We start from the raw sequence: 56,869 nt of genomic DNA, 5'->3' as shown, positions 1-56,869 counted from the left end.
CGTCGAGCAGGTCGGCCTCGCGCATCACGAGGAGCTTCGGCGCGGTGGACAGCTGCTCGCGCCACCAGGTCTCGAACGAGCGCACGTCGAACACGTCGGAGGGGATGCGCTCGTCGTAGAAGCGGAAGACGGCCTCGTCGCCCGCCAGGATGTCGCGGCGGCGCTCGCGCTCCTCGAGCTTCTCGAGACGTCTGCGCAGTTCGGCGTTGCTGCGCCAGAACGCGCTCACACGCTTGTCGATGCGCGTCGGATCCCACTCGCCCTCGACCAGCGCGTGCCGGAGGAACAGCTCGCGGGACGCCGCGCGGTCGATGCGCGCGAACTGCACACGGCGGCGAGGGATGATCTCGACTCCGAACAGCGTCACCTTCTCGTAGGCGACGGCGGCGCCGGCGTCCTTCGACCAGTGCGGCTCGGTGACCTGACGCTTCGCGAGGTCGCCCGCGAGAGCCTCGGCCCAGGCCGGATCGATCGCGGCGACCGTGCGCGCGTATGTGCGGGACGTCTCGACGATCTCGGCGGCCATGACCGACTGCGGGGCCTTCTTGCGCAGCGCGGAACCGGGGAAGATCGAGAAGCGGATGCCGCGCGCACCGCGGTACTCGGCCATCCGCTTCTTCTTCGGATCCACGCCCTTGCCGGTGTTGCGCTCGTCGAGGATGCCGATCTGCGACAGCAGACCCGCGAGCAGCGCGCGGTGGACCGCGTCCGGATCCGCAGCGCCGGAGCCGCCCGCGTCCTTCTCCCTGACGAGTGAGCGCAGCTGACGGTGCACGTCGAACCACTCCCGCACCCGCACGTAGTTGAGGTGCTCGGAGCGGCACAGTCGCCGGAACGCGCTCGACCCGAGCTCGCGCTGCTGTTCCCTCAGGTGGTTCCAGAGGTTGAGGATCGAGAGGAAGTCGCTCGTCGGGTCGGCGAATCGCGCGTGCATCCGGTCGGCCTCGTCGCGCACGCTCTGCGGGGCATCCTGCGACGGGCGCTCTCGGACGTCCTGGATCGACATCCCCGCCACGATCGCGAGCACGTCACGGCTGACGGCGGCGCCGCCCGATCGACCGGCCTCGATCAGCATGCGGGCGAAACGCGGATCGATGGGGATGCGCGAGATGTCGCGGCCGATGCGGGTGAGGCGGGGGGAGTCCCCGCCGCCGGCGACGGCGCCGAGCTCGGTGAGCAGATCGACGGCCGCCTTCACTCCCCGGGAATCGGGAGGCGTGAGGAAGGGGAAGGCGGTGATGTCGCCGAAGCCGAGCGACAGCATCTGCAGGATGACCGAGGCGAGGGAGGTGCGCAGGATCTCGGGCTCGGTGAACTCCGCCCTCCTGTCGAAGTCCTCCTCGCTGTAGAGCCGGATCGCGATGCCGTCGCTCGTACGGCCCGCACGGCCCGAGCGCTGATTCGCCGAGGCCTGCGAGATCGCCTCGATGGGCAGGCGCTGCACCTTCGACCGGCTGCTGTAGCGCGAGATGCGCGCGGTGCCGGTGTCGATCACATAGCGGATGCCGGGTACGGTCAGGCTGGTCTCGGCGACGTTCGTGGCGAGCACGACGCGTCGGCGCACGCCGGCCACCCGGCTCTTCTCGAACACCCGGTGCTGCTCGGCGGCCGACAGGCGTCCGTACAGCGGCAGGACCTCGGTGGGGGAGCGGTCCTTCGCGTACGCCCCGCGCACGGCATCCGCGGCATCCCGGATCTCGGCCTCGCCGGGGAGGAACACGAGCACGTCGCCCGGCTCCTCGCGATCGAGCTCGCGCAGCGCGGCGACGATCGCGGTCACCTCGTCGGCCTCCTCCGCGGAGCCGGTCTCGCCGGTCTCGCCGTTCTCGTCGGTCTGCGCGCGGTAGCGGATCTCCACCGGGAAGGTGCGACCGGACACCTCGATGACCGGGGCGGGCTCGCCGGCGGCGGTGGCGAAGTGGCGCGCGAAGCTCTCGGGATCGATCGTCGCGGAGGTGATGATCACCTTGAGATCGGGGCGCTCGGGGAGGATCCGCACCAGATAGCCCAGCAGGAAGTCGACGTTGAGCGAGCGCTCGTGCGCCTCGTCGATGATGATCGTGTCGTAGCGGCGCAGCAGTCGGTCGCGGTGGATCTCGTTGAGCAGGATGCCGTCGGTCATCAGCGCGATGCGCGTCTCGTCGGACACCTTGTCGGTGAAGCGCACCTTGTACCCGACGACGCCGCCCAGCTCCACCTGCAGCTCCTCGGCCACGCGCTCGGCGATCGTGCGGGCGGCGAGGCGGCGGGGCTGGGTGTGGGCGATGCGCTCACGGCCGAGGTCGAGGCAGATCTTCGGCAGCTGCGTGGTCTTGCCGGATCCCGTCGCGCCCGCCACGATCACGACCTGATTGTCGCGGATGGCGTCGGCGATCTCGTCCCGCGCGGCGCTGACGGGCAGCTCGGGAGGATAGAAGATGACGGGGGAGGACATAGAACTCCCATCGTACGATTCATCCGTGAGCACTGCGTCGTCGTCCCTCCCCGCCACCCGGTGGTTCCGCGAGTTCGGTCGGTCTCCCCGCATCCTGGGTCTCGACATCGCGCGGGGTCTGGCGATCCTCGGGATGGCCGGTGCGCACATCGGCGAGACCCCGTCCTTCGATCCGATGGATCCGTCCACCTGGAGCGACCTCGTGCACGGCCGCTCCTCGATCCTGTTCGCCGTGCTGGCGGGCATCTCGATCGCCCTGATGACCGGACGCCGCACGCCGCCCGCACCCGAGCGGCTGCCCACGATCCGTCTGCAGCTGGTGGGGCGCGGCGCCGTGATCTTCCTGATCGGTCTGGCGCTGGAGATGCTGAACACCCCGATCGCGGTCATCCTCACCCTCTACGGCCTGCTCTACGTCGCCGTCATCCCGTTCCTGCGGTGGCCGCCGTGGAAGCTGCTGACGGCGGCGGGCGTCCTCGCGCTCGCGGCGCCGTCGCTGCTGGCTCTGCTCGCGGCCCTCACCCTGCACCCGTACGGGGCGGGGGTGAGCCTGGTGCTGTACGGCTCGTACCCGATCACCGCCTGGCTCGCGTTCGTGCTGGCCGGCATGGCACTCGGCCGCCTGCAGGTCGACAGGCTCGAGACCGCGGCGATCACCCTCGCCGTCGGGCTCGGTCTCATGGCGGTCGGATACGGGCTGGGTCTCGTCGGCGCGGTCGCGGGGCTGGGCCCCTCGTCGTACGACGGCGGCGGCGCCTCGGCGTCGGGTTGGAGCACCTACCCGGAGGCTCTCGCCGCCGCAGATCCGCTGGGCGCGGTGGTCTCCGCGGTCTTCGCCGTCGACCCGCATTCGGGTGGGACCGCCGAGATCCTGGGCTCCGGGGGCTTCGCGCTGTGCGTCGTCGCCGCGTGCCTGCTGCTGAGCGGGCCGCTGCGCTGGGTGCTGCTCCCGCTGGGCGCCCTCGGATCCATGCCGCTGTCGGCATACACGGTGCACGTCCTCTCCACCGCTCTCGTCGGCGGACCCGGGGGCTTCTTCGCGAGCAACGCGTTCTGGGGTGCCACGGCCATCTGTCTGCTGCTGATCTCGACCGTGTGGTCGATCCTCTGGGGTCGCGGTCCCCTGGAGAGGCTGGTCGGACGTGCCGCGACGACGATGGCCGCAATCCCGAGCGGCGCCGTCCCGACAGGCCCTGCACAGGCCACGGGTCGTAGGCTGGAATCATGACGATTCCAGCACTCGAACTCAACGACGGACACTCCATCCCCCAGCTCGGGTACGGGGTGTTCAAGGTCCCGGCCGACGAGACCGAGCGTGCCGTGAGCCAGGCGCTCGAGATCGGCTATCGACACATCGACACCGCCGCCATCTACGGCAACGAGGAGGGCGTCGGCGCCGCGATCGCCGCCTCCGGTCTCGCGCGTGACGAGCTGTTCATCACCACCAAGCTCTGGAACGACCGTCACCACGACGAGGAGCCGCGCGCGGCGATCGGCGAGAGCCTCGGCAAGCTTGGTCTCGACGCCGTCGACCTGTACCTCGTGCACTGGCCCACGCCCGAGAAGGACGACTATGTGCACGCCTTCGCGAAGCTGGTCGAGCTGCGCGAGGCCGGCCTGACGCGCAGCATCGGCGTCTCGAACTTCCTGGTCCCGCACCTCGAGCGCGTCGTCGCCGAGACCGGTGTGACCCCGGCGGTCAACCAGATCGAACTGCACCCGGCCTACCAGCAGCGCGACATCGTGGACTGGGCGACCGCGCACGGCATCCGCATCGAGTCCTGGGGTCCGCTCGGCCAGGGCAAGTACGACCTGTTCGGCACCCCGGCCATCGCCGACGCCGCCTCGACGCACGGCGTGACGCCCGCCCAGGCGGTGCTGCGCTGGCACCTGCAGAAGGGATTCATCGTGTTCCCCAAGTCGGTGCGCGAGGAGCGGCTGCGCGAGAACCTCGATGTCTTCGGATTCGAGCTCACCGAGGCCGAGATCGCGGCCATCGACGCGCTCGACCCGCTCGACGGATCGGGCCGCGTCGGCTCGCACCCGAACGACGTGAACTGAGGCCAGGTGCCCTGACCCGGTCCGGACGGAGACGTCCCGTATCGACAGATGACGCCCCGTGTCGCCGCTCGCGACACGGGGCGTCGTCGTGAGTAGCGTCGTCGGCATGACTGCTCCCTACCGCGTCGTCGCCGTCTCCGGATCCCTGCACGAGCCCAGCAAGACCACGGCGCTCATCCGTGCCATCGCCGATGCCGTCGCCGAGCGCGCGGAGGTCGAGATCGAGATCGTCGAGCTCACCGACATCGGACCCTCACTCGCGGGTGCGCTGCGCCGCGATCAGCTGCCGGCCGAGGTCGAGGAGAAGCTCGTCGCGATCGAGACGAGCGATCTTCTGATCGTCGGGAGCCCCGTCTACCGGGCCTCGTTCACCGGGCTCTTCAAGCACCTGTTCGATTTCGTCGGTCAGTACGAGCTCGTCGGCAAGCCGGTGCTGCTCGCCGCGACCGGCGGCGGCGAGCGCCACGCCCTCATCATCGAGCACCAGCTGCGACCGCTGTTCGCGTTCTTCCAGGCGCTCACCCTGCCGGTCGGCGTCTACGCCAGCAACACCGACTTCGACGGCTACGTGATCGCCTCGGAAGTGCTGCGGGCGCGGATCGCGCTGGCGGCGGAGCGCGCCCTGCCGCTCGTGGGCTACGCGGCCTCGCGTCCCGCTGAGCAGCTCCTCGTGTCCTGAGCAGCTCCTCGCGTCCCGCCGAGCATCTCCTCGCGTCCCGCCGAGCAGCTCCTCGCGTCCCGCCGAGCAGCTCCTCGTCTCCTGAGCGGTTCGTCTCCCGGCGCCTCCCGGTCTTCGCGGCGGCGTAGCGTGAGAGGATGACCAACCGGCTCGCCGACACGCTCAGCCCCTATCTCCGCGCTCATGCCGACAATCCGGTCGACTGGTATCCGTGGGGACCCGAGGCGTTCGCCGAGGCGCAGCGCCGCGACGTGCCCCTGATGATCTCGATCGGGTATTCGACGTGCCACTGGTGCCATGTCATGGCGCGCGAGTCGTTCGCGGATCCCGCGACGGCCGCGCTCATCGATCGCGACTTCGTCGCGGTCAAGGTCGATCGCGAGGAGCATCCCGACGTCGACGGCGCCTACATGGCCGCCGCGTCGGCGTTCACGCAGAACCTCGGCTGGCCGCTCACGGTCTTCACGACGCCCCGCGGGCGGCCGTTCTATGCCGGCACCTACTGGCCGCCCGAGGCGCGACAGCCGATGCCCGCCTTCCGTGACGTCCTCGCGGCCGTGCACGAGGCCTGGACCGTCCGCCGCGGGCAGGCGGAGGAGTCCGCGGATGCGGTGACCGACGCGCTGGCGCGGGCGGCGACCTCGATGCCCTCCGATCTGCCGGATGCCGCCGCGATCGCCGCTGCGGCCGGGGCGATCGCCGCGCGCGAGGATCCGCAGTTCGCCGGCTTCGGGGGCGCGCCCAAGTTCCCGGTGGCGACGACGCTGGGGCTGCTGCAGACCCCGCTGGTGCGCCGGGAGGCCGCGGATGCCGCGGCGGCGGCCGAACGGGCGCTCGCGGCGATGGCGGCATCCGATCTGTGCGACGCCGACGGCGGCTTCTTCCGTTACGCCACCCAGCGCGACTGGACCGTGCCGCACTACGAGCGGATGCTGACCGACAACGCGCAGCTGCTCCTCGTGGCTCTCGCCGCCGACGACGAGCCCACGGTCCGCGGCATCGCCGGGTTCCTGCTCGACACGCTCCGCCTCGACGGGGGAGGGTTCGGCGCCGCCCAGGACTCGGAGTCGTGGATCGACGGCGCGCGCAGTGAGGGCGGCTACTACCTGCGGGCGGTGTCGGAGCGGGCGGGCCTGGAGCCGCCGTCGGTCGACGGCAAGGTGATCACGGGCTGGAACGGGCTGGCGATCGCCGCGCTCGCCACGGCGGGAGCGACGCGTGCCGAGTCGTCGTGGGTGCGCGCGGCGCAGGAGGCCGCCGAGTACGTGCTGCGGGTCAACACGGACCCGGCCGGGAGGCTCGTGCGCGCCTCGCTCGACGGGGTCGCGTCCGACGCGGTGGCGACGACCGCCGATGTCGCGCTGCTCGCCGACGGGCTGTTCGCCCTCGCCGTCGCGACGGGAGAGGCGGCGTGGGCCGTCTCCGCGCGCGACCTGCTCGACACCGCCATCGAGGGACTCGACGGAGATCCGCTGCTCGCCGCGCACGGCATCGCCGTCGCCCCGGATCAGAGCGACGGCGATCTGCCGTCCGGTACGGCGGCCGTCGCCGCCGCGTCGCTCACCGCCTGGCGGCTGGGGGCGGGGGAGCGGTACCGGGCGGCTGCCGCCGAGCGGGTGCGCGAGCATGCGGCATCCGCTCTCGCGCAGCCTTTCGCGCACGGCAGCCTGCTGCGTGCATCGGCCGGACTCGTCGATGCTCCCCGCCAGATCGTCGTGGTGACGGTGTCACCCTCCGGGGCCCTCGCGGCCGCCGCGCGGCGCAGCGATGCCGACCTGATCTCGATCGTCACGCCCGCCCAGGCCGAGGCGTTCGCGGACGCCGGGTTCGCGCTGTTCGAGGGCAAGGGGGCGTCGGTCGAGGGCGACGGCGTCGAGCGGGCCTTCGACTGCCGGGCGTTCGCCTGCCGGCTGCCGGTGAGCGATCCCGGCGAGATCTCCCGCTCGAGGTGACGCTCAGCAGGCAGTGCAGCCTGAGCGGGCGGTGCAGCCTCAGCGGGCGTTGCGCGGATGCTGTCGCGCGGTGCGCTCGTTGCCGCGCCGATAGTCGCCGGTGATCCGCGCCATCAGCAACTGCGGGTCCCCGCCCGCGACCTGAGCGAGGAAGTCGCTCGCCCGCGCGCCGCGAAGCACGGTCGCGGTCGTCCCGTGGTGGCGGATGACGACGTCATCGCCGCGCACCGTGAACTCGAAACCGGAGGGGCTGCCCATGCTGCGATCGTAGCCCTCGGGTCAGATCCAGCCCGGCATCCAGTTGTGCAGCAGCCAGAAGTCGTACGGCACGCTCATTCCCGTCCACACGGGGTAGAAGAACGCGGAGACCAGCACCACGACGACGAGGAAGATCAGCACCGTCCGCTCGCCCGCCTGCCGTCGGTGCAGCGGGTCCTCGCGCCGTCCGGCGAGGTGACGCAGCACGACGGCCAGGGCGATCGCGAGGAAAGGTGCCATCGCCACCGTGTAGAACTGGAAGATCGTGCGCTCGGGGAACAGCAGCCACGGGATGTACGTGGCGGCGAGTCCGACCAGCGCGAAGGTGAAGGCGGGCCCGACGGGGCGGCGGGAGATCCAGCCGCGGACCATCCGGTAGATGAGGTAGACGGCGGCGGCGACGCCGGCGTACCAGATGAGCGGATTCGGGATCGTCGAGATCACGGCGATGCAGTGGTCGACGCCGCACGGCGCGGGGTCGCTGCCCACCCAGACCGCCGTCGGCCGCAGCAGGAACGGCCACTCCCACGCAGGGCTGGCGTAGGGATGCCCCTTCACGAGGCCGACGTGGAAGTTCAGGATCGCCTCGTGGTAGTTCCACAGGGCGATCAGCGGGTTCGGGTCGCTCTGGCGGGCGTAGCCGCCGGAGGTCACCAGCCATCCGGTCCAGCTGGTGAGGTAGACGGCGAATGCCGGGACGACCAGCAGCACGAACGACACGGGCCCCTGGCGGAAAGCGGCGGAGGTGGGCCACAGCACCACGCCGGCGCGGCGGCGGGCGAGGGCGTCGGTCACCACGACGTAGAGTCCGAAGGCGGCGAGCGCGTACAGGCCCGACCATTTCACGGCACAGGCGGCGCCGAGCGCGACACCGGCGGCGACCAGCCACGGCCGCCGCCACAGCACCCGGCCCCACATCGGGTCGGGGGCGTCGGGGTCCGCGTGTTCGAGCACCGGGATCACCCGGTCGCGGTCGATGAGGATGAAGAGCGCACCGAGCATCAGGAAGAACGTGAGCGGTCCGTCGAGCAGCGCGGTGCGGCTCATCACGATGCTGAGGCCGTCGATCGCGAGCAGCGTCGCGGCGACGGTCCCGACGACGATCGAGCCGGTCAGACGGCGCGCGACCAGGTACACGAGCAGCACCGTGGCGGTGCCGAGCAGGGCGGTCGCGATGCGCCAGCCGACGGTGTTGTCCGGTCCGCCGACGGCCATGCCCAGGGCGATCAGCCATTTGCCCAGCGGCGGGTGCACGATGAACGACCCCGCCTCCGACAGCGGAAGCTGCTGCAGGGTGATGAAGGCCTCGTTCGCGTCCTTGCCCCACGTGCCCTCGTAGCCCAGGGTCCACAGCGACCAGGCGTCCTTGACGTAGTACGTCTCGTCGAACGCGAGCTGGTGCGGATGCCCGAGGTTCACCAGACGCAGCACGGCGGCGAGCGCGGTCACGACCAGCGGGGCGAACCAGCGCAGCATCCGCCCCCAGTCCGGGTCGTCCAGGAGGCGGTCGCGCAGCCGTCCGTAGCGCGTCAGCCGTTCCTCGGGCGGAGGCATCAGCGGTACGGGCGTGGTCACCGCTCCAGCCTAGACAACCCGGCCATGGCGTCCGCCTAAGCTGGGCGGGTGATCATCCTCGCCGCGACCCCGATCGGAAACCTCGGGGACGCGTCGCGCCGCCTCGTCGAGGTGCTGGAGAACGCCGAGGTCGTCGTCGCGGAGGACACCCGCACCACCGGGCGACTGCTGCAGGCCCTGCAGATCGCGAACCGGCCGCGGCTGATCGCCCTGCACGATCACAACGAGAAGCAGAAGGCGGCCGAGCTCGCGACGCTCGCGATCGAGACCGACGTCGTCGTCGTCAGCGATGCCGGGATGCCGGCGATCAGCGACCCCGGCTACGGGCTGGTCGCCGCGGCCGTGGCGCTGGGCGTGACCGTGACCGCCATCCCCGGTCCCAGCGCGGTGCTGATGGCCCTGTCGATCTCGGGACTGCCGACCGACCGGTTCACGTTCGAGGGGTTCCTGCCCCGCAAGCCGGGGGAGCGGCGCTCGACGCTGCGCGCGCTCGCCGCCGAGCCCCGCACCATGGTCTTCTTCGAGTCGCCGGCACGGCTGGCGTCGTCGCTCGCCGACATGGGCACAGCCTTCGGCGACGACCGGCGCATCGCGGTGTGCCGCGAGCTCACGAAGTTCTACGAGGAGGTCCGCCGAGGCACCTCCGCCGAACTGGTGGAGTGGGCGACGGCGGGGGTCAAGGGCGAGATCGTGGTCGTCGTCGAGGGGGCGCCCCGCAGGGAGGCCTCGGCGGATGACGCGCTCGCGCAGGTGCAGCGGCTCGTGTCCTCCGGCATCCGTCTGAAGGATGCGTGTGCCGAGGTCGCCGCGGCCACCGGTCTCTCGTCGCGCGACCTGTACCAGGCCGCGCTCGCCGCCCGCAGCTGATGACCGCGGGGGTCGATGCCGAGATCGCGGCAGCGTACGACGCGCGCGCGGCCGAGTACGTCGCGCTGGCGGGCACGATCGCGCAGCTGGATGCTCGGGATGCGGCGGTCATCGCTGCCTGGCGCGACGGCACCGCGGGCGTGCTGCTGGACGCAGGATGCGGGCCCGGTCAGTGGACGGAGCTGCTGGCCCGAGGGGAGCGTGAGGCGCGCGGGATCGATCTGTCGGCCGCCTTCGTCGCATCCGCACGGCGCCGGCACCCCGGCATCAGCTTCGACGTCGGCTCCTTCCGCGACCTGCCTCTGGAGGAGCGGTCGGTCGGCGGCATCCTCGCCTGGTATTCGCTGATCCACGTCCCTCCGGCGGATCTGCCCGAGATCCTCGCGGAGTTCGCGCGGGTGCTGGTGCCCGGTGGCAGCCTCCTGATCGGGTTCTTCGAGGGCGAGCCGCGAGAGCGCTTCGCGCATGCGATCGCTCCGGCGTACTTCTGGTCGGCCGACGCGCTCGCCGCGGTGCTGGCGGAGACGGGGCTCGAGGTCGTGTCGTCGGAGAGCCGCGGGCGCGAGCCCGGCGAGGTCAGCACCCGGCCGCACGGGTCGCTCATCGCGCGCTCGACACCCGGGTAGCCTGGTGCACACCCACCCGGAGGAGGAGCGAGCGTGAGCAGGAAGGCGACCGTCTACGACGTCGCGGAGCGCGCCGGCGTGTCGATCGCGACGGTGTCGCGCGTGCTGCGACAGCCGGATGCCGTGCGCCCCGCCACGCGCGAGCGCGTGCTCGACACGGTCTCCGAGCTCGGGTACGTGCCCAGCGGCAGCGCGCGCGGACTCGCGGAACGCCGCACCGGCGTGCTGGGGCTGTACTTCCCGGGGTTCGACGCCTCGGAGGACGCCCCGGTGCTCGACGTGCTCGCCGAGGGGCAGTCCGCCCGGCCGTCGTTCACGGTCGAACAGCGCACCGCCGATGCGGGCGTGCCGCAGCCGACCATGCTGTTCCTCGACGAGGTGCTGCGCGGTGCCGAGCTGGAGGCGTGGAAGCAGGGTTTCGTGCTCATGATCGGTGTCGGTCGCGACGACCCCGGCCGGGAGACGGTGCGCGACATCGCCGGCCGGGTCGACGGACTGATGGTGCTGGCTCGGAGCGTGCCCGACGACGTGCTCGCCCGGCTCGCCCGGCGGATCCCGGTGGTCGTGCTGTCGGGGCCTGCGCGCGGCGACAGCTACGACCACGTCACGGTGGACAACGCCGAGGCCATGGCGGAGCTGACCCGCCTGGTGCTCGCGCAGGCCGACCCCGGCGGCATCGCCTTCCTCGGGGGACCTGCGGATTCTCCCGACGGTGCGCAGCGGTGGGACGGCTTCGCCGCCGCCGTCGCCGAGGCGGGGCTCGCCCTCGATGACGTGACCGTGCTGCGCGGAGACTTCACGCGCGCGTCGGGTCACGCGGCGGCGCAGACGCTCATCGACGGCGGTGCGCCCTCGGTGCTCGTGGCCGCCAACGACCAGATGGCGCTCGGAGCGATCGACGCGTTCCGCTCGGCCGGCATCCGGGTTCCCGACGATGTGCGGGTCACGGGCTTCGACGGCATCGAGGCCGCCGCGCTGTCGCGTCCGGCGCTGACCACCGTGCGGCAGCCGATGATCGATCTCGGTCGTGCCGCCGTGCAGCTGCTCTCCCGCCGCCTCGAGCGGCCGGACGCCGACCCGATGACCGTGCGCCTGCCGTTGCAGATCATCGTCCGCGAGAGCTCGCAGCGCCCCTGACCGACGGACGGCGGCGACGGCGGTCCCGGCCGCGGCGGCTCAGGCGCGGTCGTGCAGCGTGATGCGGTAGCCGTCGGGATCGGCGAACGTGAACGTGCGCCCGAACGGGCCGTCGATCGGTGCGGCGACGATCGTGTGGCCGTCGGCGACCAGCGCGTCGTGGATCTCCTGCACGTCGGTGGCATGGAGCCAGATCGCGGCGCCGATGCCCGGCTGGTCGACGGCGTCGAGGTCGGTGCCGGGAGCGATGTCGCGCAGTGCGAAGGCGATGGGAGTCGTCGTGAAGACCACGGCGTGCGGAGGGCCCGCCGGAGAGCGGACGAGACCGAGGTATCTCTCGTAGAAGGCCTGGGAGGCGGTGAGGTCGCGGGTCTGGAGGGAGACGAAGTCGGGGCCGGTGACGGGCATCAGGTGCTCTTCTCTGTTCGTGTCAGTTATCTGACATGGGTCAGCGTATGTCAGAATACTGACATGAGTCAAGACGGCGGCAGCATCGACCTCGACAGTTCGCTCGGATACCTGCTCAAAGAGGCGTCGAGCGCGCTGCGTGCGGCCATGGAGGAGGTGCTGCGGCCACTCGGGATGACCATCACGCACTACTCCTGCCTCGAGCTGCTCGCCCAGCGCCCCGGCCTCTCGAACTCCGAGCTCGCCCGCGGGGCGTTCGTGACGCGGCAGTCCATGAACGTCCTGCTCCAGACGCTGGAGCGCGACGGCCTGGTCACGCGCCCCGACGCTCCTCCGGTCGGCAAGGCGCTTCCGGCCCGCCTCACCCCGCGCGGGCGGGAGCGTCTCGCCGCCGCCACGGCAGCGGTCCGCTCCGTCGAGATCCGCATGCTCGCAGGGATGACGGACGCGGATCAGTCGGCGGCCTTCCGCGCGCTCCAGAGCATGACCCGGTCGCTGCGCACTCCCGTCGGCTGAGTCTGCCCAGCCCGTCGGCTGAGTCTGTCCAGCCCCGCTGGCAGGCTCTGCCCAGCCCCGTCCGCCGAATACCTCCTCTCGCCGCGAGGGGTTGCGCGGTGCAAATGTATGCGCTTACAATTGCGGGAACGGCTTCGGCCGTGGGGTGCCCCGACCCGTGGGATCCCTTCATGACACAGACGACATGAGGTGGCAGTGTGGCGAAGACGCACATGCTCCGGCGCTGGCGGAGAGCGGCGATCGTGGGACTGGCGGCAGCGGCCGTGGTCCTCAGCGGTTGCAGCATCCAGATCAGTTCGCAGCCCGATCCATCGATCGGCGACGACACGATGCTCATCAATGCGGACAAGGGGAACCCGTTCTTCACACGGAACTTCAATCCGTACCTGACGAACACCCGCACCGCGTCGAGGTGGATCTACGAACCGCTGATCCTGGTGAACCCCCTCGACGGCACGCTCAACCCGTGGCTGGCCTCCGAGTGGACCCAACCCGACGCCCGCACGATCGTGATGACGATCCGCGATGGCGTGACCTGGAGTGACGGCGAAGAGCTGACGCCCGACGACGTGGCCTTCACCTTCCAGCTCCTCAAAGACAACCCGACCCTCGACATCAAGGGCGCGTGGCAGCACCTCGAGAGCGTCGAGACCAGCGGCGACGACATCGTCCTGCACCTGAAGACCGAAGATGCGCCGTCGCTGTCGATCCTCGGGCAGACGATGATCGTGCCGGAGCACCGCTGGGCGGACGTGAAGAACCCGGACACCTACCGCAACGAGGACCCGGTCGGCACGGGGCCCTTCGTGCTGGGCAACTACAACGACCAGCAGTACTCGATGGACAAGAACCCCGACTACTGGCAGGCCGACTCGGTCGAGATCGAGCACATCATCCTCCCCTCCACGAACTCACAGTTGGACACCGTCAGCCGTGGGTACGACTGGGCCTACTCCTTCCTCTCCGATGTCGAGGGCACGTGGGGAGCGGCGAGCGAGCACAACTCCTGGTGGTTCCCGCCGGGCGGTGTGATCGGACTGATGCCGAACCTCGAGGTCGCCCCCTTCGACGACGTGAACGTGCGACGAGGAATCGCCCTCTCGCTCGATCGTGCCGAGATCGCGGAGACCGCCTCCGAGGGGCACATGAAGCCTGCCGGCCAGACCGGACTGATCCTCCCCAACCAGGAGGAGTACCTCGACCCCTCGATCCCCGACCAGGGTGTGATCACCCAGGATCAGGATGCCGCACTCGCCGCCTTCGCCCAGGCCGGATACACCCTCGACGGCAACCGTCTCGTGAACGCGTCGGGCGAGCAGCTCGAATTCTCGCTCACGAGCGCGAACGGCTTCACGGACTGGACGCGGGCAGCGCAGACTGTGCGCAGCCAGCTCGCCGATGTCGGGGTGAAAGTCACCCTCAAGCTCCCGCAGCCCGCGGGCTATCAGAGTGCGATCAGCACCGGAGACTTCGAGATGGCCGTGGGCGGAATGGGCAACGGCGACGTGTACCAGGCCTACAACAACCTGCTCTCCAGCGAGTTCTACGTGCCGTCGGGAGAGAAGACGGCGAACAACTTCGAGCGTTATCGATCGGAGAAGGCCGACGCACTGCTCGCGGAGTACCGCGAGACCGTGGACGCCGCCCGTCAGGCCGAGATCGTCAAGGAGCTGCAGGGCATCGTCTACGACGAGATGCCCGTGATCGGCCTCTACTACGGCGGCATCTGGGGGTTGTTCAACGACGCCAAGTTCACCGGGTGGCCCTCGGCGGAGGACCCGTACATGATCCCGCAGAACTATGACTCCGCGCCGCTGATGATCTTCACGCACCTGAAGCGCGTCGAGGAGGGGGACCGATGAAGTACTCGCTCCAGAAGTTCGGTCTGTTCGTGCTCACCCTGTGGGCTGCCGTCACCCTGAACTTCTTCCTGCCCCGCTTGATGCCCGGCTCCCCGGCGGATGCCGCCATCGCCAAGCTGTCCCAGAACGGGCCGGTGTCCGATGCGACCCGCGCCGCGATCGAAGCGCAGCTCGGCGTCCCCACCGGATCGATGTGGGATCAGTACGTCGCCTATCTCGGACAGGTGGTCCGGCTCGACTTCGGCGTCTCGTACACGTTCTATCCGCAGTCCGTGTCGAGCATGGTGTCGACCGCGCTGCCGTACACGATCGGCCTGGTCGGCATCGTCACGATCCTCGCCTTCGTGATCGGCACGCTGATCGGCGTCGCCGCCGCGTGGCGCCGCGGCACCTGGCTCGACTCGCTGCCGACGCTGACCGGCTCGTTCCTCAGCACCTTCCCGTATTTCTGGACCGCGCTGCTGCTGCTGTTCTTCCTCGGGTACGTGCTGCACTGGTTCCCGACGACCGGCGCGTACGCCGCGACGACGACCCCGGGGTTCACCGGAGAATTCATCGGCGACCTGCTCAGCCACGCGGTGCTGCCCGCGCTGACGATCCTGCTGACCTCGCTCGGCGGCTGGATCATCGGCATGCGCAACGCCATGATCAACACGCTGGGCGACGACTACGTGACCTTCGCCGAGGCGAACGGGCTGCACGGCCGCACGATCGCGATCCGCTACGCCGCCCGCAACGCGATCCTGCCGAACCTCACCGGCTTCGGCCTCACCCTCGGCGGTGTGGTCGGCGGATCGATCCTCGTGGAGCAGGTGTTCGGATATCCCGGTATCGGATATCTGCTCTTCAACGCCGTGATCGGGCAGGACTACCCGCTCATGCAGGCGCTCTTCCTGATGATCACCGTCAGCGTGCTCGTCGCCAACTTCCTCGTGGACATCCTCTACGGGGTACTCGACCCGAGGACTCGCCGATGACCTCCACCATGAACGTCAAGGTTCCCGCCGAGCGGATCGCGGCTCCCAGCCCGTGGCGCTCGTTCGCCCGCATGGTCGGCACGCTCTGGTCGAACGGCAAGGCCAGGCTCGGACTCATCATCCTCGGACTCTTCGTCGTGGTGGCGGTGTTCGCGCCGTTGATCGCGCCGTACGGGGCCAAGGACAACTCGTTCGAGCGCAACGCCGACGCCTCGTGGGCCCACTGGCTCGGGACGACGGCCGCCGGGGAGGATGTGCTGAGCCAGCTGATCTTCGGATCGCAGATCAGCCTGCTGGTCGGCCTCGCCGCCGGCATCCTCTCGACGATCGTCGCCGTGCTGATCGGTCTCAGCTGGGGGTACATGCGCGGATTCCTGGGCGAGGTGGTCGGCTTCATCGTCAATCTCTTCCTCGTGATCCCCGGTCTGCCCCTCATGATCGTGATCGCCGCCTACCTGCAGAACGGCGGCATCCTGATGATCATCGCGGTGATCGTCGTCACCGGATGGGCATGGGGAGCGCGTGTGCTGCGCAGCCAGACCCAGTCGCTCCGCGGCAACGACTTCGTCACCTCGGCGCAGTTCTCGGGTGACAGCCGTGCGCGCATCGTGTTCCGCGAGATCCTGCCGAACATGACCTCGATCATCGCCGGGACGCTCTTCGGAGCGGCGACGGCGGCGATCCTCGCGGAGGCCGGACTCGAGTTCCTCGGTCTCGGAGACTCCAGCATCGTCAGCTGGGGCACCATGCTCTACTGGGCGCAGAACTCCAACTCCCTGCTCACGGGGCAGTGGCTGCTGCTGTTCGCCCCCGGTCTGTGCATCGCCCTGCTCGCCCTGAGCCTGACACTGATCAACTTCGGCGTGGACGGCATCTCCAATCCGCGCCTGCGTGAAGGGAAGGGCCGATGAGCGCCATGGAAGACAGCGGCATCCTGCTCGACGTGCAGGATCTGTCGGTCGAATACGCATCGCCGGGCACGAAGCCGGTCACCGCGGTCGAGAGCGTCTCGTTCTCGCTGCGTCGCGGCGAGTTCGTCGGGCTCGTCGGGGAGTCCGGGTCGGGCAAGTCGACCCTGGGCTTCGCGCTGACCCGTCTGCAGAAGCCTCCGGCGCGCATCAGCGGCGGCCGCATCCTGTTCGACGGTCGCGACATCCGCGAGCTGAACGCGGAGGAGCTGCGGCGTCAGCGTCAGGGCGGGTTCGCGATGGTGCTGCAGTCGGGCATGAACGCGCTGAACCCGGTGCGCACGGTCGGCAATCACTTCCGCGACATCTTCGCCGCCCACGGGCACGTCCCCCAGAAGGATCGGGAGGCCAGGGCCGAAGAGCTGATCGGCAAGGTAGGCCTCGACCGTTCAGTGCTCGCTCGGTATCCGAGCGAGCTGTCCGGTGGAATGCGCCAGCGCACCTCGATCGCTCTCGCGCTCTCGCTGGAGCCCCAGCTGATGGTGTTCGACGAGCCGACCACGGCCCTCGACGTGCTCGTGCAGCACGCCGTCATGGACACGATCAAGGACCTGCAGCGGTCCGAGCACTTCACCGCGATCCTGATCAGCCATGACCTGGGCATCGTGCTCGAGGCCACCGATCGGGTCATGGTCATGCACGAGGGGCGGATCGTCGAGGACGCACCGAGCATCGACATCCTCACCAGGCCGCAGGACGAGTACACGCAGATGCTGCTCAGCCACTACGCCGACCCGAGGGCCGAGTCGATCTCGATCCCCGGTTTCGTCGACCTGGGCACGCGCCGACGCGAGGGACGGTCGCGCACCGACGTCACCGAGACGGTGCCGACGGTGTCGCAGCGGGACACGCGCCGTGCGGATGCCGCGATCGTCGTCGAGGGCGTGTCGAAGCGGTACCCCGCACCCCGCCGCGGCGAGAAGCCGGTGACGGCGGTCGACGACGTGTCGTTCCGGCTCGAACCGGGTGAGGCGCTCGCCCTCGTCGGGGCGTCGGGCTCGGGCAAGTCGACGATCGCGAAGCTCATCACGGGCGTCGAGAAGCCCACCGACGGCACCGTGCGGTTCGGCGACGTCGATGTGGCGAGCCTCGGCCGCAAGGGGCTGCGCGATCTCCGCAAGGACGTCCAGATGGTCTTCCAGGACCCGTATGCGGCGCTCAACCCGCTGCACACCGTCGAGTACGCCCTCAGCCGTCCGATCCGCAACTACACGAAGCTCCGCGGGCAGGAGGCACGGGATCGCATGCTCGAACTCCTCGAGACGGTGGGCCTGACACCGGTCGAGCAGTTCGCGGCGAAACTCCCGCACCAGCTCTCGGGCGGCCAGCGTCAGCGCGTGGTCATCGCGCGGGCGCTCGCCAGCGACCCGCAGGTGCTGATCGCCGACGAGCCCGTCTCGATGCTCGACGTGTCGTTGCGCGCGGGCGTGCTCGCCCTGCTCGAGGACCTGCGTGAGCGGTGGGGCATCAGCATGCTCTACATCACGCACGACCTGCTGAGCGCGCGCCTGGTCACCGAGAACATCCTGGTGCTCAACAGCGGACGGGTCGTCGAGCGGGGAGAGACCGCCCAGGTTCTGCAGCATCCCGAGGACCCGTACACGGTCCAGCTGCTGGATGCCGTGCCCAACCCGTCACGCATCCGATAACCCGTCACGCATCCGATAGTCCGTCATTCACCGACGAACACCTCACCCGACGAACACGAGAGGGGCGCACCTGTGCTCACATTCCCTGACGGCTTTCTCTGGGGCGCCGCGACCGCGGCCCATCAGGTGGAGGGGAACAACACGACCAGCAACTGGTGGACGATGGAGCACGCTCCCGGGTCCCCGATGGTGGAGCCCTCGGGCGACGCCGCGGACCACTTCCACCGGTATCCGGAGGACATGCGGCTTCTCGCCGATGCCGGACTGAACTCGTACCGCTTCTCGCTGGAGTGGGCGCGCATCGAGCCCGAGCGCGGCTTCGTGTCGCGGGCCATGCTCGACCACTACCGGCGGATGATCGACACGGCGCGCGAGAACGGACTCGACCCGACGGTGACCCTGATGCACTTCACGGTGCCGCAGTGGTTCCAGAAGGACGGATTCTGGCGGGCGGATGATGCGGTCGACCTCTTCTCGCGCTACGTCGAGACGGTGCTGCCGATCCTCGAGGGCGTGACCTACGTCTGCACGATCAACGAGCCGAACATCGCGGCGATGCTCGCCGGGGGAGAGGATGCGGCCAACCTCGTCGCGTTCGGTCTGCCGAACCCCGACCTCGCGGTGGCCGACACCCTGCTCGACGCCCACCACCGGGCATCCGAGATCCTGCACTCCGTGCCTGGCGTGCAGGCCGGATGGACGATCGCGACGCAGGCCTTCCACTCCACCGGCGAGCCCGGTGCCGACGAGATGCTGGCCGAGTACGGCGACCCTCGCGATCACTGGTACCTCGACCAGTCCGCGGGTGACGACTTCGTCGGTGTGCAGGCGTACACGCGCACCTTCATCGGCCCCGAGGGCCCTCGCCCGGTCGCGGACGATGTCGAGACGACGCTCACCGGGTGGGAGTTCTTCCCCGAAGCGCTCGAGATGGGCGTGCGCAGTGCGTGGGAGCGCAGCGGAGGGGTGCCGGTGCTCGTGACCGAGAACGGCATCGCGACCGCGGACGACACCCGGCGCATCGCGTACACCCAGGGCGCGCTGGAGGGGCTGCACCGGGCGATCTCGGACGGCATCGAGGTCAAGGCGTATCAGCACTGGAGTGCGCTCGACAACTACGAGTGGGCCAGCGGATTCCGCCCGACCTTCGGTCTCATCGGCTTCGACCACGAGACGTTCGCGCGCACGCCGAAGCCGTCGCTGGCATGGCTGGGAGAGGTGGCCCGCCGCAACGCCCTCTGACGGGGTTACCCTCGGATCATGACCAACCGGAGCGTGACCGACCGGAGCACGATCGAGGAGACCCGCACGCTGCGGGGCGACCGGCGTCGATCGGCGGCCGCCGGGCTGAGCGCGGCGGTCGTCGCGGTCGGCCTGGCGGAGCTCGTCGCCGCGGTCGTGGAACCGAGTGCGAGTCCGTTCGCGGTGATCGGCAGCGGTCTGATCGACCTCGCCCCGAGCTGGGCGAAGGATGCCGCCATCGCCCTGTTCGGCACGGGTGACAAGCTCGCCCTGATCACCGGGATCGCGATCGTCCTCGTCGGCATCGCCGCGCTCGCCGGCATCCTCGAGCGGCGGCGCGCGGGAGTGGGCGCCACGATCCTCGCCGCCCTGGGCGTGCTGGCGCTGGTCGCCGCGATGATCCGTCCCGGTGCCGGGCCGTTCGCCTGGCTTCCCGGGCTCGTCGCGGGAGCGGTCGCCGTGGTCGCCCTGCGGCTGCTCGTGCGACGGCTGAGTCCCGTGCCGTATCTCCGCCCCGACGCCGAGGAGCGCCGACGGTTCCTGCTGTGGACCGTCGGCGTCGCCGCGACCGGTGCGGTGGCCCTCGTCGTGGGCAATGCCGCGCGGGGTGCGACCCGATCGATCGACGCGGTGCGCACCGCTCTGCGGCTGCCTGCGCCGACGACGCCCGCGCCTGCGGTCGCCGCGAGCGCCGAGCTCGGCGTGCCCGGACTCGCCTCGGTCGTCACCTCGAACGCCGACTTCTACCGCATCGACACCGCGCTGATCGTCCCCCGCCTCGACCCCGCGGACTGGACGCTGCGCATCCACGGCATGGTCGAGCGCGAAGTGCGGATCACGTGGGGCGAGCTCCTCGCGCTGCCGATGCAGGAGTCCTACGTGACGCTCGCCTGCGTCTCGAACGAGGTGGGAGGAGACCTGATCGGCAACGCCCGATGGCTCGGGCATCCCGTGCGCGAGCTGCTCGCGAAAGCGGGGGTCGACCCCGATGCCGACATGGTGCTGTCGAGGTCGTCGGACGGATTCACCGCGTCGACGCCGATCGAGGCGCTGACCGATGACCGCGACGCCCTGCTGGCCGTGGCGATGAACGGCGAGCCCCTGCCGATCGAGCACGGGTTCCCGGTGCGCATGGTGGTGCCGGGCCTCTACGGCTACGTGTCCGCGACGAAGTGGGTGACCGAGCTCGAGGTCACCCGGTTCGATCGCGCGACCGCGTACTGGACGGACCGCGGCTGGTCCGAGCGCGGGCCCGTGAAGCTGCAGTCCCGCATCGACGTGCCCCGACCGGGGCAGCGGATCGAGGCCGGCGATGCTGTCGTCGCCGGCATGGCCTGGCAGCAGCACGTCGGCATCGAGGGCGTCGAGGTGCGCATCGATGAGGGGCCCTGGAGTCGCGCCGAGCTCTCGACCCCGATCTCACCCGACACCTGGGTGCAGTGGCGCCTGCCGTGGGCGGCCGAGAGCGGCATGCACACCATCGAGTGCCGGGCGCTGAGCGCCGACGGCGAGACCCAGACCTCGGAACCGGCGGGTGTCGTGCCCGACGGCGCGCAGGGGTGGCATCGCATCCAGGTCTCGGTGGCGTGAGCGCCGTTCCCGACGGCGTAACGACTCCCGGCATCCCGCCTAGAATTGTGCCCATGCCCGCAGGCGACTCGTTCTACATCACCACGCCCATCTACTACCCCTCCGATGTCCCGCACATCGGCCACGGGTACACGTCGGTGGCGGTCGACGCGCTCGCGCGCTGGCACCGCCAGGGCGGCGACGACACGTGGATGCTCACGGGCACCGACGAGCACGGCCAGAAGATGCTGCGGGCGGCGGCGGCGAACAACGTCACCCCGCAGGAGTGGGTCGACAAGCTCGTCACCGAGTCGTGGTTCCCGCTGCTGGAGACCCTCGACGTCGCCAACGACGACTTCATCCGCACCACCCAGGAGCGCCACGAGACGAACGTGCAGACGTTCTTCCAGCGCCTCTACGACAACGGGTACATCTATGCGGGCGAGTACGAGGCCCTCTACTGCGTGGGCTGCGAGGAGTTCAAGCCGGAGTCCGAGATCGTCGACGGGACCGGCCCCTTCGAGGGGCTCAAGGTCTGCGCGATCCACTCCAAGCCCCTCGAGCTGCTGCAGGAGAAGAACTACTTCTTCAAGCTCAGCGAGTTCCAGGACCGTCTGCTCGAGCTGTACCGGACGCAGCCCGATTTCGTGCGCCCCGATTCGGCCCGCAATGAGGTCGTCTCCTTCGTCAGCCAGGGACTCAAGGACCTCTCGATCTCGCGCTCCACGTTCGACTGGGGCATCCCGCTCCCGTGGGACGAGTCGCACGTCATCTACGTGTGGGTCGATGCGCTGCTCAACTACGCCACCGCCGTCGGGTACGGCGCCGACCAGGCGACGTTCGACCGTCGCTGGCCCGCGTACCACGTGGTCGGCAAAGACATCCTGCGCTTCCACGCGGTGATCTGGCCCGCGCTGCTCATGGCCGCAGGGCTCGAGGTGCCCCGCGGCGTCTTCGCGCACGGCTGGCTGCTCGTGGGTGGCGAGAAGATGTCGAAGTCCAAGCTCACCGGCATCGCCCCGACGGAGATCACCGACGTCTTCGGCTCCGACGCGTACCGCTACTACTTCCTGTCGGCGATCGCGTTCGGGCAGGACGGCTCGTTCTCCTGGGAGGATCTGTCGGCCCGCTACCAGTCCGAGCTCGCCAACGGCTTCGGCAACCTCGCCTCGCGCACCATCGCGATGATCGAGAAGTACTTCGCCGGAGCGGTCCCCGCGGCCGCCGACTACAGCGCGCGTGATCTGGAGATCCAGAAGATCGTCGCGGATGCCGCCTCGAACGCGGATGCCGCGGTCGACCAGTTCCGCATCGACGAGGCCATCTCGTCGATCTGGACCATCGTCGACGCCCTGAACGGCTACATCACCGAGAACGAGCCGTGGGCTCTGGCCCGCGACGACGAGCAGCGCGGTCGCCTCGGCACCGTCCTGTACACCTGCGCCGAGGGGCTGCGTGCGCTCGCCGTGCTGCTCTCGCCGGTCATGCCGCAGTCGACGGAGAAGCTCTGGAGCGCCCTCGGCGCCGCCGAGAGCCTCGGACGTCTGCAGGATCAGCCGATCCGCGAGGCGGGGGCGTGGGGGGTGCTGCGCCCGGGAACGAGCGTCCACGCACTCGCGCCGCTGTTCCCGCGCGTGGAGACCACCGCCTGAGCCCGGCCCCATGACCTACGTGCAGCAGCGAGACGGCGACGGGCGCAAAGACCTCCGGTATCCGGCGGCGCCCGAGCCGCTCGCCGTGCCCGTGTACGACAACCACGCGCACCTCGAGATCCTCGACGGCGACCAGCCGCTGTCGCTGACCGAGCAGCTCGATCGGGCCGAGGCGGTCGGCATCGCCGGTGTGGTGCAGGCCTCGGGCGACATCGAGTCGTCGCGGTGGGCGGTCGAGGCCGCGGCATCCGACCCTCGCGTGCTCGCGGCGGTGGCGATCCATCCGAACGATGCGCCCGCCTATGCCGAGGCCGGGCGCCTCGGCGGGGTCGGCCTCGACGAGGCGATCGCGGTGATCGACGAGCTCGCAGCACACCCGCGCACGCGGGCGATCGGCGAGACCGGGCTCGACTTCTTCCGCACGGAGCCCGAGCGCAGGGGAGCCCAGTTCGAGTCGTTCGAGGCCCACATCTCGCTCGCCAAGACGCACGGCATCGCGATGCAGATCCACGATCGCGACGCCCATGATGCGGTTCTCGAGACCTTGCACCGGGTCGGGGCGCCGGAGCGCACCGTGTTCCACTGCTTCTCGGGCGATGACACGATGGCCAGGATCTGCGCGGATTCCGGCTACCACCTGTCGTTCGCGGGCAACGTCACGTTCAAGAACGCGCAGAACCTGCGGGATGCGCTGAAGGTGACGCCGCTCGATCGCATCCTCGTCGAGACCGACGCGCCGTTCCTCACGCCGACCCCGCTGCGCGGTCGACCGAATGCGCCCTATCTGGTGCCGATCACCGTGCGCTTCATGGCGGCGGAACTCGGCATCGAGGTCGACGAGCTGTCCGCACAGATCGCCGAGAACACGCTGCGGGTCTACGGCTCGTTCGTCTGAGTCTCGTTCAGCGACTGATCGACCGGTGCTGCGCTGACGATCTGCGAGATCGGCTTCCAGACCAGCGCCAGCGTGAGCGCGGCGCCGACGAACGCGAACCACCAGGGCGCGGTGAGTCCCCACACCTGCGCGATCACGCCACCCAGCGCCTGTCCGATCACCATGCCGCCGAACACTCCGACCATGTTGACCGAGGCGACTCGGCCCTGCAGCTCGGCCGGCACGAGGCGTTGTCGCACCGTGGTCGAGATCGTGCCCCAGACGAAGGCGTACGCCCCGAAGACGAACATGATCACCAGCGCGACCCACCCTGTGGAGGTGAGGGCGAACGCGAGGTGCATCAGCACCTCCAGCGACAGCACGACCCGCATGAGCGTCGCGAAGGACACATGCCGCTCCAGCCATCCGAAGCACAGCGTGGCGAGGATCCCGCCCACCGCGGACGCCGTGGTGAGGGCGCCGTACCCGACCGCGCCCATGTGCAAATGCTCGGTGGCGTAGAGCACGAGCACGCCCCACGGCGCCGCCCAGGTGACGTTGAAGACGAGGATGATCAGCACCAGCATCCGCACCGGAGGGTTCTTCCACAGCCAGCGCAGGCCCTCGCCGATGTCGGTGTGCACGTGCGATCTCTCGCCCTCGCCCTCGCCTTCGCCGGCGGAGCGCGGAGGTACGGGCGTCGCCGCCATGCGCGAGATGAGGACGACCGCGAGGAGCACGCAGACGATCTCGAGCAGGAACGGCCAGGCCGTGCCCGCGGCGAACAGGAACGCGCCCAGCGGAGGCCCCGCGAACTGGTTCGCGACGAGGTATCCGGCCTGCAGCCGGGCATTGCCGATGCCGAGGTCCGACGGCGCCACGAGCATCGGCAGCAGCGTGCTCCCCGCCGTGTCGACGAACACCTCGGCGGTGCCGTACAGGAAGGCGACCGCGAGCACGATCCAGATGTTCGCCGTGCCGGTCAGCAGGAAGGCGCAGAGCCCTGCGAGCACCACGGCCCGCGCGGCGTTGGCGAACATCACCAGGCGTCGACGGTCGAACCGGTCGGCGATCGCCCCGGCGTGCAGGCCGAACAGCAGCCACGGCAGGAACTGCAGGATGGCGCCCGCGGCGACCAGGATCGGCGACGACGTCATCGACGCGATGAGCAGGGGAGCGGCCGCGAGGGCGACACCGTCTCCGACGTTGCTCGTCCATGATGACGCGAGCAGCCAGCGGAAATCCCTGCCCATGCGCCGGGGTGCGATCAGTTCACCGAGGGAGGGCATCACAGAAGACTACTGAGGGCGGGGGACATCGAGGGAGTGGGGGAGAATGGGACGATGACAGTCACCCTGCTCGGCGCCACCGAGATCCGCCGACTCGCCGCCGAGCTCGATGTCACCCCGACCAAGAAGCTCGGACAGAACTTCGTCGTCGACGCGAACACGGTCCGCAAGATCGTGCATGCGGCGCGGGTGCGGCCGGGGGAGCGGGTCGTCGAGGTCGGGCCTGGTCTCGGATCCCTCACGCTCGCGATCCTCGAGGCCGGGGCGTCTGTGACCGCCGTCGAGATCGATCACCGGCTGGCCGCGCGACTGTCGCAGACCGTCGTCGAGCACGGCGTGCCGGCCGAGATGCTCACGGTCGTCGACGCCGACGCGCTGCGCATCACCGAGCTGCCGGGCGAGCCCACCGTGCTCGTGGCGAACCTGCCGTACAATGTCTCGGTCCCCGTACTGCTGCACTTCCTCGAGAACTTCTCGTACCTGAAGCGCGGGGTCGTGATGGTGCAGGCCGAGGTCGCCGAGCGACTGGCCGCGAAGCCCGGCTCGAAGATCTACGGCTCGCCGAGCGTCAAGGCGGCCTGGTACGGCGAATGGAAGCTCTCCGGCACCGTGTCGCGCCAAGTCTTCTGGCCCGTGCCCAACGTCGACAGCCTCCTCGTCGGATTCGACCGGTCGGAGGGCGAGCGTGGCACGGAGGACGAGCGCCGTCGCACGTTCCGGATCGTGGATGCCGCGTTCAACCAGCGGCGCAAGATGCTGCGGCAGGCGCTGTCCGGTCTGTTCGGCAGCTCGGCTGCGGCCTCCGAGGTGCTGATCGCGGCGGGCGTGGCCCCGACCGCACGCGGCGAGGACCTCACGGTCGAGGACTATCACCGTGTTGCGCAGCAGGTCGCTCGGATCGAAGACGCCGTCGTCACCGACTAATCTGGCACCGTGACCGACTCTCCCCGCTTCCGTCCGAACATCCCCGAGCTGCACCGGCCGTATGCGGCCGACGAGAGCCGCTACCAGCAGTTCGAGTACCGCCAGGTGGGCACGTCGGGTCTGTTCCTGCCGCCCATCTCGCTCGGCCTGTGGTGGAACTTCGGCGACAACATCCCGCTCGACAACCAGCGCGCGCTGCTGCGCCATGCGTTCGACCGCGGCATCACGCACTTCGACCTCGCGAACAACTACGGCCCGCCCTACGGCTCCGCCGAGAAGAACTTCGGCAGGATCTTCGCCGAGGACTTCCGTCCCTACCGCGACGAGCTGATCATCTCGTCGAAGGCGGGCTGGGACATGTGGCCGGGTCCGTACGGCGACTTCGCGAGCCGCAAGTACATCCTGGCCAGCGCCGAGCAGTCGCTGACCCGCATGGGGCTCGACCACGTCGACATCTTCTACTCGCACCGCGCTGACCCGGTGACCCCGATCGCCGAGACGGTCGGCGCCCTCGACACGCTCGTGCGTCAGGGCAAGGCCCTGTACGTCGGGATCTCGTCGTACAGCGCCGAGCGCACGGCCGAGGCGGTCGCCGTCGCGACCGAGCTCGGCACTCCGCTCGTGATCCACCAGCCGGCCTACTCGATCCTCAACCGCTGGATCGAGGACGGGCTGACCGACACCCTCGAGCAGTCCGGGGTCGGCGCGATCGCCTTCACCCCGCTCGCGCAGGGCCTCCTCACCGACAAGTACCTCGGCGACGGCACGGCGTCGCGTGCGCAGAAGCGCGGGTCGCTTCCCGAGGCGCCGCTGTCGGATGCCGCGGTGCAGACGCTGCGCTCCCTGAACGACGTCGCGACGGAGCGCGGGCAGTCGCTCGCCCAGCTCGCGCTGCAGTGGACGCTGCGCAACCCGGTCGTCGCCTCGGCCCTCGTCGGCGCCTCGCGCCCCGAGCAGCTCGACGAGAACATCGCCGCCGTGAACGGCCCCGACTTCACCGACGCGCAGCTCGCCCGCATCGACGAGGCCGCAGGATCCATCGACGTCGACCTGTGGGCGTCGTCCACGGAGCTGTGACGGGACGACCCTGATGAGCACCGCCGCCCCCGTCGATTCGGTCCGCGTCCGCGCACCGGGCAAGATCAACGTCTACCTCGGCGTGGGTGGCCGGCATGACGACGGCTACCACGCGCTGGCGACGGTGTTCCAGGCGGTGTCGCTGTACGAGGACGTGATCGCCCGGCACGCCGACGACTTCTCGATCACGGTGTCGGGGCTCGAGGATCCGAGCACGGTGCCGCGCGACGACCGCAATCTCGCGATGCGCGCGGCCAAGCTGCTGGCGACCGCGGCCGAGTACGACGGCGGGGTGGCGCTGGAGATCCGCAAGAGCGTGCCGGTCGCCGGAGGCATGGGCGGGGGATCGGCCGACGCGGCGGCGGCGCTGGTCGCCTGCGACGCGCTCTGGGGTACCGGCTTCTCGACCGCGCGGCTGCATGAGCTCGCCGCGCGTCTGGGGGCCGACGTGCCGTTCGCCCTGCACGGCGGCACGGCCGTCGGCACCGGTCGAGGCGACCAGCTGAATCCCGCGCTGGCCCGTGGCCGCTTCGACTGGGTGCTCGTGCAGAGCGACGAGGGGCTCTCGACGCCCGTCGTGTACGCCAGGCTCGATGCCCTGCGTGACGACGAGGGGGCCCTCGCCGACGACCCGCCGCTGTCGTTGGAGGTGCCGGCCCCCGTGCTGCAGGCGCTGCGGTCGGGGGATCCCGAGCTGCTGTCGGAGAGCATCTACAACGACCTGCAGGAGGCCGCGCTGTACGAACGGCCCGATCTCGAGAACGTCATCCTGCACGGCATCCACGCCGGTGCTCTGCAGGGGATCGTGTCGGGTTCCGGGCCGACGGTCGCTCTGCTCTGCGCCGGTCCCGAGGACGCGCACGACGTGCAGTCCGCGCTGCGCGCCCACGGTCTCGAGACCCTGCACGTGCACGGGCCGGTCCCGGGCGCCCGCATCATCTCCTGACCCCGGTCTCGACCCCGGTCCTGAGCCCGGATGCCGGAAAGGTGCGCTCGGCATGCCTTCCCGTCATAATGAGTGAGGATGTGACCGTGCACATACGAGGAGGTCTGTGATGTCGACCCCCTCTGAGCGCGCCCGCATGCCCAGCATCCGTGACGTCGCTCGCCTGGCCGGCGTCTCGCACCAGACCGTCTCGCGGGTGCTGAACGATCACCCCAGCATCCGGCCGGAGACGAAGGCCAAGGTGCTCGACGCGATCTCGGTGCTCGACTATCGCCCCAACCTCGCGGCGCGCGCGCTCGTGACCAGCAAGTCCAACATGCTGGGGATCCTGTCGGCGACGGTGGGGGAGTTCGGGCCCACCTCGTCGATCGTCGGCATCGAGGATGCCGCACGCGAGGAAGGGTACTCGGTCTCGACCCTGAACCTGTCGGCGACCACGCCCGAGGCGATCGGCAGCGCGCTGCGTCAGCTGGCTCGCGAGCAGGTCGACGGCATCGTCGTGCTCGCGCCTCAGGTACGCGCCTTCCATGTCCTGCGGGGCATGTCGGCGGACATCCCGTTCGTCTCGCTGCAGACGGCGTCCGGGTCCGACGGGGTGAGCCTGTCCGCCGATCAGGTCGCCGGCGCACGCACCGCGACGGAGCACCTCATCGGCCTCGGCCACAGCGACATCATCCATATCGCCGGTCCGCAGGACTGGATCGAGGCGGAGTCGCGCATGCGCGGATACCTCGATGCGCTGCGCGAGGCCGACCTGCCGACCTTCCCGCCGATCCGCGGCGACTGGACCGCGGACTTCGGGTACTTCGCCGGCCAGGAGCTGTCGCGGCGACGGGATTTCACCGCCGTCTTCGTCGCCAACGACCAGATGGCGATCGGACTCATGCACGGATTCCGGGACTCGGGCATCCGCGTCCCCGAGGACGTGAGCGTGGTCGGGTTCGACGACATCCCGGTGGCGGCGCACGTGGCGCCCACGCTCAGCACGGTGCACCAGGACTTCCCCGAGCTCGGGCGACGCGCGGTGCGCATCCTGCTCGCACAGATCCGGGGTGAGGCCGTGCCGGAGTTCGGGTCGCTGCAGACCACGCTGCGCACGAGGGAATCCTCCGCGCCTCGGTAGAGCCACAATTTCGTCTGTGGTCTTGACACGGCTTCGGCGAGCGTAGACTATGTAATCCAATGTGAACGGTCACATAGAAGGTGACCGCCCGTCGCGAGGAAGATCTTGTGAGCACCACAGCAACGTTGCCGGTCGTGTCAGGCCCCATCCTGGAGATGCGCAGCATCACCAAGGAATTCCCGGGTGTCAAAGCGCTGTCGGATGTATCCATCACCGTCCGAGCCGGCGAGATCCATGCGATCTGCGGCGAGAACGGCGCCGGCAAGTCGACCCTGATGAAGGTCCTCTCCGGCGTGTACCCCTACGGCTCGTACGACGGGGACATCCTGTTGTACGGCGAGGAGCAGCGCTACCGCGACATCGCGGCCAGCGAAGCGGCCGGAATCGCGATCATCCACCAGGAACTGGCGCTGATCCCCGAGCTCTCCATCACCGAGAACATCTTCCTCGGCAACGAGATCCGCAGCTTCGGACGCATCGACTGGCAGGCGCAGCGTCAGCGCACGATCGAGCTGCTGGCGCGCGTGGGCTTGAAGGAAGACCCCGACGTGCCGATCAAGACCCTCGGTGTCGGCAAGCAGCAGCTCATCGAGATCGCCAAGGCGCTCAACAAGGACGTCAAGCTGCTGATCCTCGACGAGCCGACCGCCGCGCTCAACGAGAACGACTCGCAGCACCTGCTCGACCTGATCCTCGGGCTGAAGTCCAAGGGGATCTCGTCGATCATGATCAGCCACAAGCTCAACGAGATCGAGCAGATCGCCGACGAGATCACGATCATCCGCGACGGACGCACGGTCGAGACCCTCGACATCTCCCGCGGGGAGATCAACGAGGACCGCATCATCCGCGGCATGGTCGGCCGTTCGCTCGAGAGCCGCTACCCCGACCGCACCCCCGAGATCGGCGAGGTGTTCTTCGAGGTCAAGGACTGGTGGGTCCAGCATCCGACCGTCTCGGAGCGCATGGTCGTGAAGGGCTCGAACCTCGACGTCCGTCGTGGCGAGGTGGTCGGCATCGCCGGTCTCATGGGCGCAGGGCGCACCGAGTTCATGATGAGCCTCTTCGGTCGCTCCTACGGGACGTTCCTCGGCGGTCAGGTGTTCAAGGACGGGCAGGAGATTTCCATGCCCGACGTCTCCTCGGCCATCAAGCACGGTCTCGCGTACGTCAGTGAGGATCGCAAGGTGCTGGGCCTGAACCTGCTCGACACCATCAAGCGCTCTGTCGTGGCGGCGAAGCTGTCGAAGATCTCCCGTCGCGGCGTCGTCGACGAGCGCGAGGAGTTCTCGGTCGCCGAGCGCTACCGCAAGGCGCTGCGCATCAAGGCGCCGAGCGTCGAAGAGGGCGTCGGCAAGCTGTCGGGCGGAAACCAGCAGAAGGTCGTGCTGGCGAAGTGGATGTTCACCGACCCCGACCTGCTGATCCTCGACGAGCCGACCCGCGGCATCGACGTGGGCGCCAAATACGAGATCTACGCGATCATCAACGAGCTCGCCTCCCAGGGCAAGGGCGTCATCGTCATCTCGAGCGAGCTGCCCGAACTGCTCGGCATCTCCGACCGCATCTACACCGTCTTCGAAGGTCGGGTCACCGACTGCATCCCGGCCGACCAGGCGACACCCGAGGCGCTCATGCGCAGCATGACCTCCGCGAACCAGAAAGCATCCGCATGACCACCGACCTCACGACAACGAAGCGCGGCTTCCACTTCGGCGACATCCGCAAGATGTTCGGGGGCAACGGCACCTCGTCGCTGCGCCAGTTCGGCATCCTCGGCAGCCTGATCGTCATCATCGCGCTCTTCGAGATCCTCACGCTACTGCGCAACGGTCCGAACGGTGCGACGCTGACGTCGGGCAACCTGATCAACGTCATCAACCAGTACTCGTTCATCCTGATCCTCGCGATCGGCATGGTGATGGTGATCATCATGGGCCACATCGACCTGTCGGTCGGGTCGGTGGCCGCGTTCACCGGCATCGTCGTCGCGAAGGCGATGGCGGACTGGGACCTCCCCTGGCCGCTCGCGATCCTCCTCGGACTCGGCGTCGGTGCCCTCGTGGGAGCGTGGCAGGGATTCTGGGTGGCCTATGTCGGGGTGCCGGCGTTCATCGTGACCCTCGCCGGCATGCTGTTCTTCCGTGGAGCGCAGCAGTGGATCGGTGACGCGCAGACGATCCCGGTGCCCAAGGGCTTCCAGGTCATCGGCACGGGATATCTTCCCGAGGTCGGCCTGCCGCTGAATTTCAACGTCCTCACCATGCTGCTCGCCCTGCTCGCCGTGGCGTGGCTGGTCTTCTGGGAGATCCGCACCCGTCGCATCCAGCACAAGATGGGCTCCGACAGCGCCCCGGTCTGGGTGAGCGTCGTCAAGGTCGTGCTGCTCTCGGTCGTCGTGCTCGCCGCTGCCTGGATGTTCGCGACCGGCCGCCCCGGCACGAGCTTCCCGGTGCCGGGCCTCATCCTGCTCGCGCTCGTCATCATCTACTCGTTCGTCACGCGCAACACCGTGTTCGGCCGTCACATCTACGCCGTCGGCGGCAACCGCCAGGCCGCGCGCCTGTCGGGTGTGAAGGATCGCTGGGTCGACTTCTTCGTCATGATGAACATGTCGATGATGGCCGCACTCGCCGGAATGATCTTCGTCGCCCGTTCGCAGGCCTCCGGCCCGAACGACGGCACTGGCTGGGAGCTCGACGCTATCGCGTCGGTCTTCATCGGTGGCGCCGCGGTGGCCGGTGGTATCGGCACCGTGGTCGGTTCGATCATCGGTGGTCTGGTGATGGCGTTCCTCAACAACGGCCTCGCCCTGCTCGGTCAGGGTTCCGATGTCGTGTCCATGATCAAGGGCCTCGTGCTCCTGCTCGCTGTGGGCATCGACGTCTGGAACAAGCAGCAGGGTCGCCCGTCGCTCATCGGCTTCATGATGCGTCGCTCCGCCCGCCAGCAGGATCCGGCGACCGCGACCTTCGAGCCCAACAAGACCTACCAAGCCCCACCCGTCGACAAGACGAGCGGAAAGTAAGCGGACGCACACGCGCAGTGCTCGCGCGCCGAGTCCGTCACACCACAGAGAAAGAGATCACATGAAGAAGATCATCGTCACAGCGACAGCGCTCGTCGCGACGGCTGCCTTCGCACTCACGGGTTGCTCCGCTGAGCGTGGCGGCGGAACCGACACGGGATCCGGCGACGAGGCCGCAGCGGGCTTCGAGGCAGGATCCACGATCGGTGTCGCGCTTCCCGACAAGACCAGTGAGAACTGGGTCCTCGCGGGCAAGCTGTTCACGGACGGCCTGAAGGAGGCCGGCTTCAAGGCCGACGTCCAGTACGCTCCTGCGAGCAACACGGTCGCCGAGCAGCAGAACCAGATCCAGGCCATGGTCACCAACGGTGCCAAGGTCATCATCATCGGCGCGAAGGACGGCAAGCAGCTGGCCACGCAGGTGCAGGCCGCGAAGGATGCCGGCGCCTACGTCATCGCCTACGACCGTCTCATCGAGAACACCGAGGCCGTCGACTACTACGCCGCGTTCGACAACTTCAAGGTCGGCAACCTGCAGGGCCAGGCCCTGCTCGACGGTCTCGCCGAGCGCGCCGGTCACGAGGCTCCGTACAACGTGGAGCTCTTCTCGGGCTCGCCGGATGACGCCAACTCGGCGGTCTTCTTCGACGGTGCCATGGAGGTCCTGCAGCCGAAGATCGACGACGGCACGCTGAAGGTCGTCTCGGGTCAGACCGAGATCGCGCAGACGGCGACCGACGGCTGGCTGCCCGAGAACGCGCAGAACCGCATGGACACGATCCTGACCTCGTCGTACAGCGGCGACACGGTGCTCGACGGCGTCCTGTCGCCGAACGACACCCTTGCTCGCGCCATCATCACCTCGGTGCAGCAGGCCGGCAAGCCCGTTCCGGTCGTCACCGGACAGGACTCCGAGGTCGAGTCGGTGAAGTCGATCATGGAGGGCATCCAGTACTCCACGATCAACAAGGACACCACGCTCCTCGTCGAGCAGGCCATCAAGATGGTCGGCCAGCTCCAGAAGGGCGAGAAGGTCGACGTCAACGACACCGAGTCGTACGACAACGGCGCGAAGGTCGTTCCGGCCTACCTGCTCGACCCGGTGATCGTCACCAAGGAGAACGCCGCTGAGGCGTACGCGAACGTTCCGAGCCTGCTCGAGATCGTGAAGTCGTACCAGTAAGCGACGTCGCTCCGACACGCAGGGGAGCCGTCCGGACCTTCGGGTCCGGGCGGCTCTTCTGCGTCGTGTTGCGCGGTTCAGGACCGCGCGGGCTGTTCGCGATCGCGTGTGGTGCTCAGCATCCGGCGGCCGCGGGGTGCTCGAGGCAGGTGTGGGCGACGAGAGCGGTGCGCGCTTCGAGGATGTGGATCTCCCGGGCGGGGCCGTCGGTGGTGAGCTGCCCGTCGATCGGGAACCATCCGCTCCCGAGGTCGACTTCGGCCGCGTAGCGGACGTCGACGTCGGCCAGGTAGGTGCCGCGGTTCCGGTAGGTGTGGCTCGTCGGCGTGGGGGTGAACTGCGCCTGACCCAACACCGCCCATGTCTGTCCGGCGGCGTCGAGGGTGGCGGTGCTGCCGTCACCGTAACGGTAGTCGTACGCGACGGGGGTGAACCGCACCGTGATCGGGACGCCCAGGATCGTGCCGGTGCGCGTCTGCTCCGCTGCGACCGCGATGAAGTTGGTCGGCATTCCGGCGATGCCGATGTCGCCCGGCTCGGCCGCGGTGGTGGTCGCCTGCGGCGCGAACTGCTCGAGGTCGCTGATCGTGATCGATGGGACGACCCCCACAGTGGGAAGGACGGGGGCTGTCGCGCAGTTGCCGACCCGTGAGCCCAGGGGGCTGCACAGGTCGGAGGGAGTTCGCCGACTCGGATCCGCCGGGGGATCGGCGTCGCCGCGGTCGGAGGCGGAGTCGTCCGTGCTCGTGCCCGGTCGCTCCTGGGTTCCGGTGATCGTGAGGGTGGTGCCGTCATTGGCGACACCGCATCCCCCGGTCGCCAGCGCTGAGTCGGAACAACCTGTCGAGCCCGTCGCGGCAGGTAGGAGCGTTAGAACCGCCACAGCCAGCACCGCGGTCAGCACGGGATCTCCGGATTGACCTCGTAATCAGAGATCAGCAACAGTTCACTGTTGCCGCTGAACTCGACGTCGAGACCATAGATGTCACTGCGCCCGGTGGCGGTCACGTCATTGCCTTCGGCATCGATGGCCCGCACGTTCCTGATATCGACACAAACGCGGGCGACCACCCTCGAGACCGCGACTCCCGTGTCAGCAGAGACGCCCGAAAATTCCATCACCTGCGTTGGCCCCTCCAAGTGGATGTGGGATTCTGCGAGAGTCTGTGACGTGGCGGTCTCGGCAGCGAGGATCTTGCCCGTCAGAAACTTCTCCGGCGCGAGCGTCTGTTGGGTCTCGCGAGCATCATTGACCGCTTCGTTGTATGCCATGTATGCCTCCTCAGCCGCCGCGAATGCCTCCTTCTCGGTGGCGAAGACCGCTGTCGGGGTGGGCGTCGGTGCGGAGCGGGGAGTGCATCCGACCAGCGCTCCGGTCGCGACTGCCACCGTGCCCAGTGCCACGAGGATGAGGGTGCGCGCACGCGCAGGTCTGAGAATCATCCGGCCAAAGTAGCCCGTATGTCCGGCGGGCCGTCAGGGTTATCCACAGCCGTCGAGGTGGAGGAATCCACGGCAGGGCGCTCATCAGAACCGCCGACACCGGACGGCGTCTGCGGATGGTGTCTGCGGGTGGCGTCCGTGTTGTGATCTGCGGCGTTCAGCAGCCCACGGCGGCGGGGCGCTCGAGGCAGGTGTGGGCGACGAGAGCGGTGCGGGCGCTGAGGATGCGGATGTTCTGGGCGCGGCCGCGGCTGGTGAGTTCGCCGGTGATCGGCTGCCATCCGCCGCCGAGATCGACCTCCGCCGCGTAGCGGACATCGACGGCTGCAGGATAGATCCCTGGCGTGCGATAGGTGTGGCTGGTCGGGGTGGGGGTGAACTGCGCCTGACCCAGTGCCTCCCAGGTCTGACCTGCAGCGTCGAGGGTGGCGGTGCTGCCGTCACCGTAGGTGTAGTCGTAGCCGGCGGGTGTGAATCTCACGCGGAGCGGCATGCCGAGCAGCTCCCCGCCTCGGATGTGGACCTCGGCAGCGGCGACGAAGTTCGTGGGCAGGCCGGCGATGCCGACGTTGCCGGGCTCCGCGACGGTGCGTGTCGGCTCGGGAGCGAACTGGACGAGATCCGAGATGGTGATGGCGGGGATGCCGGGCGCCTGCGGCGCCGTCTCCGGAGCGCCGGGTGTGGGCAGTTCTCGGGCGCAGCGCGTGGTTCCCTGATCATCCATGCACTCCGCGAACCTGATCGCCTCGTCACTGGGTCCCGATCGCGTGCCGGGGGAGTTCGGCGAGCCGGGTGCGGTCGGTGTGCTGGGGTCGGTCGAGCCGGTCCCGGGTCGCTCTCGCGTCCCGCTGATCGTGAGCGAAGACCCGTCGGTGGAGCCACAGAGACCCATCGCTTCCAATGCTGCGGCGCAACTTGTTGGCCTTGTCGGGCCGGAATGAACAACAGCTCCGAGGCCCAGCAGCAGAGAAAGTGACACTGCCGTAATCCGGTTCAGCATGACGTCTCCTCGGCTGATGCCTCATCTGAGATGAGAACTCCCTCGGGTGCGCCCGTGAATGTCACTTGTTGCGCCACGATCTCCCCGCGCTCGGAGGGCGTGACGTCGTCACCACTCGCATTGATCACTCTGACCTGCGACACGTCGACACACACAAGCCCCGATACCGTCGCTGCCTGGCTACCTGCCCGGAACTCGACGCCCTGAAAGGACCTGACAGTTGCATTCCCTATTGACTCGAGCCCCCATTCGACGAGCGAGTTCATCGCTTCGATATCTCCTTCGAGTGCGGCTCCGGTCAGGTACTGCTGAGGGTCAGCGGTGACATCTCCCTGCCGACGGGCGTTCAGCGCATCGTTGTACGCCCGGTAGACCCTCTCGGCTGCGGCGAAGGCATCCGCCTCGTCGGTGAAAGCGGGCGTCGGGGTGGGTGCTGGGCTCGGCCCCGGCGAGCATCCGGCGGCGGCGATGATCAATGCTCCGGCGATCGCCGCCGCAACGATCCGACTGAGGGGGTGGGGCGTGGTGCAGCGGAAGGCGGCAGCGGCAGCAGGAACTCTCAAGGACGACATCGCGCCACCGTAATCAAAGACGCGCCTTCGCCGTTCCGGTTATCCACAGCCCGGCGGATTCTCTGTCAGAACGGCGAGTCTCCGTCAGAAGGGCGAGTCTCTGTCAGAAGGGCGCGACGGCATCCGCCGAGTCACGGAACGTCACCGTGTTCGGCGCCGGAGGCGTGTCGACATATATCCGGCCGGTCGGGCTCGTCCACTCGATGACGCCGCCCGATTTCTGCTCGACATGCCACGGTGAGTTGTGCTTGAGCACGTGATGTCGACGGCAGAACGTCGCCAGATTCGTTTCGCAGGTGGCGCCGCCCGCCGATGCGGCGTGGTTGTGATCGAGGTCGCACTTGCGGGCTGCGATCCCGCACCCGGGGAAGCGACATCGACCGTCGCGGGCGCGCAGGTGCCGCCGGAGATGTTCGCTCGGCCGGTATCGATCGACCACCAAGACCCGACCGTTGACAGGATGCGTCATCACTCGCTCCCACCCGGTCGCGAGTCCGGCGAACCGGCGTGCAGTGTCGATGTCGATCGGGATGGCCCCGTCGAGCTCTGCAGGAGGAGAGAAGTCGCCGGGATCCGCGGTAGAGGCGCTGGATCCGGCAGCAGAGTCATCGGCGCCGGTCCCTGCGCCCGCGGCGGCATCGCCGGAGATCAGTGTCATCACGGGAACGGTGATCTCGACGCGCCCTCGGATCGAACCGAGCAGCGCGTCATGGCTGTCGTGGCCCGTGGGTGTGCCGCCGAGCACCAGATCGGCGAGCAGATCGGCGCGGATCTCGTCGACCGATCGGTCATCGGCGTCGTGCTCCTGACCCTCGCGGACGGCATCCCGCTTCGCGCGGCGGTTCTCGTCGCGCAGGGTATGCGCCATCTGCGAGAGCCGATCGAGCATTCCGTGGACCAGTGCGGCCGGAGCGTGCGCGTGCAGCGCCGCCATGCCGTCGTCTTCGTCGGTCATCCAGACTCGTCTCTGCGCCCGGGCCGTTCGATGCCGTTCGGTCACCGTCGACGGGGCGAACCGCTCTGCCATGCGGCGCGCGAGTGCGCGAAGGCGGTTGGGGGAATCGGTCTCGGCCAGCGGCAGCACGATCGCCGCGAAGGCCTCGCGTGCGCTCGACGACTCGAGGTGTGCGCCCGCGTCGACGATCACCCGGGAGTGGGCAGCGCTGATACGCCCCTTCGCCTGCGCCTCCCAGACGGTGGGGAAGAGGTCGACGAGCATGCCCGCCGCGGTCATCCGTCGTTCGATCGTCCTGTCGCTGACGTGCTGGACCGCGGCGATCTCTGCGGCGATCATCGTGACCGACTGGTCGCCGCCGTCGGGGTGCTCGCCCTGCTTCGCGATGTCGATCGCCAGCCTCCCGGCCATCGCCAACAGCCCGTCGCGAGCGGCCGTCATGCTGCTCAACGTCGACTCGGCGATCTCGAGCGTCGTCACCAGATCGGCGAGAGCCGCCATCTGGGAATCGGTCGCATCGAGCACTGCGTTCATGCCTCCATCCTACCCCGCGCACCTCCGTACATTCGAACAAAGATGCGATATATGCCGGTACGATGATCAACGCCGAAGGCCTTCGCCATGGCACACTGACCGGATGCTCCTGCACGTGGACGAGTCGGGCGTCGGCCCTCGGACCGTCGTGCTCCTGCACGGCATGATGGGCTCAGGGGAGAGCTGGCACCGCGTCGTGCCACGGCTCACGGCGCGGGGGTATCGGGTGTTCGCGCTCGATCTTCCCGGCCACGGCCGGTCTGCGCGTGATCCGCACCTCACGATCGAGACCGCGGCTACATCGGTGGTCGAGACGGTGCGAAGCCGGGCGACGGACGCTCCGGTGATCGCCGTCGGCCACTCCTACGGTGCGACCGTGCTCGCACAGGCGGCCGCCTCGCTCCGCCCGGCTCTCGCCGTGTATGTCGACGCCGCGCTGTCGCTCTCCGGAGGAGCGGATCGTGCGAGCCTCGTCGATGCCTATGAGAAGGACCGCAGAGCGCGGTCGTCGCCCGAGGCGCTGCGGACCGCCCGACCGTTCTACTCCGCCGCGGATGCCGAGGTCGAGGCCCGCGCGGCGGCGCGCTTCGACCCGGAGACCATGGCATCCGTGTCCTGCGGGGACGACCGCGAGTGGGCACCGGGCCCGGCGTCGATCCTGGTCCGTGCAGATCCGAGTGCCTGGGTCTCCGACGATGACGCGCGCAGGTTCGCTCGACAGGGCGGTGAGGTCCGGAGCATCCCCGGGGCCGCGCACACCATCTGGTACAGCCACTTCGACGAGTTCACGGCCGTGCTCCCCGAACTCTTCGGGTGATCGTGCCTCCCGGTCTCCACCGCGCTCGGCGTCGCGGTGCGCTAGTCCCAGAGCGGATCGTCGGGATCGGGGGAGTCCGTGCCGTCGGCGTCGGTCATGATGCGCGCGTCAGCGATCCACGACGTCAGAGGGTCGGCGTGGAGATAATGAGATCGCGGTGCGTCGAGGAGATCGGGTGTGGTCGCGATGTCGAGCGGCTCGTCGCTCGCGAAGATGACGACGTTGCCGAGTGGCCCTTCGTCGTCTTCCGGCTCGGCGTCGAGAACGACGGCGACGTGATCGAACACGGAGCGCAGGGTGGCCGCCTGTCGCCGTGAATACTCGAAGGGATGCCCATCGAGCAGGTTCACTGCGACGACCCCTGTCGCCGCGGAGCGCGCGGCGACCCGGCGGTAGAACTCCTGACTGGCCACGCGATGCCGGATGACGGCGGCATCCCAGAGGTCGACGACCGTGAAGCGCGCGTCCACCCACTCGGCGGCGACGGCGGTGCTGCCCGTCGGGGCGGCGCCGAGTCCGCGAGACGGAAGCGACGGCACCGTCGATGCCTCCTCGCCCGGAAGCCCGGCGTCTGCGACGGTCCGCGCATCGCCGAAGACGACTCGTACGTCGGAGCCGGGAGGCAGGGGCAGCGCGTCGACCACCGCCGTGTAGAGCGTGGGCTCGAACTCGACGACGATCTGGGGTGATCCGGCACGCGTCGCCTCGACGTAGCGTGCCATCGTGAGTGCTCCGGCTCCGAGATGCACCGTGAACAGCGGCGCTCCGGGCTCAGCGGCGGCATCCATCGCGCGGGCGATGTGCCGGGTGTACGCGTACTCGAGGTCGGTGGGCTCGACGATGGAGACGACGGACTGCGGAATGCCGTCCACGCTGAGTTCGAAGCGACCGGGTCGCTTTCTCGACTGCACCAGCTTCGCCTTGCGATCGTCTAATGAGAGCGAGAACACCCGGCGTTTCCATGGCACCCGTCGAGTTTAGGGGCAGAGCGGCCGAGAGGCGGAGGGCCGAGGGGCGGGCAGACGCCCAGCCGGGACAACTACCCTGGAGAGGACATGGCACATCTTCTCGGGGCAGAGGCCCTTCATCTCGAATATCCGACAAGGGTCGTCTTCGACTCCGTGACCCTGGGCATCGAAGAGGGTGACCGCATCGGCATCGTCGGCCGCAACGGCGACGGCAAGTCCAGCCTGCTCGGCATGCTCGCCGGCATCAAGCAGCCGAACGCCGGTCGCGTCACGGTGCGCGGAGGGACGACGATCGGCGTGCTCGATCAGGCCGACACCCTCAGCGACGACCTGACGATCGCCGAGGCCGTCGTCGGCGACACCCCCGAGTACGAGTGGGCCGGCGACGCCCGCACCCGCGACGTGATCGAGGGGCTGCTCAAGGATCTGGCCTGGGATGCCGAGATCGGCTCGCTCAGTGGAGGCCAGCGCCGACGTGTGTCGCTCGCCAAACTGCTGACCGGCGACTGGGACGTCATCGCCCTCGACGAGCCCACCAACCACCTCGACGTCGAGGCCATCACCTGGCTCGCGGGACACCTCAAGAAGCGCTGGTCCGCGAACTCCGGGGCCCTCATGGTCGTGACCCACGACCGGTGGTTCCTCGACGAGATCTGCACCGAGACCTGGGAGGTGCACGACCGCATCGTCGAGCCCTTCGAGGGCGGCTACGCGGCGTACATCCTGCAGAGGGTGGAGCGCGACCGGATGGCCGCGGCGACCGAGGCCAAACGGCAGAACCTCGCCACCAAGGAGCTCGCCTGGCTGCGTCGCGGTGCGCCCGCGCGCACGGCGAAGCCGAAGTTCCGCATCGAGGCCGCCAACGAGCTCATCGCCGATGTGCCGGAGATCCGCGACAAGGTCTCGCTGCAGTCGCTCGCGGTGTCCCGTCTCGGCAAGGACGTCGTCGATCTGCTCGACGTCGGAGTGACCTACCCGACCGTCGACGGCGGCACGCGGGAGGTGCTCCGCGACGTCGAGTGGCGCATCGCGCCGGGGGAGCGCACCGGCATCCTCGGGGTGAACGGTGCGGGCAAGTCGACCCTGCTCGGACTCATCGCCGGCACCGTGGAGCCGACCAGCGGTCGGGTCAAGCAGGGAAAGACCGTGAAGGTGAAGACCCTCACGCAGCGTCTCGACGAGCTCGAGGACGTGCGTCACGAGCCGGTGCGCGTCGTCGTGTCGCGGTTGCGCACCTCGTACACGATGGGTACCGGATCCAAGGCGCAGGAGCTGACGCCCGGCCAGCTGCTCGAGCGGCTCGGCTTCGACTCGGCGCAGCTCTCCACGCCGGTGAAGGATCTCTCCGGTGGCCAGCAGCGCCGCCTGCAGCTGCTGCTCGTGCTCCTCGACCAGCCGAACGTGCTGATCCTCGACGAGCCCACCAACGATCTCGACACCGACATGCTCGCCGCCATCGAGGATCTCCTCGACTCCTGGTCGGGCACCCTGCTCGTCGTGTCGCACGACCGGTACTTCCTCGAGCGCGTCACCGATCAGCAGTTCGCGATCCTCGACGGTCGCCTGCGCCACCTGCCGGGCGGCGTCGACGAATATCTCCGGCTGCGCCTGCTGCAGACCTCTGCACCGAGCAGGTCGCAGACGGCCGTCAACACGGAGAAGAAGACGCCGAGCCTCGACGGTGCCGCGCTGCGCTCCGCACAGAAAGAGGTGTCGTCGCTGGAGCGGCGCATCCAGAAGCTGACGCAGCAGGTCGACAAGGCGAAGCAGGCCCTCGCGGATCACGACCAGGCCGACTTCGCGGGCCTCGGCGAGAAGATGAAGACGATCGGCGAGCAGCAGGCCGAGATCGAGGAGCTCGAGCTCCGCTGGTTCGAGCTGAGCGAGGAGCTCGACTGATCCGACCCTCGCCATCCGGCCCCGGTGGGAATACGGTGGCACTGCGGTGCGCTGTGCTCTGGGCGGGGTTCGATGCCATCCGGGATCGCACAGTGTGATCCTGCGGCACCCGGGAGGTTCAGATGGAAGGACTCGAGGTCACCGTCCTGATCGGACTCACGATCCTCGTGGGAACGCTGCTCGCGCCGCGGGTGCGGCTGGCGCTGCCGCTCGTGCTCGTCATCCTCGGCCTGGCGCTCGGCTTCGTGCCGCAGCTGCGTGAGATCCAGCTCCCGCCCGAGACCGTGCTGCTGCTGTTCCTGCCGGTGATGCTGTTCTGGGAGAGCCTGACGACGTCATTGCGCTCCATCCGTCGCGACTTCCGCTACATCCTCCCCATGAGCACTCTGCTCGTCGTCGCATCCGCGTTCGCCGTCGCCGGGGTCGGGATGCTGTTCGGGATGCCGTGGGAGACCGCCCTGATCCTCGGCGCCGCCGTCGCGCCGCCGGATGCGACGGCTGTGGCCGCCCTCGGACGGCTGCTGCCGAAACGCCTGTTCATGAAGCTCAAGGCGGAGAGCCTCACCAACGACGGCACCGCACTGGTGCTCTACGCCATCGCGATCTCGCTCGCACTCGGCGGCAACGTGACCCCGCTGTCGGTGACGATGTCGGTGCTCACGTCCTACGTCGGAGGCGTTGCCGCCGGTGTGGTGATCGCCGCCCTCGGCTACCTGCTGCTCCGTCGCTCCTCCTCGACGACCGTCATCAACGTCACCCTGCTGCTGGTCCCGTTCTCGGCCTTCCTGCTGGCCGAGATCGTGCACGCGTCCGGCGTTCTCGCCGTGGTGGTGGCCGGACTCATCGTCGCCTACGTGTCGCCGAGGGTCACGACGGCCTCGTCGCGTCGTCAGGTCGCCGCGGCGTGGCCGTTCGGCGTCTTCCTGCTCAACGGCGCGCTCTTCGTGCTGATCGGACTCGAGGTGCAGTTCGTCGCGCATGAGATCTCGGCGGCCGCCATCGGACGGCTGGTGCTGATCACGCTCGCCGTCTGGGTGTCGCTGCTGGTCGTGCGCTACCTCTTCCAGGTCATGAACGCACCGTTCCAGCGCCGCAACACGGTGCGCCCCTCCCGCGGCGCGAGGGCGCGCTCGATGGCGGTGTCGACCGTCGCCGGCATGAGAGGTGCCGTCTCGCTGGCGATCGCCCTGTCGGTGCCGGTCGCCAGCTCCACCGAGGGGGAGATCGCCGGGCGCGATGAGATCGTCTTCGTGACTGCCGGGGTCATCCTCCTGAGCCTGCTCGTTCAGGCACCCCTGCTGCCGGCGATCGTCCGCTGGGCGAGATTCCCGGTGGACCACGCAGAGGACGAGGAGTACGAGCTCGCGGAGCGGACCATCTCGGGAGCCGCCCTCGCGGCGCTGGACGATCTCGCGGTCGAGCACGGCATCGGGCAGGAGATCCGCGACAAGGTGCGCGCCGAGGGCTATCAGATGCTCGAGTTCTCGAACGCACGGGCTCTCGCACGCGAGCAGGCCATCGTGGACGCCGAGGCGGAGGCGCTCGACGTGATGCTGGGGGAGCCGGACCCGCTGGGCGCTGACGAGCAGATCGACGGCGGGGCGGATGACGCGTCGCCGCGCCTCCGGGTGCCTGACCCCCGACCTGCCGGCGACACGTCGGCCGACGGCGCGTCGGCGGACGGCGAGGTCAGGACTCTGCAGATGCTCGCGACCTCGGTCGACGTCGACGTGATGCAGCGCTCGCCGCTGCTGCGCCACGAGGAGCACACGAGGCTCAAGCTGGCGCTGCTCGACCGCAAGCGGGAAGTGCTGCTCGGGCTGCGCAGAGACGGCACGGTCGACGACCTGGTGGTGCGCCGCATCTCCGCCCGGCTCGACCTGGAGCAGGTCCGTCTGCAGGGCATCGAGGAGTACGACTGAGAGCTGTGACGCCGTGTGACACTCGATTGTCGCGCACGGCATCGCGCTGCCTAACGTATTCGAGTCCCCCAAGAGAGGAACCCGAACACTCATGTCCATCACCGCATCCCGTCGGACCACATCCGTCATCGCCGCGCTCGCCGCGGTCCCGCTCTTCGTCGCGCTCGCAGGCTGCGCGACGGCATCCTCCGACGCCGGCTCCGGCGGGGGTGACTCCGCGGACGAGACCGTCAAGATCGGCATCGTCGGCAAGGGCGACCCGCAGTGGGCCCCTTTCGTCGAGGCGGCGGCCGACGAGGGCATCACGGTCGAGCTCGTCGACTTCGGCTCGTACGAGCAGGTGAACCCCGCTCTGTCCGAGGGCGAGATCGACGTCAACCAGTTCCAGCACATCGTGTACCTCGCCGAGTACAACAGCGCCTCGGGATCCGACCTGACGCCGATCGGATCCACCGCGATCTACCCGCTGGGTCTGTACTCGAGCAAGTACGACGACGTCGACGACATCCCCAAGGGTGAGACCGTCGCCGTTCCGGACGACGCCTCGAACCAGGCGCGCGCTCTTCTCGTGCTGCAGTCGGCCGGTCTCATCGAGCTCAAGAGCGGCGGATCGATCGTCTCCGACCTCGCCGACGTCGACACCGACAAGTCCAAGGTCAAGGTCACCGCCCTCGAGGCGGCGCTGATCCCCACGTCGCTGCCCGATGTCGCCGCCGCGATCATCAACAACGACTTCGTCAAGGACGCGGGCCTCACCTTCGACGACGCGATCGCCCAGGACGACCCGGAGGACCCCAACGCGCTGCCGTACGTGAACATCTTCGCGACGCGTGCGGAGGATGCCGACAACGAGACGTACCTGAAGCTCGTCGAGATCTTCCAGACGAACAAGGACGTGCAGGCCGGTCTGATCGAGTCGTCTGGTGACACCGCTGTGCCGGTGCAGACCCCGGCCGAAGACCTCGTCGCCTCGCTGAAGAAGGTCCAGGAGGACACCGAGGCCACGAAGTAGGACGATCGGGTGCCAGGCACCCCGTCCGATGAGGCAGAATCGGGTGGCGCTTCGTGCGTCACCCGATTCTTCGTTCCCGAAGCAGACCGGAGCACCGCATGCCGATCGTCACCCTGACGAACGTCTCGAAGACCTACCCCTCCCGCACCCGTGACGATGCGGAGGTCGTGGCCGTCGACGACGTCACCCTCTCGATCGAGAAGGGAGATGTCTTCGGCATCATCGGATACTCCGGCGCCGGCAAGTCGACCCTCGTCCGGCTGATCAACGCGCTCGAACCCGCGACGAGCGGGACCATCACGGTCGACGACGTGGACATCACCTCCCTCCGTGAGAGCGAGCTGCGCAAGGTCCGCGGCGGGATCGGCATGATCTTCCAGCAGTTCAACCTGTTCGCCTCACGCAGTGTCAAGGCGAACATCGCGTACCCGCTCAAGCTCGCCGGCTGGTCGAAGGCCGACATCGAGACCAGAGTCACCGAATTGCTCAGCTTCGTCGGCCTCGCCGACAAGGCCAAGGCCTACCCCGAGCAGCTCTCGGGCGGTCAGAAGCAGCGCGTCGGCATCGCCCGCGCACTCGCCACCGGCCCCGCGATCCTCCTCGCCGATGAGGCCACCAGTGCCCTGGACCCGCAGACCACGCACGAGGTGCTGGATCTGCTGAAGCGGGTGAACAAGGAGCAGGGCGTCACGATCGTCGTCATCACGCACGAGATGGACGTCATCCAGACCATCGCGACCAAGGTCGCTGTCATGGAGAACGGGCGGGTCATCGAGCAGGGCGACGTCTTCGACGTCTTTTCCGCCCCGCAGAACCCCGCCTCGCAGCGGTTCGTCGGCACGGTCGTCAAGGGCATCCCGTCGCCGTCCGAGCTCGGCGTGCTGCGCGACCGCCACCGTGGCCGCCTCGTCACGTTCTCGTTCCGCGACGGCGATTCCTCTCAGGCGCAGGTCTTCCTCGACCTCGCCGGCGCGGGACTCGACTTCGAACTCGTCTACGGCGGTATCAACGACATCCGAGGTCGAGCCTTCGGGCACCTCACGCTCGCGATCCGGGGTGACGACGCCATGATCGACCGCACACTCGCCGACATCGCCCAGCGCGTCGAAGTCACCGAGATCGCCGGAGAGGAGGCACGCTGATGGATCGTCTGAACGAATTGTGGCCCGAGCTGTGGAAGTCCGCGCTCGAGACCCTCTACATGACGACGTTCGCGCTCGTCCTCGGTGGCATACTCGGCCTCGCGATCGGGGTCGTCCTCTACGTCTCCCGACCAGGCGGTCTCGCGCAGAACCGCGCCGTCGCGATCATCGCGAACCTCGGAGTCAACTTCTTCCGGCCGATCCCGTTCGTGCTCTTCGTGGCGGTCTCCCAGCCGCTGGCTCGTGTCGTGGTCGGAACGGGCATCGGCACGACCGCCGGGGCCTTCATGATCGCCCTCGCCGCGGCTTTCGCGATCGGACGCATCGTCGAGCAGCATCTCGTCTCGGTCTCGCCCGGCGTCATCGAGGCGGCTCGGGCGATGGGCGCGGGTCCCTGGCGCATCCTCTTCACCGTCGCCATCCCCGAGTCGCTGGGGCCGCTCATCCTCGGCTACACGTTCATCGTCGTCGCCCTCATCGACATGACAGCCATGGCGGGGCTGATCGGCGGCGGCGGACTCGGAGCGTTCGCCCAGATCTACGGGTTCCGGCAGTTCGAGCCGGTCGTGATGTGGACCGCGATCGTGCTGATCGTCGTGTTCGTGCACCTCGTGCAGATGCTCGGCACGCGCCTGGCGCGCAAGATCATGCGCCGCTGACGGGCGCTTCCTGCAGCGTGCGCGTCGTGGAGAACATCCGCGGCGCGCCGCTCAGTGGATCGACGAAGTGCAGTTCGCGCGCGAGCAGCTGCATGGGGTGGTCGAAGTCGTCGGGGCGCTCGCCCCGCAGCTCCGGATAGAACGGATCGTTCAGGATGCCGAGGCCGAGAGCCGCGAGGTGCACCCGCAGCTGATGCATCTTGCCGCTGTGCGGACGCAGCAGCGTGTGCACGACGCGCTCGTCGGCGTCGATGACCTCGATCGCGGTCTCGGCGTTGGGTTCGCGCTCGTCGTCGACCTGCACCTTCAGCTCGTTGCGGAGCTTCACGATGTGGTTGCGGTAGACCAGGGGGAACCGAGACGCGTCCCAGTCCGCCGGGCGCGCGGAGACCGCCTCGTACACCTTCTGCACCTGTCTGGTCTCGAACAGCAGCTGGTACGGGCCCCTCGTGGCCGGACGCGCCGAGAACATGAGCACTCCGGCGGTCGCGCGGTCCAGACGGTGGATGGGGGCGAGCTCGTCGTTGCCGAGCAGATTGCGCAGGCGGATGAGAGCGGAGTTCTGCAGGAACTTGCCACCGGGGATGGTCGGCAGGAAGTGCGGCTTGTCGACGACCACCAGGTCGTCGTCCTGATGCAGGACCTCGATCTCCACCGGGAGCCGGGTCTCCACGGGAGGATCGCGGTAGTACCAGATGAACTCCTCTACGCCCAGGGGAGTGTCCCTGGCGAGAGGAGTGCCGTCGCGGGCCACGATCTCACCGCGATCGAAGCGGCTCAGCAGGCCTTCGGGATCGAGGTGGAAGAAGCGGTCGATCATGTACGCGCCCACCGTCGGCCATTCGCCGGTCATCGGCACGTGCAGACGCGTGGCGCCGACGCCGTCGCGCACCGGAAGAGGGGAGAGCATGGCCATGTCGTCAGCGCCTCACGCGTCGACGCTGAGACTGAGCTTGCGCAGCAGACCGGCCAGCCGGTCACGATCCGCACGCGACAGCGCCTGCAGCAGGTCGTCCTCGACGTCGACGAGACGCGTGATCGCGGCATCCACCCGGATCCGTCCGTCATCCGTGAGCGTGACCAGCACGCTGCGGCCGTCGGCGGGATCCGCTTCGCGGCGCACGAACCGGCGCCCGACCAGACGATCGATGCGATTGGTCATGGTGCCGCTCGACACCAAGGTCTGCTGGAGAAGCTGCTTCGGAGAGAGCTGGAACGGCGCGCCCGCCCGCCGCAGTGCGGAGAGCACGTCCCACTCCCAGGATTCGAGATCGCTGCGGCGGAACACGTCCCGACGCGCTCTGTCGAGAAGGCGCGTCAGCCTGTCCATCCGCGAGAGGACCTCGAGGGGCGAGAAATCGAGGTCGGGGCGCTGGGTGTTCCAGGCGCCCACGATCCGGTCAACCTCATCCGCCTCAGTCATCCGTCCATTATCGCGGGTTCGGGTGCGCCGGTCAGTCCGCGTCGAGCCGGATCGTCATGAACGTGCTGTGCGGATCTGCCACGTAGTCGGCGAACGGGCCGCACTCCTCGAACCCCGCGCGGGCGTAGAGCGCGTGCGCGGCTCGGAAGAAGTCCGCACTGCCGGTCTCCAGCGAGACGCGCCGCACGCCACGGCGCCGCGCATCGTCGAGCAGCGCATCGAGCACCGCCCGTCCGAGTCCTTCGCCGCGCCGACCGGGATCCGTGCGCATCGACTTGAGCTCCTCGTGGCCCTCCGAGATCGGGGCGAGGGCTCCGGTCGCCACCAGCAGGTCGCCGTCGCGAAGAGCGAACAGGCGGACGCCGGGCGTCAGCAGACGGTCGAGGGTGAGCGCGTGCTGACTCTCCGGCGGAGCCGTCCCGACCATGTCGGCGTGATGGTCGAGAAGGAATGCGGCGAGGCCGGGCACGGGGCCCTCGACGCGGTCGATCGTGATGCTCATGTCGGAAGCATCTCAGGCCCGTGTTTCGCAGGGATGACGGCGTGGCAGAATTGACGGGCGGTGCCCTCGGGTGCCGCGGTCCGCCGTGGTGTAATGGCAGCACGACAGCCTTTGGAGCTGTGAGGTCTAGGTTCGAGTCCTGGCGGCGGAGCATGACTGGGAACACGCTCGCCATCATCATCCTCGCCGCAGGCCAGGGAACGCGCATGCGCTCCCGGCTGCCCAAGGTGCTGCACGAGATCGGCGGGCGCCCGCTCGTCGGCCATGTGCTCACCACGGCGCAGCGGCTCGGGGCCGACCACGTCGAGGTGGTCGTGCGGCACGAGCGCGATCAGGTGGTGTCGGCGCTCGCTCACGACTATCCGGATGCGGTCTTCATCGATCAGGACGAGATCCCCGGCACGGGACGTGCCGTCCAGGTGGCCGTCGACGCGCTCCCGGACGAGTTCGACGGAGACGTCCTCGTGCTGTCCGGCGACTGCCCTCTCGCCGATGCCGACACCCTGCGTGCGTTCCTCGAGGCCCACCGTGCGGGGCAGGCCGGGGCGACACTGATGACGGCCGTCGTCGACGATCCCACCGGGTACGGTCGCGTGATCCGCGACGAATCCGGCGGTGTCGATCGCATCGTGGAGCAGAAGGATGCGAGCGCCGACGAGGCGGCCGTGCGCGAGATCAACGCGGGCATGTACGTCTTCCGGGTCGGCGTGCTGCGCGAGTATCTCCCCACGGTGGGAGTCGACAACGCGCAGAGCGAGATGTACCTCACCGACGTCCCCGGGATGCTCCGGCGCGACGGCAGCCCGGTCGCCGCCTCCGTGGTGACGGACGTCACCGTGACGTACGGCGTGAACGACCGCGCACAGCTCGCCGAGGTCGGGCGGCTGCTCAATCAGCGCATCGTCCGGCGCTGGCAGCTCGAGGGCGTCACCGTGATCGATCCCGCGACCACGTGGATCGATGACGATGCGACGCTGGCGCCCGACGTCACGATCCTGCCGAACACCCACATCCTGCGGGCCACGAAGATCGCGGAGGGCGCCATCATCGGTCCGGACACGACCCTCGTCGACTGCGAGGTGGGGGAGGATGCGATCGTCCGTCGCAGCGACGCCACGCTCGCCGTGATCGGCGCGGAGGCGACGGTGGGGCCGTTCTCGTTCCTCCGCCCCAACACCGTGCTCGGGGCCAGAGGCAAGATCGGCGCGTACGTCGAGACGAAGAACGCCGAGATCGGCGAGGGCAGCAAGGTGCCGCACCTGTCGTACGTCGGCGACGCCACCATCGGGCGCGGGGTCAACCTGGGAGCCAGCACGATCACCGCGAACTACGACGATGTGCACAAGCACCGCACCGTCGTGGAGGACGAGGTGCACACGGGCTCGCACACGACCCTCGTCGCGCCCGTTAGGCTGGGAGCCGGTGCCAAGACGGGCGCCGGCGCCGTCGTCCGCAAGGACGTCCCCGCCGGATCGCTGTCGATGAGCATCGCCCCTCAGCGCAACATCGAGGGGTGGGTCGAGAAGAACAGGGCAGGCACGGGTGCGGCAGACGCCGCCGCCCGATCCCGAGTGGCGGAGTAGGCGAACACGATGGCGCGCAAGAAGAAGACGGTCGATCTGGACCGTGACAACGGCATCGCTCCCGGGCTTGTCGCCAAGACCAAGAAGCGTCTCGTCGTCGCCGGCGGGCGCTCACACCCGCAGCTGGTCGCCGACGTCGCGGCCTCGCTCGGCACCGAGGTCGTGCCGACCGAGCACCGCACCTTCGCGTCCGGCGAGATCTACTCCCGATTCGACGTCTCGATCCGCGGTTGCGATCTCTTCCTCATCCAGACCTTCGGCGAGCCGGTGAACGAGTGGCTCATGGAAGCGCTCATCATGATCGACGCGGCCAAGCGGGCATCCGCCAAGCGCATCACCGTCGTCGCCCCGTACTATCCGTACTCCCGCCAGGACAAGAAGGGACGCGGCCGCGAGCCGATCAGCGCCCGCCTCGTCGCTGACCTGCTGAAGACCGCCGGCGCCGACCGCGTGATGAGCGTCGATCTGCACGCCGCCCAGATCCAGGGCTTCTTCGACGGACCCGTCGACCACCTGTTCGCCAAGCCCGTGCTGCTGGACTATTTCCAGCGCACGCTGAGCGCGGCGGATCGCGAGATCCTCACGGTCGTCTCTCCCGACATGGGCCGCGTGCGCGTCGCCGACACCTGGTCGGACAGCCTCGGCGCACCCCTCGCCATCATCCACAAGCGTCGCGACCCCAAGGTCGCCAACCAGGTCTCCGTGCACGAGATCGTCGGAACCGTCGAGGGACGCACCTGCCTCCTCGTCGACGACATGATCGACACCGGCGGCACGATCGTGAAGGCGGCGCAGGCGCTCAAGGCCGCGGGCGCGCACCGGGTGATCGTCGCCGCGACGCACGCGATCTTCAGCGATCCCGCCTCCGAGCGGCTTCAGGACGCGTCGATCGACGAGGTCGTCATCACCGACACGATCCCGCTCACCGAATCGCGGCGCTGGGACAAGCTCACCATCCTGCCGATCGCCCCGCTCCTGGCCCGCGCGATCCACGAGGTGTTCGAAGACGGTTCCGTCACGAGCATGTTCGGCGGCGACGCGTAGGATCCCCATACCCGGGGCACAGCCCGTGCATAGATGTGATCCCTACGGTCGAGACAACACATCGATCAAGGCCGGAAGGACCATCATGATCCGCACGACTGTACCGACTTCTGTTCGCAAGGGCGCTGCCATCGCCGGCGTCGCGGGGCTCCTCGTCCTCGCAGGGTGCTCGGGCACCGCCGACGCCGAGGACTCGTCCACCGGGACGGGTACGGGCACCACCGCCGAAACCGATGCCCCCTCGAGCGCCGCCTCGACGGGCGACTACGCCGACGGCACCTACACGGCCGACGGCTCGTACCAGACACCCGAGACCGTGGAATCGGTCAGCGTCACCCTCACGATCGCCGACGGCGTCGTGAAGGACGTCAAGGTGACGGGCGACCCGAAGGCCCGCGAGACCGAGCAGTACCAGGGACAGTTCATCAAGGGGATCTCGGATGAGGTCGTGGGCAAGTCGCTCGACGACCTGAAGGTCGACCGCGTCGCCGGCTCCTCGCTCACCAGCGGCGGATTCAACGAGGCCGTCGCGTCGATCAAGGAGCAGGCCGCCGCCTAGGCGCCTGCCCACGGCAATGGCGATCTGGCGTTTCGACGCGATCGGCACCCGCTGGGAGATCGAGACGACCGATGATCTCCAGAGCGACGCGAAGGGCCGGGTCGCCGCCGAGATCGAGCGTTTCGACGCGGAGTGGTCGCGGTTCCGCGCGGATTCCGCGGTCACCAGGGTCGGACGCGAGGGCGGTGGGATCGCCTCTGCGGATGCGGGGGCGATGCTCGACGCGTATCGAGAGCTCGCGCATGCCACAGCGGGAGCGGTGAATCCTCTCGTCGCCGACAGTCTGGCGGCACTGGGATACGACGCCTCGTACTCTCTCGTCGCGAGCGATCCGATCGCCGCTCCCCGCGAGTGGTCGCAGCGGCTGCGGTGGACCCCGCAGACGGTGACCGCCGACGAGCCGGCCCTGCTGGATGTGGGTGCACTCGGCAAGGGACGTCTCGTCGACCTCGTCAGCGGTGTGCTTGCGGATCTGCCGGGCGATCTCGTCATCGACGCGGGGGGCGACATGCGTGCGCGCGGGAACGCCGTGCGCGTCGGCCTCGAGCATCCGTACGATGCGACGAGGGCGATCGGCGTCGTCGAGCTGCAGGACGCCGCACTCTGCGCCTCCGCGGTCAACCGACGAGCGTGGGGCGACGGGCTGCACCACGTGCTCGATGCCCGCACAGGGATGCCCGTGCGGGCGTGGGCGGCCACGTGGGCGATCGCGCCGGACGCCATGCGAGCGGATGCCGTGGCGACCGCGCTGTTCTTCGACGGCGGCCCCGAGCTCGCCGCATCCTGGGGCGTCGAGTGGGTGCGGATGTCCACGGACGGCCGTGCCGAGAGCTCTCCCGACTGCCCCGCCCAGCTTTTCACCGCTCGTTCCTGAGTCCCCGAGAGGGAAGATAAGACCGTGATCACCTTCATCACCTCCGCCCGACAGCGCGTCCTCGCGCTGCTCGGCGGCATCTCGATGTACCGAATGGTGCTGTTCTCCCTCGTCGCGCTCACGGCGATCGCCGTGGTGCTGTCGGCCCTGGGGGTGATCGTGTCGCCCACTCCGCTCGAGATCCTCGTCTCCCTCGTCGTGCTCGCTGTGGTGATCTCCCTGGTCGACGCGGCCGCGCAGCGTATCCTCCGCCGACCGTGGCGTATCGAGTCGTCTCTCGTGACCGCACTGATCCTGCTGTTCGTGCTCCGCCCCGGCATCGAGCCGAGCGCGCTCCTCGGCCTCGCGATCGCCGGAATCGTCGCGAGCCTGTCGAAGTACCTGATCGTGTGGCGGGGCAGGCACATCCTCAATCCGGCCGCGTTCGGCGCATCGGTCGTCTCGATCCTCGGATCCTTCGGCGCCTTCGAGTGGCTGGGAACGTCGTCGTCGTGGTGGGTGGGAACGCCCTCGCTTCTCATCCCGGTCGTCATCCTCGGCCTCGCCGTCCTGTGGCGCACCGAGAAGGTGCGCATCGTCGTGGTCTTCCTGGTGATCGCCGTCGCGGTCTCGGTCCTGCGCCAGGCCGTCCAGGCACAGGAGGCCTCTTTCGCGTTCGACGTGGGCACGGCCCTCTCGTTCGCCGTGCTGCAGTCGCCCTTCCTGTTCCTCGGGGCGTTCATGCTGTCCGAGCCGCTGACCCTGCCGCCGCGTCGCTGGCAGCAGTTCTCGGTGGCGGCGCTGGTGGGTGTTCTCGCCGGCTGGCCGATCGCCGTCGGCACCCTGTTCACTCTCGGACAGGAGCGCGCGCTGCTCATCGGGAACCTGCTCGCGTTCGCCTTCGCCCTGCGCGGATCCGTGAAGCTGGTGCTCGAGAAGAGGCGCTCGGTCACCCCGACCGCGCAGGAGCTCACCTTCCGCGTCGAGGGGCCCGTGAAGTTCCTGCCGGGTCAGTACCTCGAACTCGACGTCCCGCATCGCCGCCCCGACGTGCGCGGCACCCGACGTGAGTTCAGCATCGTCTCGGCGCCCGCCGACCTTCCCACGCTGCGTATCGCCTACAAGCACGGCGATCAGGCGCATCCGTCGAGCTACAAGCGCGCACTGGCCGATGCCGCGCCCGGAGCCGGCCTCGCGGTCACGGGCACCTGGGGCGACTTCCTGCTGCCCCGTGAAGAGACGCCCGTCCTGATGGTCGCCGCGGGGATCGGCGTCACCCCGTTCGTGTCGCAGCTGCGCCAGCTGCAGCTGACCGGGCAGCGACGCGACGTGGTGCTCGTTTACGTGGCGTCGAGCAGCGCGGAGCTCGCGTTCCGCGATGAGCTCGCGGAGACCGGGGCGCGGGTGATCGTGTTCACGCGCGATGAGCCGAGCGATCTGCCCGCGCACTGGAGCTGGGCGCAGGGCGCCCGGCTCGACGCCGCGGGACTCGAGCGTCACGTGCACGATCTCGGAGAGCGGCACTCGTACATCTCCGGTCCGCCACGGCTGATCGCCGACCTCGCCCCGGCTCTCCGCAAGGCGCGGTCTCTGACGACCGACGCGTTCGCCGGGTACTGACGGTCCGAGGTCCCGTCCGGTTCTGTCGCTCACGTCGCGTACCGGATGCAGGATCGGGGCACGTTCGGCGGATGAATCCGAGGGTTCTGGTCCTGCATCCGTGCCGTGGTCCTGCATCCGTGCCGTGGTCCTGCAGACGGTACGTCAGAACCGGGCGGTGAAGCCGAGCGACGACGGTGACGATGGCCTCTGCCACGATCGGCCCGTCGTGCAGGATCATGGGTCGTCGAGTCGCAGCGTCTCGAAAACCTCGCCGGGGCTTCCGCAGTCGCAGCAGCGACTCCTAGGCCGCTGTCGGCGTCGGCCAGAGCCAGGTCGATGAGCCACCGCGCCTTCCGAGGCAGCCGGGAGCGGATCCGTGCGCGACCTGCGCCCTCGACCGGGCGCAGCCGCAGAGCGGATTCCACGGCGGCGAAGAATGCCTCGTCGCCTCGACACGGAGACGTGCCGGGATCCTGCAGACGTGCCGCTTACGGGGAGGTCACTCCGCCGGGGCTCAGCGGGATCCGGACCGTGAAGGTCGTGTCTCCCGGCCGGCTGTCGACGGAGATGTGGCCGCCGTGCCCCTCGACGATCGCCTTGGCGATCGCGAGGCCCAGGCCGGTACCACCGGTCTGGCGGGCACGTGAGCTGTCGCCCCGGGCGAACCGCGCGAACAGCTCCTCCCGCACCGCCGGGTCGATGCCCGGACCGTCATCGTGCACCCGGAGCACCGCCTCGTCGCCCTCGCGACTGACCTTCAGCGTGATCGCCGTGCCGGCAGGCGTGTGCGTACGGGCGTTCGCGAGCAGGTTCGCGACCACCTGGTGCATGCGTCCCGAATCCCCGACGATGACGAGCGGCTCGTCGGGCGCCTCGATGTTCCAGTGGTGGTCGGCGGCCGTCGGCCGGGCATCCGACAGGCCCTCGAGCGCCAGCTGTGTGAGGTCGACCGTGCCGTACACGAGTTCGCGGCCCTCGTCGAGACGAGCGAGCAGCAGCAGATCCTCGACGAGCCGGGTCATCCGCAGCGATTGCGCCTGGATGCGTTCGAGCGAGGTGGTCGTGCTCTCGATCGCCGCCTCCCCGGCCTGCTGCTTGAGTGCGCGCAGCGAGAGCTCCGAGTACCCGCGGATCGACGAGAGCGGTGTGCGCAGCTCGTGGCTGGCGTCGGCGACGAACCGGCGCATCCGCTCCTCGTTCTTCTGACGCGAGGCGAGCGAGTCGTTGACGTGGTCGAGCAGGGTGTTGAGCGAGGCGCCCACGAGGCCGGTCTCAGTACGCGGGTCCGCTTCGGCGGCGGGCACGCGCTCGGTGATCTCGACCTCACCGCGATCGAGCGGCTGGTTCGCGACGCGGGTGGCCGTCGCCGCGACCGCCCGCAGAGGCCTCAGGCCGACCCTGATCGTGATCGCGGTGGTGAGGGCGAGCAGGATCAGTCCGCCGATCGTGGCCAGGGCGATCACCGTGAGCAGCGTCGCCAGCTGATTCTGGATCTCGTTGCGGGGGAGACCGGTCACCACGGTGACCCCGTTCGGCGCCTGCTTCACGACCACCAGGTACGAGCCGAAGTCCTCGAGCGTCACCGTGGCCTGCGGTCGACCGCCGAGCGCGGCGTCCATGCGAGCGAGATCGGCCGCGGTCAGCGTCTGCGACACCCCGCTCCACTGTCCCTTGGTGTCGGGGAAGACCACGCCGCCGGTGCCGTTCTCCGGGCTCGACACCGCGAGCAGGATCCCCGGCACGGCGTTCGTGGCGTCGAGCAGGGAGTCGATGCTCGCATACTGCTCGGGGACGTTGCTCGCCCACTTCGCCACCTGCACGGCATAGCCGTCCAGGCGGTCTTCGAGTTGCCGTTCCAGGGTGCCCCCGACGAGGGCGCTGGTGATCACGGCCACGATCACGAGGATGAGCGAGACGAACCCGATCACGGCTGTCATCAGCCGGGTCTGCAGGCTCATCGGACGATTCGTCATCCCCGTGCTGCTCACTGCGGCGCCTTGATCATGTAGCCGACACCGCGGACGGTGTGCAGCAGCGGGGTGCGGCCCGCGTCGATCTTCTTGCGCAGGTACGAGATGTACAGCTCGACGACCGACGACTTGCCGCCGAAGTCGTAGCTCCAGACCCGATCGAGGATCTGCGCCTTCGACAGCACCCGTCGCTCGTTGCGCATCAGGTAGCGCAGCAGCTCGAACTCGGTGGCGGTGAGCTCGATCTCGGTGCCGTCGCGCACGACCTCGTGGCTGTCCTCGTTGAGCGTGAGGTCGGCCACCCGGAGGATCGACTGCCCCTCGTCGGCCATCGCATGCCCGGTGCGGCGGATGATGGCACGCAGCCGTGCGATCACCTCCTCCAGGCTGAAGGGCTTGGTGACGTAGTCGTCGCCACCGGCGGTGAGGCCCGCGACGCGGTCGCCGACGGCATCCTTCGCGGTGAGGAAGAGCACAGGGACCAGGCTGCCGGACTCGCGGAGCCGGCGCAGCACAGCCATCCCGTCGAGGTCGGGCATCATGATGTCGAGCACCAGGGCATCCGGTTCGAACTCGCGCGCGACCTGCAGGGCCTCGAGGCCGGAGGATGCGGTGCGCACCTCCCAGCCCTCCATCCGCAGCGCCATCGCGAGCAGATCGGTGAGCATCTGCTCGTCATCGACGGCGAGGATACGCAGCGGGGAGCCGTCGGGACGGTGCAGTTCGGGGAGATCGGTGCTCATGAGTACATCCTGCGGAATCAGCTATGGGTTTTCTATGGAGTCCGTTATGCGTCTGCTGTGAGGTCCGGAGCATCGGCGACCTCAGGGACGACGCGTGAAGACGACGAAGGCCCCGGCGTTCCCGCCGGGGCCTTCGTTCTGTCGCAGACGCGATCAGTGCGTGTCTTCCGCCTCGATCTCGGTGCGGTCGCCCGACCACTGCGTGTGGAAGGTTCCCGGCTTGTCGATGCGCTTGTACGTGTGCGCGCCGAAGAAGTCGCGCTGGCCCTGCACGAGCGCGGCCGGAAGGCGGTCGGCGCGGATGCCGTCGTAGTACGACAGCGACGACGAGAACGCCGGAGCGGGGATGCCGGCCTCGGCCGCGGCGATGACGACACGGCGCCACGACGCCTGTGCGCGCGTGATGGCCTCGGTGAAGTACGGGGCGGTCAGCAGGACCGGGAGGCCGGGCTCAGCCTGGTAGGCGTCGGCGATGCGGTTGAGGAACTGGGCACGGATGATGCAGCCGCCGCGCCAGATCTTCGAGATCGCGCCGAGGTCGATCTTCCAGTCGTACTCTGCCGCGCCGGCTCGGATCTCGTCGAAGCCTTGCGAGTACGCGACGATCTTCGACGCGTAGAGCGCCAGGCGTACGTCCTCGATGAAGGACTCGGTGTCCTCGACCGTGAACTCGTCTTCGGGGCCGGGCAGGTCGCCCGACACCGCACGCTGCTCGGGGTGCGACGAGAGCGAGCGGGCGAAGGTCGCCTCCGCGATGCCGGAGACGGGCACGCCGAGCGACAGGGCGGTCT

Annotated in this window: 51 protein-coding genes and 1 tRNA gene (2 of these 52 cut by a window edge); 35 read left to right on the top strand and 17 right to left on the bottom strand. The window is 68.9% G+C overall.

Going from position 1 to position 56,869, the window contains the following annotated elements; genetic code table 11:
* Window positions 1-2,434, bottom strand: the 5' portion of a protein-coding gene (gene hrpA, locus FQ142_RS17010) for an ATP-dependent RNA helicase HrpA (RefSeq protein ID WP_149424276.1). The gene continues 1,472 nt to the left of window position 1, outside the view; the window shows 2,434 of its 3,906 coding nt (coding positions 1-2,434); it begins with the start codon at window positions 2,432-2,434; the stop codon falls past the left edge of the window.
* Window positions 2,435-2,459: 25 nt separating this feature from the next.
* On the opposite strand from hrpA, the gene FQ142_RS17005 reads away from it, so the two are divergent.
* From FQ142_RS17005 to FQ142_RS16990, 4 genes are all read left to right on the top strand, one after another.
* Window positions 2,460-3,662, top strand: a complete 1,203-nt coding sequence (locus FQ142_RS17005; RefSeq protein ID WP_262492192.1) for a DUF1624 domain-containing protein — start codon at window positions 2,460-2,462, stop codon at window positions 3,660-3,662.
* Window positions 3,659-4,495, top strand: a complete 837-nt coding sequence (locus FQ142_RS17000) for an aldo/keto reductase (RefSeq protein ID WP_149424274.1) — start codon at window positions 3,659-3,661, stop codon at window positions 4,493-4,495. Before FQ142_RS17005 ends, FQ142_RS17000 begins: the two co-directional genes overlap by 4 nt.
* A gap of 106 nt (window positions 4,496-4,601) precedes the next feature.
* Window positions 4,602-5,174, top strand: coding sequence for an FMN reductase (gene msuE / locus FQ142_RS16995; protein ID WP_149424273.1), 573 nt, complete (start codon window positions 4,602-4,604; stop codon window positions 5,172-5,174).
* Between the two features lie 137 nt (window positions 5,175-5,311).
* Window positions 5,312-7,126, top strand: coding sequence for a thioredoxin domain-containing protein (locus tag FQ142_RS16990; RefSeq protein WP_149424272.1), 1,815 nt, complete (start codon window positions 5,312-5,314; stop codon window positions 7,124-7,126).
* A gap of 39 nt (window positions 7,127-7,165) precedes the next feature.
* On the opposite strand, the gene FQ142_RS16985 is transcribed toward FQ142_RS16990, so the two are convergent.
* Window positions 7,166-7,384, bottom strand: coding sequence for a hypothetical protein (locus tag FQ142_RS16985; RefSeq protein ID WP_149424271.1), 219 nt, complete (start codon window positions 7,382-7,384; stop codon window positions 7,166-7,168).
* A gap of 21 nt (window positions 7,385-7,405) precedes the next feature.
* Window positions 7,406-8,959: a dolichyl-phosphate-mannose--protein mannosyltransferase gene (locus FQ142_RS16980; RefSeq protein ID WP_262492191.1), complete on the bottom strand. Its 1,554-nt coding sequence runs from the start codon at window positions 8,957-8,959 to the stop codon at window positions 7,406-7,408.
* Between the two features lie 48 nt (window positions 8,960-9,007).
* Between FQ142_RS16980 and rsmI the strand changes: the two genes are divergently transcribed.
* Genes rsmI through FQ142_RS16965 form a run of 3 tightly spaced genes read left to right on the top strand, consistent with a single transcriptional unit; the run spans window position 9,008 to window position 11,589 of the window.
* Window positions 9,008-9,826 (top strand): 16S rRNA (cytidine(1402)-2'-O)-methyltransferase, encoded by an 819-nt coding sequence (gene rsmI, locus FQ142_RS16975; RefSeq protein WP_149424270.1) that lies wholly within the window; start codon window positions 9,008-9,010, stop codon window positions 9,824-9,826.
* On the top strand, window positions 9,826-10,452 hold the full coding sequence (locus FQ142_RS16970) for a class I SAM-dependent methyltransferase (protein WP_149424269.1): 627 nt from the start codon (window positions 9,826-9,828) through the stop codon (window positions 10,450-10,452). The genes rsmI and FQ142_RS16970 overlap by 1 nt, the downstream gene beginning before the upstream one ends.
* Before the next feature lie 33 nt (window positions 10,453-10,485).
* Window positions 10,486-11,589 (top strand): LacI family DNA-binding transcriptional regulator, encoded by a 1,104-nt coding sequence (locus FQ142_RS16965; RefSeq protein WP_149424268.1) that lies wholly within the window; start codon window positions 10,486-10,488, stop codon window positions 11,587-11,589.
* Between the two features lie 39 nt (window positions 11,590-11,628).
* Here the strand turns inward: FQ142_RS16965 and FQ142_RS16960 are convergent, their stop codons facing one another.
* Window positions 11,629-11,997 (bottom strand): VOC family protein, encoded by a 369-nt coding sequence (locus FQ142_RS16960; protein WP_056420757.1) that lies wholly within the window; start codon window positions 11,995-11,997, stop codon window positions 11,629-11,631.
* A gap of 63 nt (window positions 11,998-12,060) precedes the next feature.
* On the opposite strand from FQ142_RS16960, the gene FQ142_RS16955 reads away from it, so the two are divergent.
* The 9 genes from FQ142_RS16955 (at window position 12,061) to FQ142_RS16915 (ending at window position 23,327) form a co-directional block, all read left to right on the top strand.
* Window positions 12,061-12,513 (top strand): MarR family winged helix-turn-helix transcriptional regulator, encoded by a 453-nt coding sequence (locus FQ142_RS16955; RefSeq protein ID WP_149424267.1) that lies wholly within the window; start codon window positions 12,061-12,063, stop codon window positions 12,511-12,513.
* A 197-nt stretch (window positions 12,514-12,710) separates the two neighbouring features.
* Window positions 12,711-14,375 carry an ABC transporter substrate-binding protein gene (locus FQ142_RS16950; protein ID WP_262492190.1) on the top strand — a complete coding sequence of 555 codons (1,665 nt, stop codon included), beginning with the start codon at window positions 12,711-12,713 and terminating at the stop codon, window positions 14,373-14,375.
* Window positions 14,372-15,352, top strand: a complete 981-nt coding sequence (locus FQ142_RS16945; protein WP_149424266.1) for an ABC transporter permease — start codon at window positions 14,372-14,374, stop codon at window positions 15,350-15,352. Before FQ142_RS16950 ends, FQ142_RS16945 begins: the two co-directional genes overlap by 4 nt.
* Entirely contained in the window at window positions 15,349-16,263 is a 915-nt protein-coding gene (locus FQ142_RS16940) for an ABC transporter permease (protein WP_149424265.1), read from the top strand. Before FQ142_RS16945 ends, FQ142_RS16940 begins: the two co-directional genes overlap by 4 nt.
* A 5-nt stretch (window positions 16,264-16,268) precedes the next feature.
* On the top strand, window positions 16,269-17,969 hold the full coding sequence (locus FQ142_RS16935; RefSeq protein ID WP_149424336.1) for an ABC transporter ATP-binding protein: 1,701 nt from the start codon (window positions 16,269-16,271) through the stop codon (window positions 17,967-17,969).
* 72 nt (window positions 17,970-18,041) lie between these two features.
* Window positions 18,042-19,211, top strand: a complete 1,170-nt coding sequence (locus FQ142_RS16930; protein ID WP_149424264.1) for a glycoside hydrolase family 1 protein — start codon at window positions 18,042-18,044, stop codon at window positions 19,209-19,211.
* Between the two features lie 18 nt (window positions 19,212-19,229).
* Entirely contained in the window at window positions 19,230-20,801 is a 1,572-nt protein-coding gene (locus FQ142_RS16925) for a molybdopterin-dependent oxidoreductase (protein ID WP_149424263.1), read from the top strand.
* A 53-nt stretch (window positions 20,802-20,854) separates the two neighbouring features.
* On the top strand, window positions 20,855-22,432 hold the full coding sequence (gene metG, locus FQ142_RS16920) for a methionine--tRNA ligase (RefSeq protein WP_149424262.1): 1,578 nt from the start codon (window positions 20,855-20,857) through the stop codon (window positions 22,430-22,432).
* A 10-nt stretch (window positions 22,433-22,442) separates the two neighbouring features.
* Window positions 22,443-23,327, top strand: a complete 885-nt coding sequence (locus FQ142_RS16915; protein WP_149424261.1) for a TatD family hydrolase — start codon at window positions 22,443-22,445, stop codon at window positions 23,325-23,327.
* On the opposite strand, the gene FQ142_RS16910 is transcribed toward FQ142_RS16915, so the two are convergent.
* Window positions 23,309-24,595, bottom strand: coding sequence for an MFS transporter (locus tag FQ142_RS16910; protein WP_149424260.1), 1,287 nt, complete (start codon window positions 24,593-24,595; stop codon window positions 23,309-23,311). The genes FQ142_RS16915 and FQ142_RS16910 overlap by 19 nt on opposite strands.
* A gap of 54 nt (window positions 24,596-24,649) precedes the next feature.
* Here FQ142_RS16910 and rsmA point away from each other — a divergent pair, with 54 nt between their 5' ends.
* The 7 genes from rsmA (at window position 24,650) to FQ142_RS16875 (ending at window position 32,876) form a co-directional block, all read left to right on the top strand.
* Window positions 24,650-25,519, top strand: a complete 870-nt coding sequence (rsmA, locus tag FQ142_RS16905; protein WP_149424259.1) for a 16S rRNA (adenine(1518)-N(6)/adenine(1519)-N(6))-dimethyltransferase RsmA — start codon at window positions 24,650-24,652, stop codon at window positions 25,517-25,519.
* Window positions 25,520-25,528: 9 nt separating this feature from the next.
* Window positions 25,529-26,596, top strand: coding sequence for an aldo/keto reductase (locus FQ142_RS16900; RefSeq protein WP_149424258.1), 1,068 nt, complete (start codon window positions 25,529-25,531; stop codon window positions 26,594-26,596).
* A gap of 13 nt (window positions 26,597-26,609) precedes the next feature.
* Window positions 26,610-27,542 (top strand): 4-(cytidine 5'-diphospho)-2-C-methyl-D-erythritol kinase, encoded by a 933-nt coding sequence (locus FQ142_RS16895; protein WP_149424257.1) that lies wholly within the window; start codon window positions 26,610-26,612, stop codon window positions 27,540-27,542.
* Between the two features lie 109 nt (window positions 27,543-27,651).
* Window positions 27,652-28,665, top strand: a complete 1,014-nt coding sequence (locus tag FQ142_RS16890) for a LacI family DNA-binding transcriptional regulator (protein ID WP_149424256.1) — start codon at window positions 27,652-27,654, stop codon at window positions 28,663-28,665.
* 155 nt (window positions 28,666-28,820) lie between these two features.
* The gene (gene mmsA, locus FQ142_RS16885; protein ID WP_301285569.1) at window positions 28,821-30,341 is read left to right on the top strand and encodes a multiple monosaccharide ABC transporter ATP-binding protein; all 1,521 of its coding nucleotides are present in this window, start codon (window positions 28,821-28,823) and stop codon (window positions 30,339-30,341) included.
* Window positions 30,338-31,693 (top strand): multiple monosaccharide ABC transporter permease, encoded by a 1,356-nt coding sequence (gene mmsB, locus FQ142_RS16880; RefSeq protein WP_056420794.1) that lies wholly within the window; start codon window positions 30,338-30,340, stop codon window positions 31,691-31,693. Before mmsA ends, mmsB begins: the two co-directional genes overlap by 4 nt.
* A gap of 61 nt (window positions 31,694-31,754) precedes the next feature.
* A complete protein-coding gene (locus FQ142_RS16875) occupies window positions 31,755-32,876 on the top strand; it encodes a sugar-binding protein (protein ID WP_149424255.1) in 1,122 nt (373 codons plus the stop codon).
* A gap of 115 nt (window positions 32,877-32,991) precedes the next feature.
* Here FQ142_RS16875 and FQ142_RS16870 read toward each other — a convergent pair whose 3' ends face one another.
* The 5 genes from FQ142_RS16870 to FQ142_RS16850 all read right to left on the bottom strand — a co-directional run bounded on the left by FQ142_RS16870 (window position 32,992) and on the right by FQ142_RS16850 (window position 37,380).
* Window positions 32,992-33,780: a hypothetical protein gene (locus FQ142_RS16870; RefSeq protein ID WP_262492188.1), complete on the bottom strand. Its 789-nt coding sequence runs from the start codon at window positions 33,778-33,780 to the stop codon at window positions 32,992-32,994.
* The gene (locus FQ142_RS16865) at window positions 33,774-34,148 is read right to left on the bottom strand and encodes a hypothetical protein (RefSeq protein WP_188042463.1); all 375 of its coding nucleotides are present in this window, start codon (window positions 34,146-34,148) and stop codon (window positions 33,774-33,776) included. Before FQ142_RS16865 ends, FQ142_RS16870 begins: the two co-directional genes overlap by 7 nt.
* 328 nt (window positions 34,149-34,476) lie before the next feature.
* Window positions 34,477-35,043 (bottom strand): hypothetical protein, encoded by a 567-nt coding sequence (locus tag FQ142_RS16860; RefSeq protein WP_149424253.1) that lies wholly within the window; start codon window positions 35,041-35,043, stop codon window positions 34,477-34,479.
* A gap of 269 nt (window positions 35,044-35,312) precedes the next feature.
* Window positions 35,313-35,891, bottom strand: a complete 579-nt coding sequence (locus FQ142_RS16855; RefSeq protein ID WP_149424252.1) for a hypothetical protein — start codon at window positions 35,889-35,891, stop codon at window positions 35,313-35,315.
* Window positions 35,892-35,994: 103 nt separating this feature from the next.
* Window positions 35,995-37,380, bottom strand: coding sequence for an HNH endonuclease signature motif containing protein (locus FQ142_RS16850; protein ID WP_149424251.1), 1,386 nt, complete (start codon window positions 37,378-37,380; stop codon window positions 35,995-35,997).
* 103 nt (window positions 37,381-37,483) lie between these two features.
* Here FQ142_RS16850 and FQ142_RS16845 point away from each other — a divergent pair, with 103 nt between their 5' ends.
* Window positions 37,484-38,197, top strand: a complete 714-nt coding sequence (locus FQ142_RS16845) for an alpha/beta fold hydrolase (RefSeq protein WP_188042462.1) — start codon at window positions 37,484-37,486, stop codon at window positions 38,195-38,197.
* Window positions 38,198-38,238: 41 nt separating this feature from the next.
* Here FQ142_RS16845 and FQ142_RS16840 read toward each other — a convergent pair whose 3' ends face one another.
* Entirely contained in the window at window positions 38,239-39,165 is a 927-nt protein-coding gene (locus FQ142_RS16840) for a spermidine synthase (RefSeq protein ID WP_149424249.1), read from the bottom strand.
* Between the two features lie 87 nt (window positions 39,166-39,252).
* Here FQ142_RS16840 and FQ142_RS16835 point away from each other — a divergent pair, with 87 nt between their 5' ends.
* From FQ142_RS16835 to FQ142_RS16815, 5 genes are all read left to right on the top strand, one after another.
* Window positions 39,253-41,064: an ABC-F family ATP-binding cassette domain-containing protein gene (locus FQ142_RS16835; RefSeq protein ID WP_149424248.1), complete on the top strand. Its 1,812-nt coding sequence runs from the start codon at window positions 39,253-39,255 to the stop codon at window positions 41,062-41,064.
* A gap of 122 nt (window positions 41,065-41,186) precedes the next feature.
* A complete protein-coding gene (locus tag FQ142_RS16830) occupies window positions 41,187-42,986 on the top strand; it encodes a Na+/H+ antiporter (RefSeq protein WP_149424247.1) in 1,800 nt (599 codons plus the stop codon).
* Between the two features lie 91 nt (window positions 42,987-43,077).
* On the top strand, window positions 43,078-43,998 hold the full coding sequence (locus FQ142_RS16825) for a MetQ/NlpA family ABC transporter substrate-binding protein (RefSeq protein ID WP_149424246.1): 921 nt from the start codon (window positions 43,078-43,080) through the stop codon (window positions 43,996-43,998).
* A 98-nt stretch (window positions 43,999-44,096) separates the two neighbouring features.
* A complete protein-coding gene (locus FQ142_RS16820; RefSeq protein WP_149424245.1) occupies window positions 44,097-45,140 on the top strand; it encodes a methionine ABC transporter ATP-binding protein in 1,044 nt (347 codons plus the stop codon).
* On the top strand, window positions 45,140-45,799 hold the full coding sequence (locus tag FQ142_RS16815) for a methionine ABC transporter permease (protein WP_056420830.1): 660 nt from the start codon (window positions 45,140-45,142) through the stop codon (window positions 45,797-45,799). The genes FQ142_RS16820 and FQ142_RS16815 overlap by 1 nt, the downstream gene beginning before the upstream one ends.
* On the opposite strand, the gene FQ142_RS16810 is transcribed toward FQ142_RS16815, so the two are convergent.
* Genes FQ142_RS16810 through FQ142_RS16800 form a run of 3 tightly spaced genes read right to left on the bottom strand, consistent with a single transcriptional unit; the run spans window position 45,786 to window position 47,724 of the window.
* A complete protein-coding gene (locus tag FQ142_RS16810) occupies window positions 45,786-46,709 on the bottom strand; it encodes a pseudouridine synthase (protein ID WP_223145311.1) in 924 nt (307 codons plus the stop codon). The genes FQ142_RS16815 and FQ142_RS16810 overlap by 14 nt on opposite strands.
* 18 nt (window positions 46,710-46,727) lie before the next feature.
* The gene (locus FQ142_RS16805; RefSeq protein WP_056420837.1) at window positions 46,728-47,222 is read right to left on the bottom strand and encodes a MarR family winged helix-turn-helix transcriptional regulator; all 495 of its coding nucleotides are present in this window, start codon (window positions 47,220-47,222) and stop codon (window positions 46,728-46,730) included.
* 31 nt (window positions 47,223-47,253) lie between these two features.
* Window positions 47,254-47,724: a GNAT family N-acetyltransferase gene (locus FQ142_RS16800; protein WP_149424243.1), complete on the bottom strand. Its 471-nt coding sequence runs from the start codon at window positions 47,722-47,724 to the stop codon at window positions 47,254-47,256.
* Between the two features lie 79 nt (window positions 47,725-47,803).
* On the opposite strand from FQ142_RS16800, the gene FQ142_RS16795 reads away from it, so the two are divergent.
* The 6 genes from FQ142_RS16795 (at window position 47,804) to FQ142_RS16770 (ending at window position 53,383) form a co-directional block, all read left to right on the top strand.
* Window positions 47,804-47,875 (top strand) — tRNA-Gln (locus tag FQ142_RS16795).
* Between the two features lies 1 nt (window position 47,876).
* Window positions 47,877-49,307 carry a bifunctional UDP-N-acetylglucosamine diphosphorylase/glucosamine-1-phosphate N-acetyltransferase GlmU gene (gene glmU, locus FQ142_RS16790; protein ID WP_149424242.1) on the top strand — a complete coding sequence of 477 codons (1,431 nt, stop codon included), beginning with the start codon at window positions 47,877-47,879 and terminating at the stop codon, window positions 49,305-49,307.
* A 9-nt stretch (window positions 49,308-49,316) separates the two neighbouring features.
* A complete protein-coding gene (locus FQ142_RS16785) occupies window positions 49,317-50,351 on the top strand; it encodes a ribose-phosphate diphosphokinase (protein WP_149424241.1) in 1,035 nt (344 codons plus the stop codon).
* A gap of 85 nt (window positions 50,352-50,436) precedes the next feature.
* Entirely contained in the window at window positions 50,437-50,910 is a 474-nt protein-coding gene (locus FQ142_RS16780) for an FMN-binding protein (protein WP_149424240.1), read from the top strand.
* A 16-nt stretch (window positions 50,911-50,926) separates the two neighbouring features.
* The gene (locus FQ142_RS16775; protein WP_149424239.1) at window positions 50,927-51,784 is read left to right on the top strand and encodes an FAD:protein FMN transferase; all 858 of its coding nucleotides are present in this window, start codon (window positions 50,927-50,929) and stop codon (window positions 51,782-51,784) included.
* 84 nt (window positions 51,785-51,868) lie between these two features.
* Complete coding sequence (locus tag FQ142_RS16770; RefSeq protein WP_301285567.1) at window positions 51,869-53,383, top strand: flavodoxin reductase; 1,515 nt, start codon at window positions 51,869-51,871, stop codon at window positions 53,381-53,383.
* Window positions 53,384-53,853: 470 nt separating this feature from the next.
* Here the strand turns inward: FQ142_RS16770 and FQ142_RS16765 are convergent, their stop codons facing one another.
* The 3 genes from FQ142_RS16765 to gndA form a co-directional block, all read right to left on the bottom strand.
* The gene (locus tag FQ142_RS16765; protein WP_149424237.1) at window positions 53,854-55,323 is read right to left on the bottom strand and encodes a sensor histidine kinase; all 1,470 of its coding nucleotides are present in this window, start codon (window positions 55,321-55,323) and stop codon (window positions 53,854-53,856) included.
* A 26-nt stretch (window positions 55,324-55,349) separates the two neighbouring features.
* Window positions 55,350-56,078, bottom strand: coding sequence for a response regulator transcription factor (locus tag FQ142_RS16760; RefSeq protein ID WP_056420864.1), 729 nt, complete (start codon window positions 56,076-56,078; stop codon window positions 55,350-55,352).
* A 153-nt stretch (window positions 56,079-56,231) separates the two neighbouring features.
* Window positions 56,232-56,869, bottom strand: the final stretch of a protein-coding gene (gene gndA / locus FQ142_RS16755; protein WP_149424236.1) for an NADP-dependent phosphogluconate dehydrogenase. It continues 811 nt past the right edge of the window; the window shows 638 of its 1,449 coding nt (coding positions 812-1,449); its start codon lies beyond the right edge, outside the window; its stop codon occupies window positions 56,232-56,234.

It is taken from the genome of Microbacterium sp. ANT_H45B (assembly GCF_008369345.1).
Lineage (GTDB): Bacteria > Actinomycetota > Actinomycetes > Actinomycetales > Microbacteriaceae > Microbacterium.
The sequence above is the reverse complement of the archived record's forward strand: the minus strand, read 5'-3'. Positions and strand labels throughout refer to the sequence as shown.

What these genes read in the sequence shown, in the direction of transcription:
- FQ142_RS17000 (WP_149424274.1), top strand. Translation starts at nt 3,659, where the DNA reads ATGACGATTCCAGCACTCGAACTCAACGACGGACACTCCATCCCCCAG.
- msuE (WP_149424273.1), top strand. Translation starts at nt 4,602, where the DNA reads ATGACTGCTCCCTACCGCGTCGTCGCCGTCTCCGGATCCCTGCACGAG.
- FQ142_RS16990 (WP_149424272.1), top strand. Translation starts at nt 5,312, where the DNA reads ATGACCAACCGGCTCGCCGACACGCTCAGCCCCTATCTCCGCGCTCAT.
- FQ142_RS16985 (WP_149424271.1), bottom strand. Translation starts at nt 7,384, where the DNA reads ATGGGCAGCCCCTCCGGTTTCGAGTTCACGGTGCGCGGCGATGACGTC.
- FQ142_RS16970 (WP_149424269.1), top strand. Translation starts at nt 9,826, where the DNA reads ATGACCGCGGGGGTCGATGCCGAGATCGCGGCAGCGTACGACGCGCGC.
- FQ142_RS16960 (WP_056420757.1), bottom strand. Translation starts at nt 11,997, where the DNA reads ATGCCCGTCACCGGCCCCGACTTCGTCTCCCTCCAGACCCGCGACCTC.
- FQ142_RS16955 (WP_149424267.1), top strand. Translation starts at nt 12,061, where the DNA reads ATGAGTCAAGACGGCGGCAGCATCGACCTCGACAGTTCGCTCGGATAC.
- FQ142_RS16945 (WP_149424266.1), top strand. Translation starts at nt 14,372, where the DNA reads ATGAAGTACTCGCTCCAGAAGTTCGGTCTGTTCGTGCTCACCCTGTGG.
- FQ142_RS16940 (WP_149424265.1), top strand. Translation starts at nt 15,349, where the DNA reads ATGACCTCCACCATGAACGTCAAGGTTCCCGCCGAGCGGATCGCGGCT.
- FQ142_RS16935 (WP_149424336.1), top strand. Translation starts at nt 16,269, where the DNA reads ATGGAAGACAGCGGCATCCTGCTCGACGTGCAGGATCTGTCGGTCGAA.
- FQ142_RS16925 (WP_149424263.1), top strand. Translation starts at nt 19,230, where the DNA reads ATGACCAACCGGAGCGTGACCGACCGGAGCACGATCGAGGAGACCCGC.
- metG (WP_149424262.1), top strand. Translation starts at nt 20,855, where the DNA reads ATGCCCGCAGGCGACTCGTTCTACATCACCACGCCCATCTACTACCCC.
- FQ142_RS16915 (WP_149424261.1), top strand. Translation starts at nt 22,443, where the DNA reads ATGACCTACGTGCAGCAGCGAGACGGCGACGGGCGCAAAGACCTCCGG.
- FQ142_RS16910 (WP_149424260.1), bottom strand. Translation starts at nt 24,595, where the DNA reads ATGCCCTCCCTCGGTGAACTGATCGCACCCCGGCGCATGGGCAGGGAT.
- rsmA (WP_149424259.1), top strand. Translation starts at nt 24,650, where the DNA reads ATGACAGTCACCCTGCTCGGCGCCACCGAGATCCGCCGACTCGCCGCC.
- FQ142_RS16895 (WP_149424257.1), top strand. Translation starts at nt 26,610, where the DNA reads ATGAGCACCGCCGCCCCCGTCGATTCGGTCCGCGTCCGCGCACCGGGC.
- FQ142_RS16890 (WP_149424256.1), top strand. Translation starts at nt 27,652, where the DNA reads ATGTCGACCCCCTCTGAGCGCGCCCGCATGCCCAGCATCCGTGACGTC.
- mmsA (WP_301285569.1), top strand. Translation starts at nt 28,821, where the DNA reads ATGCGCAGCATCACCAAGGAATTCCCGGGTGTCAAAGCGCTGTCGGAT.
- mmsB (WP_056420794.1), top strand. Translation starts at nt 30,338, where the DNA reads ATGACCACCGACCTCACGACAACGAAGCGCGGCTTCCACTTCGGCGAC.
- FQ142_RS16875 (WP_149424255.1), top strand. Translation starts at nt 31,755, where the DNA reads ATGAAGAAGATCATCGTCACAGCGACAGCGCTCGTCGCGACGGCTGCC.
- FQ142_RS16865 (WP_188042463.1), bottom strand. Translation starts at nt 34,148, where the DNA reads ATGGCATACAACGAAGCGGTCAATGATGCTCGCGAGACCCAACAGACG.
- FQ142_RS16860 (WP_149424253.1), bottom strand. Translation starts at nt 35,043, where the DNA reads ATGGATGATCAGGGAACCACGCGCTGCGCCCGAGAACTGCCCACACCC.
- FQ142_RS16855 (WP_149424252.1), bottom strand. Translation starts at nt 35,891, where the DNA reads ATGTCGTCCTTGAGAGTTCCTGCTGCCGCTGCCGCCTTCCGCTGCACC.
- FQ142_RS16850 (WP_149424251.1), bottom strand. Translation starts at nt 37,380, where the DNA reads ATGAACGCAGTGCTCGATGCGACCGATTCCCAGATGGCGGCTCTCGCC.
- FQ142_RS16845 (WP_188042462.1), top strand. Translation starts at nt 37,484, where the DNA reads ATGCTCCTGCACGTGGACGAGTCGGGCGTCGGCCCTCGGACCGTCGTG.
- FQ142_RS16835 (WP_149424248.1), top strand. Translation starts at nt 39,253, where the DNA reads ATGGCACATCTTCTCGGGGCAGAGGCCCTTCATCTCGAATATCCGACA.
- FQ142_RS16830 (WP_149424247.1), top strand. Translation starts at nt 41,187, where the DNA reads ATGGAAGGACTCGAGGTCACCGTCCTGATCGGACTCACGATCCTCGTG.
- FQ142_RS16825 (WP_149424246.1), top strand. Translation starts at nt 43,078, where the DNA reads ATGTCCATCACCGCATCCCGTCGGACCACATCCGTCATCGCCGCGCTC.
- FQ142_RS16820 (WP_149424245.1), top strand. Translation starts at nt 44,097, where the DNA reads ATGCCGATCGTCACCCTGACGAACGTCTCGAAGACCTACCCCTCCCGC.
- FQ142_RS16815 (WP_056420830.1), top strand. Translation starts at nt 45,140, where the DNA reads ATGGATCGTCTGAACGAATTGTGGCCCGAGCTGTGGAAGTCCGCGCTC.
- FQ142_RS16810 (WP_223145311.1), bottom strand. Translation starts at nt 46,709, where the DNA reads ATGCTCTCCCCTCTTCCGGTGCGCGACGGCGTCGGCGCCACGCGTCTG.
- FQ142_RS16805 (WP_056420837.1), bottom strand. Translation starts at nt 47,222, where the DNA reads ATGACTGAGGCGGATGAGGTTGACCGGATCGTGGGCGCCTGGAACACC.
- FQ142_RS16800 (WP_149424243.1), bottom strand. Translation starts at nt 47,724, where the DNA reads ATGAGCATCACGATCGACCGCGTCGAGGGCCCCGTGCCCGGCCTCGCC.
- glmU (WP_149424242.1), top strand. Translation starts at nt 47,877, where the DNA reads ATGACTGGGAACACGCTCGCCATCATCATCCTCGCCGCAGGCCAGGGA.
- FQ142_RS16785 (WP_149424241.1), top strand. Translation starts at nt 49,317, where the DNA reads ATGGCGCGCAAGAAGAAGACGGTCGATCTGGACCGTGACAACGGCATC.
- FQ142_RS16780 (WP_149424240.1), top strand. Translation starts at nt 50,437, where the DNA reads ATGATCCGCACGACTGTACCGACTTCTGTTCGCAAGGGCGCTGCCATC.
- FQ142_RS16775 (WP_149424239.1), top strand. Translation starts at nt 50,927, where the DNA reads ATGGCGATCTGGCGTTTCGACGCGATCGGCACCCGCTGGGAGATCGAG.
- FQ142_RS16770 (WP_301285567.1), top strand. Translation starts at nt 51,869, where the DNA reads ATGTACCGAATGGTGCTGTTCTCCCTCGTCGCGCTCACGGCGATCGCC.
- FQ142_RS16765 (WP_149424237.1), bottom strand. Translation starts at nt 55,323, where the DNA reads ATGAGCCTGCAGACCCGGCTGATGACAGCCGTGATCGGGTTCGTCTCG.
- FQ142_RS16760 (WP_056420864.1), bottom strand. Translation starts at nt 56,078, where the DNA reads ATGAGCACCGATCTCCCCGAACTGCACCGTCCCGACGGCTCCCCGCTG.